The sequence below is a fragment of the Microcoleus sp. PH2017_09_SFU_O_A genome (assembly GCF_020738625.1).
Classification (GTDB): domain Bacteria; phylum Cyanobacteriota; class Cyanobacteriia; order Cyanobacteriales; family Microcoleaceae; genus Microcoleus.
The window spans coordinates 57,672-104,167 of record NZ_JAEQCF010000008.1; the positions used below are offsets into that span (position 1 = coordinate 57,672).

Annotated in this window: 46 protein-coding genes; 24 read left to right on the forward strand and 22 right to left on the reverse strand. The window is 45.3% G+C overall.

Features of this window, described 5'->3' with window-relative positions:
• Window positions 1-39: 39 nt before the first annotated feature.
• From JGK16_RS05770 to JGK16_RS05795, 6 genes are all read left to right on the forward strand, one after another.
• Window positions 40-1,194 carry a DUF262 domain-containing protein gene (locus JGK16_RS05770; protein ID WP_293189840.1) on the forward strand — a complete coding sequence of 385 codons (1,155 nt, stop codon included), beginning with the start codon at window positions 40-42 and terminating at the stop codon, window positions 1,192-1,194.
• Entirely contained in the window at window positions 1,191-2,342 is a 1,152-nt protein-coding gene (locus JGK16_RS05775) for a DUF3696 domain-containing protein (protein WP_293189839.1), read from the forward strand. Before JGK16_RS05770 ends, JGK16_RS05775 begins: the two co-directional genes overlap by 4 nt.
• Window positions 2,343-2,345: 3 nt before the next feature.
• Window positions 2,346-3,287 (forward strand): hypothetical protein, encoded by a 942-nt coding sequence (locus JGK16_RS05780; RefSeq protein WP_293189838.1) that lies wholly within the window; start codon window positions 2,346-2,348, stop codon window positions 3,285-3,287.
• Between the two features lie 141 nt (window positions 3,288-3,428).
• Window positions 3,429-4,325, forward strand: a complete 897-nt coding sequence (locus JGK16_RS05785) for a polysaccharide deacetylase family protein (protein WP_293189837.1) — start codon at window positions 3,429-3,431, stop codon at window positions 4,323-4,325.
• A gap of 134 nt (window positions 4,326-4,459) precedes the next feature.
• A complete protein-coding gene (locus tag JGK16_RS05790; protein WP_293184168.1) occupies window positions 4,460-5,083 on the forward strand; it encodes a restriction endonuclease subunit R in 624 nt (207 codons plus the stop codon).
• A gap of 74 nt (window positions 5,084-5,157) precedes the next feature.
• Complete coding sequence (locus JGK16_RS05795) at window positions 5,158-6,435, forward strand: bifunctional sterol desaturase/short chain dehydrogenase (protein WP_293189835.1); 1,278 nt, start codon at window positions 5,158-5,160, stop codon at window positions 6,433-6,435.
• Window positions 6,436-6,625: 190 nt separating this feature from the next.
• On the opposite strand, the gene JGK16_RS05800 is transcribed toward JGK16_RS05795, so the two are convergent.
• Entirely contained in the window at window positions 6,626-7,225 is a 600-nt protein-coding gene (locus tag JGK16_RS05800) for a glyoxalase-like domain protein (protein ID WP_293144617.1), read from the reverse strand.
• 120 nt (window positions 7,226-7,345) lie between these two features.
• Here JGK16_RS05800 and JGK16_RS05805 point away from each other — a divergent pair, with 120 nt between their 5' ends.
• Together JGK16_RS05805 and JGK16_RS05810 are read left to right on the forward strand one after the other, a co-directional pair.
• The gene (locus tag JGK16_RS05805) at window positions 7,346-7,753 is read left to right on the forward strand and encodes a gamma-glutamylcyclotransferase family protein (RefSeq protein ID WP_293189834.1); all 408 of its coding nucleotides are present in this window, start codon (window positions 7,346-7,348) and stop codon (window positions 7,751-7,753) included.
• A gap of 293 nt (window positions 7,754-8,046) precedes the next feature.
• The gene (locus JGK16_RS05810) at window positions 8,047-8,322 is read left to right on the forward strand and encodes an SUMF1/EgtB/PvdO family nonheme iron enzyme (protein ID WP_293187195.1); all 276 of its coding nucleotides are present in this window, start codon (window positions 8,047-8,049) and stop codon (window positions 8,320-8,322) included.
• 482 nt (window positions 8,323-8,804) lie between these two features.
• Here JGK16_RS05810 and JGK16_RS05815 read toward each other — a convergent pair whose 3' ends face one another.
• Window positions 8,805-9,368, reverse strand: coding sequence for an ATP-binding protein (locus JGK16_RS05815; RefSeq protein ID WP_293189833.1), 564 nt, complete (start codon window positions 9,366-9,368; stop codon window positions 8,805-8,807).
• 398 nt (window positions 9,369-9,766) lie between these two features.
• Here JGK16_RS05815 and JGK16_RS05820 point away from each other — a divergent pair, with 398 nt between their 5' ends.
• A complete protein-coding gene (locus tag JGK16_RS05820) occupies window positions 9,767-9,997 on the forward strand; it encodes a hypothetical protein (protein ID WP_293189832.1) in 231 nt (76 codons plus the stop codon).
• A 109-nt stretch (window positions 9,998-10,106) separates the two neighbouring features.
• Window positions 10,107-10,217, forward strand: a complete 111-nt coding sequence (locus JGK16_RS05825; RefSeq protein WP_293181962.1) for a type II toxin-antitoxin system ParD family antitoxin — start codon at window positions 10,107-10,109, stop codon at window positions 10,215-10,217.
• A 294-nt stretch (window positions 10,218-10,511) separates the two neighbouring features.
• On the opposite strand, the gene JGK16_RS05830 is transcribed toward JGK16_RS05825, so the two are convergent.
• From JGK16_RS05830 to JGK16_RS05845, 4 genes are all read right to left on the reverse strand, one after another.
• On the reverse strand, window positions 10,512-11,114 hold the full coding sequence (locus tag JGK16_RS05830; protein ID WP_293189831.1) for a zf-HC2 domain-containing protein: 603 nt from the start codon (window positions 11,112-11,114) through the stop codon (window positions 10,512-10,514).
• Between the two features lie 142 nt (window positions 11,115-11,256).
• Entirely contained in the window at window positions 11,257-11,916 is a 660-nt protein-coding gene (locus JGK16_RS05835; RefSeq protein WP_293181966.1) for a sigma-70 family RNA polymerase sigma factor, read from the reverse strand.
• Window positions 11,917-12,007: 91 nt separating this feature from the next.
• The gene (locus JGK16_RS05840) at window positions 12,008-12,499 is read right to left on the reverse strand and encodes a molybdenum cofactor biosynthesis protein MoaE (protein WP_293181968.1); all 492 of its coding nucleotides are present in this window, start codon (window positions 12,497-12,499) and stop codon (window positions 12,008-12,010) included.
• 45 nt (window positions 12,500-12,544) lie between these two features.
• Window positions 12,545-12,835: a hypothetical protein gene (locus JGK16_RS05845; RefSeq protein WP_293202863.1), complete on the reverse strand. Its 291-nt coding sequence runs from the start codon at window positions 12,833-12,835 to the stop codon at window positions 12,545-12,547.
• 646 nt (window positions 12,836-13,481) lie between these two features.
• On the opposite strand from JGK16_RS05845, the gene JGK16_RS05850 reads away from it, so the two are divergent.
• Window positions 13,482-13,859: an SH3 domain-containing protein gene (locus JGK16_RS05850; RefSeq protein WP_293189828.1), complete on the forward strand. Its 378-nt coding sequence runs from the start codon at window positions 13,482-13,484 to the stop codon at window positions 13,857-13,859.
• Between the two features lie 252 nt (window positions 13,860-14,111).
• On the opposite strand, the gene JGK16_RS05855 is transcribed toward JGK16_RS05850, so the two are convergent.
• Both JGK16_RS05855 and JGK16_RS05860 read right to left on the reverse strand, forming a co-directional pair.
• Window positions 14,112-15,338: an RNA-guided endonuclease TnpB family protein gene (locus tag JGK16_RS05855; RefSeq protein WP_293181974.1), complete on the reverse strand. Its 1,227-nt coding sequence runs from the start codon at window positions 15,336-15,338 to the stop codon at window positions 14,112-14,114.
• Window positions 15,339-15,551: 213 nt separating this feature from the next.
• Window positions 15,552-16,532 carry an aspartate carbamoyltransferase catalytic subunit gene (locus JGK16_RS05860; RefSeq protein ID WP_293181976.1) on the reverse strand — a complete coding sequence of 327 codons (981 nt, stop codon included), beginning with the start codon at window positions 16,530-16,532 and terminating at the stop codon, window positions 15,552-15,554.
• Window positions 16,533-16,786: 254 nt separating this feature from the next.
• Here JGK16_RS05860 and JGK16_RS05865 point away from each other — a divergent pair, with 254 nt between their 5' ends.
• A complete protein-coding gene (locus tag JGK16_RS05865; protein ID WP_293189827.1) occupies window positions 16,787-17,110 on the forward strand; it encodes a hypothetical protein in 324 nt (107 codons plus the stop codon).
• Between the two features lie 201 nt (window positions 17,111-17,311).
• Window positions 17,312-17,530, forward strand: coding sequence for a DUF4327 family protein (locus tag JGK16_RS05870; protein WP_293181980.1), 219 nt, complete (start codon window positions 17,312-17,314; stop codon window positions 17,528-17,530).
• 108 nt (window positions 17,531-17,638) lie between these two features.
• Here JGK16_RS05870 and JGK16_RS05875 read toward each other — a convergent pair whose 3' ends face one another.
• The gene (locus JGK16_RS05875) at window positions 17,639-17,902 is read right to left on the reverse strand and encodes a hypothetical protein (RefSeq protein ID WP_293202866.1); all 264 of its coding nucleotides are present in this window, start codon (window positions 17,900-17,902) and stop codon (window positions 17,639-17,641) included.
• 282 nt (window positions 17,903-18,184) lie between these two features.
• Window positions 18,185-19,426, reverse strand: coding sequence for a protein kinase (locus JGK16_RS05880; protein WP_293181982.1), 1,242 nt, complete (start codon window positions 19,424-19,426; stop codon window positions 18,185-18,187).
• A 248-nt stretch (window positions 19,427-19,674) separates the two neighbouring features.
• On the opposite strand from JGK16_RS05880, the gene JGK16_RS05885 reads away from it, so the two are divergent.
• Window positions 19,675-19,797: a hypothetical protein gene (locus tag JGK16_RS05885; protein WP_293202869.1), complete on the forward strand. Its 123-nt coding sequence runs from the start codon at window positions 19,675-19,677 to the stop codon at window positions 19,795-19,797.
• 21 nt (window positions 19,798-19,818) lie between these two features.
• Here JGK16_RS05885 and JGK16_RS05890 read toward each other — a convergent pair whose 3' ends face one another.
• The 12 genes from JGK16_RS05890 to JGK16_RS05945 form a co-directional block, all read right to left on the reverse strand.
• Window positions 19,819-22,080 carry a serine/threonine phosphatase gene (locus tag JGK16_RS05890; protein ID WP_293189825.1) on the reverse strand — a complete coding sequence of 754 codons (2,262 nt, stop codon included), beginning with the start codon at window positions 22,078-22,080 and terminating at the stop codon, window positions 19,819-19,821.
• Between the two features lie 506 nt (window positions 22,081-22,586).
• Entirely contained in the window at window positions 22,587-25,163 is a 2,577-nt protein-coding gene (locus JGK16_RS05895) for a DHH family phosphoesterase (RefSeq protein WP_293189824.1), read from the reverse strand.
• A 123-nt stretch (window positions 25,164-25,286) separates the two neighbouring features.
• On the reverse strand, window positions 25,287-26,102 hold the full coding sequence (locus tag JGK16_RS05900; protein WP_293181989.1) for a PD-(D/E)XK nuclease family protein: 816 nt from the start codon (window positions 26,100-26,102) through the stop codon (window positions 25,287-25,289).
• Between the two features lie 172 nt (window positions 26,103-26,274).
• Complete coding sequence (locus JGK16_RS05905) at window positions 26,275-26,580, reverse strand: type II toxin-antitoxin system RelE/ParE family toxin (protein ID WP_293181991.1); 306 nt, start codon at window positions 26,578-26,580, stop codon at window positions 26,275-26,277.
• A 178-nt stretch (window positions 26,581-26,758) separates the two neighbouring features.
• Window positions 26,759-26,938, reverse strand: coding sequence for a hypothetical protein (locus JGK16_RS05910; RefSeq protein ID WP_293202871.1), 180 nt, complete (start codon window positions 26,936-26,938; stop codon window positions 26,759-26,761).
• Window positions 26,939-27,017: 79 nt separating this feature from the next.
• Window positions 27,018-27,287, reverse strand: a complete 270-nt coding sequence (locus tag JGK16_RS05915; RefSeq protein ID WP_293181993.1) for a type II toxin-antitoxin system ParD family antitoxin — start codon at window positions 27,285-27,287, stop codon at window positions 27,018-27,020.
• Between the two features lie 291 nt (window positions 27,288-27,578).
• A complete protein-coding gene (locus JGK16_RS05920) occupies window positions 27,579-28,247 on the reverse strand; it encodes a Uma2 family endonuclease (protein WP_293181995.1) in 669 nt (222 codons plus the stop codon).
• A gap of 192 nt (window positions 28,248-28,439) precedes the next feature.
• Window positions 28,440-28,664 carry a hypothetical protein gene (locus JGK16_RS05925; protein ID WP_293189823.1) on the reverse strand — a complete coding sequence of 75 codons (225 nt, stop codon included), beginning with the start codon at window positions 28,662-28,664 and terminating at the stop codon, window positions 28,440-28,442.
• A 301-nt stretch (window positions 28,665-28,965) separates the two neighbouring features.
• On the reverse strand, window positions 28,966-29,331 hold the full coding sequence (locus JGK16_RS05930; RefSeq protein ID WP_293181999.1) for a DUF5615 family PIN-like protein: 366 nt from the start codon (window positions 29,329-29,331) through the stop codon (window positions 28,966-28,968).
• Complete coding sequence (locus tag JGK16_RS05935) at window positions 29,328-29,633, reverse strand: DUF433 domain-containing protein (RefSeq protein WP_293182002.1); 306 nt, start codon at window positions 29,631-29,633, stop codon at window positions 29,328-29,330. Before JGK16_RS05935 ends, JGK16_RS05930 begins: the two co-directional genes overlap by 4 nt.
• A gap of 148 nt (window positions 29,634-29,781) precedes the next feature.
• A complete protein-coding gene (locus JGK16_RS05940; RefSeq protein ID WP_293189822.1) occupies window positions 29,782-30,366 on the reverse strand; it encodes a PAP/fibrillin family protein in 585 nt (194 codons plus the stop codon).
• Between the two features lie 347 nt (window positions 30,367-30,713).
• A complete protein-coding gene (locus JGK16_RS05945; RefSeq protein ID WP_293189821.1) occupies window positions 30,714-32,393 on the reverse strand; it encodes a glycosyltransferase family 4 protein in 1,680 nt (559 codons plus the stop codon).
• Window positions 32,394-32,788: 395 nt separating this feature from the next.
• On the opposite strand from JGK16_RS05945, the gene JGK16_RS05950 reads away from it, so the two are divergent.
• From JGK16_RS05950 to JGK16_RS05995, 10 genes are all read left to right on the forward strand, one after another.
• Window positions 32,789-33,028 (forward strand): DUF3134 domain-containing protein, encoded by a 240-nt coding sequence (locus tag JGK16_RS05950; protein WP_293157481.1) that lies wholly within the window; start codon window positions 32,789-32,791, stop codon window positions 33,026-33,028.
• 257 nt (window positions 33,029-33,285) lie between these two features.
• The gene (gene mraY, locus JGK16_RS05955; protein ID WP_293182007.1) at window positions 33,286-34,401 is read left to right on the forward strand and encodes a phospho-N-acetylmuramoyl-pentapeptide-transferase; all 1,116 of its coding nucleotides are present in this window, start codon (window positions 33,286-33,288) and stop codon (window positions 34,399-34,401) included.
• 417 nt (window positions 34,402-34,818) lie between these two features.
• On the forward strand, window positions 34,819-35,526 hold the full coding sequence (locus JGK16_RS05960; protein ID WP_293182009.1) for a L,D-transpeptidase: 708 nt from the start codon (window positions 34,819-34,821) through the stop codon (window positions 35,524-35,526).
• 164 nt (window positions 35,527-35,690) lie between these two features.
• Window positions 35,691-36,674 carry a glycosyltransferase gene (locus JGK16_RS05965; RefSeq protein ID WP_293189820.1) on the forward strand — a complete coding sequence of 328 codons (984 nt, stop codon included), beginning with the start codon at window positions 35,691-35,693 and terminating at the stop codon, window positions 36,672-36,674.
• 387 nt (window positions 36,675-37,061) lie between these two features.
• Window positions 37,062-38,921 (forward strand): NAD(P)H-quinone oxidoreductase subunit F, encoded by a 1,860-nt coding sequence (locus JGK16_RS05970; protein ID WP_293182013.1) that lies wholly within the window; start codon window positions 37,062-37,064, stop codon window positions 38,919-38,921.
• A 104-nt stretch (window positions 38,922-39,025) separates the two neighbouring features.
• Window positions 39,026-39,745 carry a carbonic anhydrase gene (locus JGK16_RS05975; RefSeq protein WP_293182015.1) on the forward strand — a complete coding sequence of 240 codons (720 nt, stop codon included), beginning with the start codon at window positions 39,026-39,028 and terminating at the stop codon, window positions 39,743-39,745.
• A 257-nt stretch (window positions 39,746-40,002) separates the two neighbouring features.
• A complete protein-coding gene (locus JGK16_RS05980; RefSeq protein WP_293189819.1) occupies window positions 40,003-41,508 on the forward strand; it encodes an NADH-quinone oxidoreductase subunit M in 1,506 nt (501 codons plus the stop codon).
• A 481-nt stretch (window positions 41,509-41,989) separates the two neighbouring features.
• Window positions 41,990-43,312 (forward strand): CO2 hydration protein, encoded by a 1,323-nt coding sequence (locus JGK16_RS05985; protein ID WP_293182019.1) that lies wholly within the window; start codon window positions 41,990-41,992, stop codon window positions 43,310-43,312.
• Window positions 43,313-43,513: 201 nt separating this feature from the next.
• Window positions 43,514-43,720 (forward strand): hypothetical protein, encoded by a 207-nt coding sequence (locus JGK16_RS05990; RefSeq protein WP_293182027.1) that lies wholly within the window; start codon window positions 43,514-43,516, stop codon window positions 43,718-43,720.
• 481 nt (window positions 43,721-44,201) lie between these two features.
• Window positions 44,202-46,496 (forward strand): Ig-like domain-containing protein (locus JGK16_RS05995; RefSeq protein WP_293189818.1); only part of this gene is annotated, 2,295 nt, incomplete at its 3' end.

The following is a 46,496-nucleotide window of genomic DNA, read 5'->3' on the forward strand; positions in this document are numbered from 1 at the left end:
CGGAATTATAATAAAAGTTAACACAAAGGAGTATTTCCTATGGTAGGTCAGCCAGAACTAGAACAGCAAGTATCCAACCAAGATTCAATGATTAATGACTTAAATTTGAGTCAAGAAGAAGATAACGGTGATGAACTTTATGAAACCGACAAATTGATATACGATCCTGATGAAATTAATATTTTCACCAGAGAACCAACCATCGAGCAACTCCTAAGAAGAATCAATGAGGAAGCTCTTGACTTAGCACCCGACTTTCAGCGTCATGCAAACATCTGGAAAGATGACGCAAAAAGCAGACTGATTGAATCTATCCTGATTCGGATTCCATTACCAGCTTTTTATATAGATGCAACTGATGAAGATAAATGGTTAGTTGTGGATGGATTGCAGCGGCTATCTGCTCTGAAGCAATTTATGAGCGATAAAACACTCAAGTTATGCGGACTAGAATACCTGCTCAATTTAGAGGACAAAACTTACGATGAAATAGAACGCAGATACCAGCGAAGAATTGAAGAGACTCAGGTGACAGTTTATTTGATTGAAAAAGGTACTCCTCCTGAAGTTAAATATAATATTTTCAAACGAATTAATACAGGTGGATTGCCCATGTCTCCTCAAGAACTGCGCCATGCTCTCAACCCCGGTAAGGCAACAAAATTCTTAGCTAAACTTGCTATATCTACTGAATTCCAGCAAGTTACTAAGCTGAGTAAGTTGCGTAAAATGCGAATGGACGATCGCGAATTCATACTAGGTTTTTTAGCGTTTACGCTTACATCTTATAAAGATTATCAATCTGAAAAGAGAAATTTGTTTTTAAGTAAAGCATTATCTAAAATTAACAATATGTCGGAACCCGAATTAAAAGTAATTGAAAATAATTTCATAAAAGCTATGGTAGCAGCCTGGAAAATCTTTGGGAAAAATGCGTTTCGTAAAATCTCCCAACACCAAACAAAAATGTTTCCGATTAATAAAGCATTGTTTGAAGTTTGGTCTGTTAATCTCAGTTTGCTTAGCGACGAACAACTTGATATATTGAAGCAGCAAAAGGAGCAGTTGATTGAAAAATTTAGAAACTATGTAGATAGCGATCGAGATTTTCTGACTTCTATTTCTCAAGCAGCGGAAAAAATCGAGTACAGATTTATGATAATTGAACAAATAATTCAGGAGGTGTTGACATGATTACTTCGCTCCACTTGCTCAACTTTAAACCTTTTGCGAATCAGTTATTGCAATTCAAAAAATTAACGTTATTTTCCGGTTTGAACAGCACGGGTAAATCTTCTGTTATGCAATCGCTCCTACTGCTAAGACAATCTTACCAACAGGGTTTACTGCCAGAAAAAGGGTTGGCACTTAATGGCTATTTTGTGAATATCGGTACTGCTAGAGACGCACTTTTTGAGGGAGCAAAAGAAGACTTCATTGGTTTTGGCATTGTTTGGGAAAATAATAACAAAGCGACATGGCGTTTCAAATATGACAGAGAAGTAGATGTGTTAAACATTGACTCGGAACCAGTTAGCTCTGAAGTCTATAAATCGAATCTTTTTGGCAATGATTTTCACTATCTTCAGGCAGAAAGGCTTGGGCCGCGCCCATTTAATGAAATGTCTGATTACCAAGTACGACAGCTCGGTCAACTGGGAATTAAAGGCGAATATGCTGCACATTTTCTTGCTATTAATGCGCGTGCGACTATCCCTAATAGTAATCTCAGCCATCCCGATGTAAAGTTGAAAAGGCAAAATTTGGCACAGAATGCGAATAAATCAATGGATTTAATCGACCAAGTTGAGGCGTGGATGGGAGAAATTAGTCCAGGGACGCGCCTTAAAATTGATGCCAAATCGGATGTCGATTTGATGAGTTTTCAATATTCCTATGGAGATAGCAATCCTTACCGTGCAACTAATGTGGGATTTGGAATTAGCTACACTTTACCGATTATTGTAGCGGCACTTGCATCAACACCGGGTACAATACTTTTAATTGAAAATCCTGAAGCACATCTTCATCCCAAAGGACAAGTTAAAATGGGTGAATTGTTAGCTTTGGCAGCTAGCGGTGGCGTTCAAGTGGTGATAGAAACTCACAGCGATCATGTTTTAAATGGGATTCGCCTAGCGGTTCACGGGGGGAAACTTGATCCGAAAGATGTTCAGTTGCATTACTTCCAGCGTCAAAATCAAGAACAACAAGCTATGACTGAAGTAATATCTCCAAAGATCGATCGCAACGGACGAATCGATCGCTGGCCCGATGGTTTTTTTGATGAGTGGGACAATAGCTTGGAGATTTTGTTGGAACCTGCGGTGCAAGGAGAGTAAGTAATGGATTTGGAGATGGTGTTTAATGAACTGTCCGCGCGAAATCTTGCTCCTGATATTTCTATAGCACGACAATGGATGTCGGAATTGATTAGTACGATGCTTGAAGCTAAACGCTGTGGGCTGAAGGCAATTCGCATTCCAGCAGATTTTCATGCTATGGTTCTCGCAGAAAACTATCCTCTTGCTAGTTGGCGTAACGATAATCAAGTTAATCGAGATGAGCGGACTTTTCTGAGAACTCTGGCAACTAAGACTCCTTTATCCGTTGATATTTCCGATCTAAAGATTAAAATAAAAGTTGAAGATCCAAATTGTGAGTTAAGTTTACAGGGTAGCCAAGCCGAAGGGTTTAAAGTTGCTCACTATCTTGAAACACTGGCAATTAGTCTGAATTCTGAATTGCTGTGGAATAGCAGTCGCATCAAGTTAGAACTAACACAAATTGATGAGAGTGGGGAGCTGATAGAAGAAATTGTAGAGGTTATTCATGCTAGTCAGAAAAACCACGTTATCGAACACGATGATTGGATTCAAAAGCGCCAGCTAACAGGAGTTATTGACGGTTTAGAGCTTTGGAACCGTCGAGCTGAGTTATTCTCCAGCCTGGAATTTTGCGATCGCCTTAGCGAACAGATACAAAGCGTTGTCGATCCAACAATGTTACGACAAATTGTCAGAAAGTTATTTGAGCTTGAGGCATTATCCAAAAATTGGACAGACGGAGCGCTGGATTTAGAGAAGCTTCCTAGCAAGGTATCTCCAGAGAGCGAGTCAAGGCTTAAGCAGTTTAGAGAGCAACTAAATATTAAATGTCTTGACGGAACAAAGCGTATGTTCAGTTTGCACGTCCGCATGACACCGGGAGCTTGGCGACTTCATTTCTGCACAGAATTAGGGCCGGGAAAGATAATCATTGGGTATATTGGCCCCAAAATACAATAATTTTAAGATTCGCCAAACTTTTAGCTGAAGGTTTTGGCGTGGCGTAAATCGCTGTTTTTAAACAAAAATTAATTTAGCCAACTCTCAAGCTGGCAAAGCTGTAAGCGATAATTAGATCGTTAACAGCAAATAGTACAGTGCATGACTCGCAAATTTACTAAAAAATCTGCAATTCAAACCTTTATACTTGTCGTAGCGCTCGCCCTAATTTTGCTATTTCCCGATCGCCTAAAAACTGCGAATTCAAATTCGTTAGCCCAAATCCCCCCTTTTGGCAATCCCCCGCCCAACCTCCTCAAACCACCCAAACCCCAAATACTTCCTTCTCCCGCCGCAACTCCGTCTCCCAAACCTGTCGTAGAACCTTTAGTATTCGCACCACCGGCGCAATTTCGCGGACAAATTGTTTACCAAGCAAGTATCAGCGACTCAAAAGTTATTGCCCTGACTTTTGATGATGGCCCAACTGCGGAAACTTTGAAAATATTAAAAATATTGCAGAAACATAATGCGGTTGCTACATTTTTCTGCTTGGGTGCAAATTTGCGAGAGTATCCCGAAATTGCCAAACAAGTAGTAAAGGCCGGAAATGCGATCGGCAATCATACTTGGCATCACTTTTATCACAATGTCACGGAAAAAATAGCATCGGATGAAATAGATAATACTGGCGTTCATATTTATCGATCGACTGGCGCGAAGAGTTTGTTGTTTCGTCCTCCCGGTGGGCGCTTAAATAACGGTTTTGCGGATTACGCCAAAAAGAAAAATTATGTGGTGGTGATGTGGTCGATCGATCCTAAGGACTTTTCGCAACCTCCGGCGGCTGCTATAGCCCGTACTGTGCTGTCTCAAGCGACATCAGGGGCGATCGTATTGTTGCATGACGGTGGTGGCGATCGCCAGCAAACAGTCGAGGCCGTATCTGCAATTATTCCCAAACTCAAACAGCAGGGATACCGTTTTGTCACCGTACCGCAATTACTGGAAATGCAAGCAGCCCAAAAACAGGAAAAGGGCGATCGCAAATCCCAATAAACACACCTTGTATCTCATCTGCGTACCCTTCGGGAAGGCTTCGCCTACATCCGCGTTAATCTGCCTTTATCTGCGGTTCAAAATCCCGATCGTGCTAAACTTATGAATAACCATAAAAACTTTTATCAATCATCATGCAAAAACTACAAGCAAGAGATATCAACCTCCGCTATTTAATCGACAACTTCGGTTTACAGCGAGTGCGGAATCAAGAGTTTTTCCGAGAATGGCAAGAAAACTTGCCCGAAGTAACAGACTCGGAGAAACAATTGCTCGATCGCGTTCAAGACATATACTTTAACTTAGTAGACACCCCGCCTGTGTTGGAGAATGCAGTCAAGCTAACAATCATCAGCCCGATTTTGTTTATTGCCGGTCTCTTTGAGTCTCCTTTTCAAGTCAAAGCCGAAAAGTCGATCGCCATTCAAGAAGAAGACGAAGGCAGAATCATCGAAGGTAGAATAGATATCTTAATTATGAAAGCAAACCTATGGGTGACAGTAATTGAATCCAAACAACTTGCTTTCTCAACAGACGAAGCACTTTCCCAACTCCTGACATATATGCTGGCAGATCCGAATCCAGAAACTCCTACTTTTGGGATGATTTCCACAGGTGCTAACTTCTCTTTTGTCAAGTTAGTCAGAGGCGAAACTTTGCAGTATGCCCGATCGCCTGAATTTGTTGTTTCCAATCCCGGCAATGAATTGTACCGCGTTTTGCAGATTTTAAAACGCCTGAGTCAATTGCCAGACTAGCGAGAAAAGCCATTTTGAGCTATCTTTCAAAGCAGACAATCATCTAATATCTCAAATTTCAAACTGGTGCGAGCATGGTAAATTACTGGATAGTCGGCGCTGTAGCAATAGCTTCTGTCTTTTGGGCAGAAATCATCCGAGACTTTTATCACGTCGCGTCTCATTATGTGCCGCCACTGCAAAAGCTGCACAATTGGCATCACCGGGTTTTTCGCCCGAATTTGACGCCCGTCAGCGAGACAATTTACAAGCAAGCGCACTGGCGTCACGATGTGCCCGAAGCTGCGGCGATGATGGTTTTGGGCTTGTTGCTGTGGGTTTTAGCTTATTTTGCGTTGCCGCAATATCACTGGGGCGCAGCAGCGGGTTGTATTTATACTTTAAGCTTTTTGTTGAGTGCGATCGCCCGCGCGATCGGAATCAAAGGCGCAGACGAGTTAACCGACATCACCCACCAACCGGGAAACTTCCAAACTATCCCCGGTAAATGGTTTGTGAATAAACCTTACCACTGGAAGCATCATTTCGACAATCAAAATGCTTACTATTGCGGTACTTTCACCTTAATAGATAAACTTATGGGTACAGCACTTTCTCTCAAAGGCAAAACTGTCGCCGTCACCGGCGCATCAGGAACATTGGGGCGTTTGCTTCTGAAACACCTGCACAAAGCTGGTGCAAAAGTTATCGCCCTCTCCTCTGGAAATGAGGAAATTACTGTGAATGTAGACGGCGAGATTTTGCCTGTAAAAACCGTAACTTGGCAGGCTGGCGAAGAGGCTGATTTAGCTAAATTGTTAGAAAAAATTGATATTCTCGTCATCAATCACGGGATTAATTTACAGAAAGAAAGAACCGGAGAGGCGATCGCAAATTCCTACGAAATTAACACTTTTTCGGCATGGCGGCTGATGGAACTGTTTTTCTTAACAGTTCGCACTAATGAAAATATAGCTTGCAAAGAAGTTTGGATCAACACTTCCGAAGCCGAAGTGATTCCCGCTGTCAGTCCCCTGTACGAACTCAGCAAGCGTGCCCTGGGAGATTTAGTCACTCTGCGACGGCTGGATGCGCCCTGTATCGTCCGCAAACTGATTTTAGGGCCGTTCAAAAGCAACTTAAACCCGATCGGCATTATGTCTCCTGACTGGGTAGCGCAGCAAATTGTCAAACAAGCTAAAGCCGATGTCCGTAACATCATCGTGACGATTAATCCTTTGACTTTGATCGTTTTCCCAGTTAAAGAATTCTTTGTTTCTTCGTATTTCCAACTCTTCAGCCGCAAGACAGTTGCAGAGATTAAAGCAGCGGCGACAGCGGAAAAATCCAATGTTGAAGCTAAGATTAATTGACAAAGCATAAACGCAGAAAACCGGGCGGTTGGAAACCGCGGCTACACAGACACTCACGCGCCTCCGCGGGTTGAAGACAGGCCGTTTAATTTACGTTATTATCTTCAGTCCGCGGAGGCGGACATCGTTTGTATAGACGCGGTTTCAACCGCCGAGTTTCAACCGCCGAGTTTCAACCGCCTACTCCGATCTAATTACTAACCTCAGCCATTTCAATCACGCGCCCATCATAATCCTTAACCAAAAAATTAAGCGGCTTTTCCCGGCGAATTTTATAACTAATCCCGCGAGTTTGTACTCTCATTAATAGCTGATCCAAACAATCGCGATCGAAACAAACATGACGTTCGCGATTTTTTTCGCCTGCGCCAGCCCCGCTAATAATGTGCAGTTGCGTATTTTTCATCAACTGATACCACAAACCCTCGGGACTCCCCATCGTTTGAGAGCTCGTTCCCCTCCCGACATTGGGCGACAAATACAGGGGGTCGATACCCGTTGTCCCCAAGGTTTGTTCGTAATTGTAGTAGTAATGCAGCGGCACTTCTGCTACAGGAAGGCTTAGCATACCTTCATAGAACTCCCTCGCCTGTGCGAGATCCGATACCATCACCGTGTGTACCTTGGGAGCACTGGTGAGAAACATCCACATCGCCCCCGCATAGGCGGCTAGCAGCATCACCATGATCCCTTGAGTGGAAAACAAGCCGTCTAGGGGTAAGTCGGGCAAAAAAGAGCTCAGGTACAAGGGCCGAAGTCCAAAAGCAATAAAACTAACTGCTAGAGTCATGAATTATAAGAAAGGGTAAACAACGAAATTTATCAAGATTGCGGTCGCGATCGCCCGCGAGACTTAAACTATTAGCTTAGGCATCTAATATAGCAAAAACTAGCGATTAGGCCCTACCCGATGAAAGTCTTTGTCTACGGCACTCTCAAACCGGGGGAGTGCAACTATCTGCGCTACTGCGAGGGAAAGGTTGTGGATGCTTTGCCCGCGATCGCACGTCAATGCCAACTTTTTGCACTGCCGATCGGCTATCCTGCAATGGTGGTCGGAGAGGGCACTGTCTATGGTTTTCTGCTTTGTTTCGCAAATTCCGCTATTTTGGACGATTTAGACAGACTGGAAGACTATCACCCGCAGCGGGAACCGACGGAAAACGAATATCAGCGGCAGGAAATCGAAATTTGCGATCGACACCTCAAACCCTTAGGCACAGCTTGGACATACTTCATGTTGCGCGATCGCGTTCGTGCCCTAGGAGGCATCTGGCTGCCCGATGGGACGTGGGAAAATCGGTTTTTGACAAAATAAGATCGGACGGCGGTTTTCTTCAACTTCAACCCGCTTGCAGTGGGTTTTGTTTGTATCGACGCGGTTGAAACCGCCGGGTTTTCTTCAACTTCAACCCGCTTGGAATGGGTTTTGTTTGTATCGACGCGGTTTCAACCGCCCAGTTTTCCGATCGCGAATTGCGATCGAACCTGTAACCATAATCCCGAACACATCGCTCGATCGCTTCTAACGACCAGCTTGAGTGCTATGTTGAGGTAGTACAGGCTGGAAATATTTAACGATCGACAGATAATTGCGGCGCTCAGAATTGTATGTATATAGCCTTTCTCAGAAAGATGAGGTATGCCAAGATATGCTGGAACTCCTACAGTGTAAAGCTTTTCATTTCAAGACACGATCGTCCTTATCAAAACAGTATTGATTTATTGGTCAATACCAATGAGGATTACCAAGCTCGAATGCTGCGCGGGGGTTCGTGGTTTCTCAGTCCGTGGCTCTGCCGCTCTGCTTTTCGCTACTACGATGCGCCGGACATCGACTTTAACGTCCTCGGTTTTCGGGTTGTGTATATAGCTGCGTGGACTTAAATAAAAATGTACCGCTAATTCGTAGTAGGATGTTGATGTAAATCATGGCAAAGAGAGGGCGAGTTTATGAGATTGTTTGTGGGTTTGATGGATGTCTGCGAACCCATCTCTGCAATTTAGTAATTGCGAATTTAATCAAATTTGTACCGACATATATTTATAAGACAATGTTTATTCACAGATACACTAATACGCTTGATTTAAGACTATTTTGGACATAAAAAGCTGTGAAAAATAAATACTGCGACTGCTTCGTCCCTCGGACTAAAAATGTCAACTCAACTGTATCGAGCTAGAATTATTCAAACAATGCTGAAGCAGTCTCCCCATTTGCATTAGCAGTCATGACAAAAAACTTTTTTCATGGTAAATTTAGGACTTAGGAATAGACCAAAGAAACCGCGTTTTTTCCTTAATATGCAGGTTAAAAGGCATCTTTTCGTAAAAAACCCGGTTTGTGGTCACCCGTGCGTACAGTCATGTTAGCGAAGGGTAAATCCCAGCTCGTTCCAGGTAAACGGACTTGTTTCTGCCAATTCTCCTTGCAGTTTTGCTTCCAAGTCAAAGGGCTTCCCACAATCCCAAATTTTGATTTCTAGGCGTTCTGGAAATACTGTTATTTCCAACTCGATTGGAGTTGCTAATGGCAGGTCTTTATGAGCATGGCGAACAGCATTTGTAAATCCTTCGATTGTTGCAAGTTTCCATTGGTGAAAAACTGCTTCTGGAATCTGTAGATGCTCTAATTGATCGACCCAAGATAAAACTTTAGCAACCGCCTTGATATCAGAATTACTTGTAAGGCTGATTTTTTGAAGTGGCTGGTTTGAACTGACCTCGGATTCGGTATCTCGTTGTTTTTGAAACCATTTATTTAAAACATCGATCGGTCGCTTAACACCACTAGCTTGAGTGCTGTCTTGGGGCTGATAATGTTTCATCAGGAACAAACAGTTTCGACTGTCATAAGTACGGGTATAGCTTAGCTGATCGGCTATTTTGCCAAGGACTTTTATGCCTATCCCACCCGACGGAATGTCATCCATGTTATCTCTCATTTGGTTGCTATCCTTTGTCATTATTTAATGGGTAATTTTTTAGTTAAAAAAGGAGTGGCTTTCTTTGACTGGAGTGCGAACATCTCGATCCCTGGAAATATAGAGCCAATTTGGCATATACAGGCTTAGCTGTGGGGGACGATCGCACTCAAGCACAAAAAACGAACGGTTTTTACGAAATAGGGATGCTCCCGTTGTAGTCCTTATCATTGTCTCTTGGTTGCTCGCGTCTTGACAAACTCAGTTGGCGATCGCTAAACCGATCGAAAACTGACATTGACAAATAAATAAGTAAATTATACAGTGACGACCCTCAAAGCCTCGACGACCCTCAAAGCCTCTGAGGAGGGACGAGAAAGGATTAAGCAAGCTAGAAGTGAGAGGGGATGCACTATAGAAGAGCCCTGATGGCTGGTAGAAGCGAGTCAAGAGTTAGAGCGCGATCGCCCTTGGACAGAGGTCGGGCCCTATGCCGATGGCCTCTGGCTCCCTACTTAGGGGCGTTGGCGATCGAGTTTAATTGCGATCGATCGCCCTCCCGTTCACCTTTACACTTGAGACCCAGTAGAAATGATATAATAGCCAAAAGTTTTTATAACAGTTCGCGATCGAATTAAGACCTAAGAAACCGGGTTTTTTACCTAATCTATAGCCTATAAGGCGTCTTTTCGTAAAAAAACCCGGTTTATGGCCACCGGTGCGTCCAGGACTGTAGAAGTAAAGATCGTGCACATTACTCTAAAACCGGATCGTAATCAATTCATTGAAGCGCAAGTCAAAAGCGGTAAATATTCTTCGGTGGATGAGGTAATTGCGGCGGCGCTGGAACTACTGTAGAAGCGAACACCCACAGAGCGATTGTTATCAAGAATGGGTTGAGGAAACTCGTCCAAAAGATAAGACGGCGGTTGAAACCTGTTGACCTCAAATTCGTATGTGGCGAAGCGCCCCTGGAATACGAATTCGAGGTAAAACTACACAAACGAATTCCACGCCAAGCGGAATGAAGAAAAAAACGCGGTTGAAACCGCCGGGTATTCAACCCGCGGAGGCGGGTTTTATTTGTATAGAAGCGGTTTCAACCGCCCGGTCTTCTTAAAAAATATTCCGTTATCGATCAAAACAGAAATTTTACTGCGCCTTGGGCGATGACTTGTGAGGGCTTACTACAGCTTTCGGAATATCCATCACGGGTGCATTCACCCCAAGCATCAAATCGTTGGGATTAACAATCTCTACTACAGGCTCGTTTAAAGCGACAATCAAACCGTCAGATTCAGGAAGAACGGGGGATGTAGCAAACTGGGGAGCAAACAATTGACGAGTGCCAGCGACACCAGCCACTGCTGCAATCAACAAAGCTGCGATCGCACCTCCACCCAAAACCCAAGTCCGTTTCGTCTGGCGTTTCTCGCGCTGCACAATCTTTGCCGCCAAATCCTGTGCAGATTGTTCCGCAGCAGGTACGGGCATTGACCCAAAAGCCTGTTGCATCATCATTAGTCGGGAGTACAAACGCTTCGTCGTGGGGTCGTTTGTCAGCAATGCCTCAACTTCCCGGCGTTCTGCCGCCGTCACTTCGCCATCGATGTAGGCACTCAACAATTCAAAGCGATCCCGCATCATAGTAGTTACATTCCCTTGGGGATAACTGTTGTTACCTTGACTTTGGGCGAGCGAATCCCCAATACCTTGATGATTCTGATTTTTATCCGATTCAAATTTAGAATTCATATTTCACACCACTTGTAAAATTAGCGGAAGCATCTGTTCGCTATTAGAATGATTTACTGCTTATTTATATTGTAAAATAGAAGCTTTGATGTCACAGCAAACTTCACCAAATCTTCTTAACCCGCCTCGGAAATCACCCTTGCTAATGACCGTCGAGATATTTTTGCAATTGTAACTGCAACCTTTGGCGAGCTCTAGCAATTCTTGACTTGACCGTTCCGAGAGAAACTCCGGTCATTTCCGCTATTTCTTCATAGGCTAAACCTTCAATTTCTCTCAACACAATTGTCGTGCGGAATACTTCCGGCAAATCTGCGATCGCCACTCGCAACTGATCGTAAAATTCTCTGGTTGTCAAATCTTCATCCGGCCCCGGACTGTCGGCCGGAAGTTCCCAATCAATCTCCCCATCTTCCAGAGCACGGGGTACGTCTAACGACAGCGGAGTTCGCACCCGCTTGCGCTTACGCAACTCATCGTAAAACAAATTAGTGGCGATGCGACTCAGCCAGCCCCGAAATTTAACTGGCTCTTGCAAGCGGTTAATATTGCGATAAACTCGAATCCAGACTTCCTGAGCCAAGTCTGCTCGGTCTTGCCAGTCAGGGGCTAGGTGATACAGAACCCTGTCTACGTGGGACTGATACCGCTTCAAAAGTTCTGAAAAGGCAGTGCTCTCAGGTCGATTTCCTTCCTGACACCGCAACACTAAGTCATAATTAGAGAGTTTTTCGGATGGCAATTGCACTCTTTCAACGGTCGCCACAACCGCAGACCAGGACACGGAAATAAATTCGCTCATGTGTGGAATTGGCTCATCGAACATTCCACTGTGTTTGACGCTGCCCGATCGCGATTGGTTCCTGGACTCGGAAACTGCGATCGACTTCTGACTAATGACCGGTAACTTCGCACGCTCCAATACTAACCCAACTGCTAGAACCATCGGCCCAATGTTCCTTTTTCCAAATCGGTACATTGTGTTTGAGCGTATCTATGGCGTACTGGCAAGCTGCAAAAGCCTCCCCTCGGTGGGGACAGCCCACAGCCACCAGCACACTGATTTCCCCCACCTGCAAGTGTCCGACGCGGTGGTGAATGACGACCCGATTGACATCGACCCACTGGCGGCGCATTTCAGTAGCGATTTGCTGGAATACTCGCACGGCCATCGGTTCGTAGGCTTGATATTCTAACGAAACTACAGCTTGACCGTCAGTTTGGTTGCGGACTGTACCGCTCATCATTACCACGGCTCCGTTCGCTGGGTCATCTGCCAAAGTGTAGATTTCCTCTACAGACAAAGGAGCTAAGGTAATGGCAAAACTGTCTTTACTATTCCGTTGAGGAATTGTGCCGATCGAAAGTGCAGCGCTATAGTTCATTGCGAAAGAAATGGTGCGGGAGAACTCGATCGATCTTGACACAAATCAAGTCGCGAGCGATCGATCTTGCATCTTTGTCATGGATACATAAAAGTCAATCTTTAGCAAGATGTCTATGGCCCCGAACGGCTGTAACAGTGCGATCGGGTCAATATAACTCGCCCGAACCAAATTCACACGGTGCTGGAATATGAATAGGAGACTTGTGCGATCGAACAGTCGATCGGGCTGTAGCAACTCAATCAGTAACCACACCAAAATAAGCAGTATCATGCCCAACTCGCTGCAAGCCATCTCCAACTCTAAGCGATGACTGCATTCCCTTTTGAATGACACAGTTAAGTTAAATTTAACCCCGATTGCGATCGGCGCAGTCCAAATTTTCAGCAGAAAATGTAAACTTTATTTATTTTTTGCTCCACCAAGCTACTTAAATGACATGATATACCTGTGCAGAGTTGAGCCAAAGCAAGCCTATACTCGGCAAAAGCAAGACGGTAACAACCTCTTGCGCCTGTTTTGACCAAAGAACAAGACGCAAACTCCGGAATACCGACACCGGGAAAATTCCGTTGCGGTTTCAACCGCCTTGAATATTTCTTTACACACTAATCGAAATAGTTGTGTTAAAGTCACCAAAGCAAGTAGGAGAAACCATCTACGTGTTGAAACATCCTAGTACGGAGAAATCCCGGCAACTGACATATCCGACGCCAGAAGATTCGGAATAGTTAAAGGGCAAATAATGGCAGGTTGTAGAGCGTAGTATATCTGTTGGCTAGCGATTGGCTAGCGATGGTCTGAAAGCGTCAAAAAACTATACGCAATGTTTGGAGAAATCTCAACTGAGCGGGTAGGGGCGACTTGATAGCCACGAGTAAAAATCCAGATTCGGATTTGTCAAGAATCCCTTCGCCTTTAGGCATGGGGAGTATAAAATGAGTCTGCACGAAAAAACGTTAATCACAATCACGAGGAAACTATGGAAGCACTAGCATTGAGCCACTCTTTTGTTGCTTATGAATCTCCAGAGTCCGAGCTCCAACTGGAATTGAAAATTCCTAAATCTGCCGTGGTAGGCGTTGCAGGTCTGGCAGTAGCCCTGTCTATTCTGAGTGTGAGTGGCGAAGCACAGGCAGGTTGCCACTACAAGCGCTGCGGCGGCGGTCGCAGCCATCACAGCTACGCCGAAGTTGCCACCAATGGTGGCAGACTGAATATCCGCCACCGGGCCAGTCGCTGTTCTCATGTCATCGGCAAGTTACACAATGGAGACAATGTGAAATTGACCGGTCATTACAAGCACGGCTGGGCTAAACTTGCAGGTGGGGGCTGGGTTTCTACTGCGTGGCTTGACTAATTCTTAACTAGAGTAATTTACATTTCTAGAAAGAGTTTGAATCGTTACCAAGCTGGTTTTGGTAACGATTATTTTTCATGAGGCGCTGGACGGTAACAAATAATCGAAGATCCGAAGTTATAGCCTTTCTCAAAAAGATGAGGTATGACTGACAGCTTATATAAGCCTTAAACGTATAGGGTTCTCTTGGCAACAACGTCCGCGAATCTTTCGCTAGATCCGCTATATATCGTTAACAACTGACAACGTGAACTACCACACACTCACCCTCGATCGGGTAGAGTGTGGGCTTCTCCCTTCAACAACCACAGCCGCCACAGTAGTAGACTTACGCCCATACTGTTTTGGTCTTACATAGCCTTCAGGAGCAATAACGCTGGTTCCCAACGTCAGTACGCGCAAGCCTTCATTTTTGATATTTATCGCCGCGTTGATATCTCTGTCATGTCGCTGTTTACAGTGCGGGCAATCAAATGCACGCACAGACAGATCCATTTTTGGCAATGGCTTCAAGGTATTCGAGCAAAGATGAGTTGAGGCAAAAAATCGACCTATTTCTAGATAAATCTTGCCCACCATTTCGGCTTTGTACTTAAGCATAGTGCAGAACATTCCCCAGCCAGCATCGGATATTGCCTTGGCTAGGCAATGATTTTTTACCATGTTTCTCACTGCCAGATTTTCTACTACTATGACTTGGTTTTCGTCTACTATCCTGCGCGATAGTTTGTGTAGAAAATCCTCGCGGACTCTTTTGATTTTAGAATGAACCTTAGCTACCGCCAGCTTTGCTTTGCGACTTTTGTTAGTCGTCTTATCCTTTTTACGAGCTAGTTTTTTCTGCTTACGAGCTAGGTTCTTTTCATGTTTTTGGGTTGCTTTAGGATGTTGATATTTAGAGCCGTTAGATGTCACCGCAAAATCAGTTAGACCTAGATCTATCCCAATTATATTCCCATCACTACTGGATTCTGGCGATTCAGTCCCATCATCTAATAGCATCGAAGCAAAATATCTGCCGTCAGGATTTTTGGATAAAGTCACAGTTTTAACTTTGCCTTCAATATCCCGATGAACTATGGCTTTAACCACACCCAATTTACCAGGGAACTTAATCTCACGATCGCTCAAGATTTTAACGTTTTGAGGGTATTGAATAGATTGTTTTCCTTGGCGTTTCTTGAATGTTGGGTACAGGGATCGACCATCAAAAAAGTTGCCAAAAGCCACGCCCAGATTCAAAACTGACTGTTGAAGGCATTGTGAGTAACACTCAGACAACCACTCAAATTCAGCTTTCCACACAGGTATGGACTTCTTCATTGTCATAGCTGTAACGCCCTTACCAGTCTCTTGATAGGTCGCTGTCATCGTAGCCAAAGACTGATTCCAGACCCAACGAACACAACCAAAAGCTTGAGCCAGGTGTACTTGCTGGGCAACGGTAGGATAGATTCGGACTTTGACAGCTTTTAACACGAAACTTAGATTACTTCTTTGATTGCTCTAAGAATATTGTAGCTGAAAACATTGGCAAGTGCAAGGGATTTGTTCGCATCATCATACACCCGCGCATCTCCCGCAGGCTACGACAAGAGCGTCTTGTGAGCAGGTGCAATCGTCCGCTTACACAGCTTTCATCCCACGCCAACCCTCGATCGGGTATGGACGCGGGGATTCCCGCCTGTCTAGCTAAACTTTACCGCCACCGATCAAATACAGTAAGGCCATCCGCACCGCTACGCCGCTGGTAACTTGCTGAGAAATCAGGCTAAATTGCGGATCGTCCATCAAATCCGAGCTAATTTCCACGCCGCGGTTGACCGGGCCTGGGTGCAACACCTTCACATCCGGCTTGCAGAGTTTCAGCCGATCGCGCGTAACTCCATACAAAGCATGATACTCTCGTAAACTCGGCAGCAAATGCTGGCTCATCCGTTCCTTTTGCAGCCGCAAAGTCATCACAAAATCAGCATCGACCAAAGCAGGTTCAAGCTGCCAGTGCAAAAATAACTTACCTTCCCTACCATTGCCACACTCAGCAAACAACAGCGGCAACAAAGTCGGCGGCCCGGCTAAATGAACCTCAGCCCCCGAAGCCGTTAAACTCCAAATATTAGACCTCGCTACCCGGGAATGCAAGATATCCCCCACCACAGCAATTTTTTTGCCCGCTAAAAGTTCCAGTCGCGGACGTTCGGCATCTAACAAAGAACAAATAGTAAATAAGTCTAGCAAACCTTGCGACGGGTGTTCGTGCTGGCCGTCTCCAGCATTGAGAACGCTGACTCTCGAACCCAAGCGATCCATTTCTGAAGCAATTGTACTGGGAACTCCAGCCTGTTCGTGCCGGATCACCATCAAATCCGTTCCCATCGCCAGATAAGTCTTAGCCGTATCCAGAATGGTTTCCCCCTTCGTCAGAGAAGAACTGCCTGGGGTAAAATTCAGCGTATCCGCCGACAGCCGCTTCGCCGCCAACTCAAAACTGTTGCGAGTTCGGGTTGAAGGTTCAAAAAACAAATTCGCGACCACTTGACCCTGTAGGGCGGGCACTTTCTTGGTGCGGCGGCCGAGCACCTCCCGAAAACTGGCGGCAGTTTGCAGCACCGTGTCGTATTCGTCGGAGGTAAAATCAGCCAGAGTGAGAATGTGTCGCCTTTTCCAAGTCATACAATTTTAGATTTGAGATTTGAGATTTGAGATTTGAGATTTAGGATGATGGGTTGGGAACTTACCAGAAAGAATTGGTTGAAAGCCCGCCCGCCTGCTCGGGAGAAATTAAAATCAGACTATTCATTACTCCAATCCTCGGACTTAAGGGTAGAGGTCGCTCTCCTTCGGTCAACTGTCAACTGTCAACTGTCAACTGTTGAATTGCACGCCTGTGTCGGGCGGTCTACAATGGTCGATCGACAGTCGCGGGGATGCCGATCAACAGTATCCAACAATTTTTGACCACCTTTGCCGTCAATAGAGTTATAATTAGTAGATGCCGGATCGGACTCCCCTCTCACAGCAAAGCCAGCGTTGAAGCTGAAACAAGTGCGGTGGAGTTTAGTTTACTCGCCCGAAAGCGGAAATTAAGCTGTAGTAGCGCTCAAGCAGTAATTGCAGTTTCTCGGAACCTCAGCCTTGTCAAAAACCATCCTCAGCAGCCATTGCATCTGCTATTATGTGGAAATAATCAAGGAGGCAGACCTCCTACTGCCGATCGACAGCATATAGCGGGACATCCCAAAGATTATTAATTCTTTGCAGTCGGTCTTGACTCTTCAGTCCTGCTTATAGCCCCTTGTCAAAATGAACTGTGTTAAGATACAAGTTGAATATGTAGCTTCCCGACAAAAATCTACACGTATCTTGGCGAGACTGTTCTTGGCGAAACTGCGGTAAAAAGTGTGCGCTGGGAAGTGTTAATTAAACAAGATTTAAACAATTCAAGAGGTATTATGAGCCAGAAGGTTATACAGCCGATGGTTAAGTTCCAGCGTCAGGTGCATTCTCTTGTCACGTCTGACATTATCAAGCCGACAGACAGCATTTGGAAAATAGCTCTACTTTATGGAGATGAATGGCCTTACTGGAAACAGCAACTCCTAGAGTTTGATTTTTCTATGCAAGACCCCGTGAGCGAGTTGATAGCTGTAGAAGGTTGGGACGAGGAATAACAGAGGAAACCTAGGACTTGGGTGCATATCACTTTTGAGGAGGGCGAAGCATGACCGAATATAAGTTATTAGTTAGAATCTCCTATTTTCTGCGGTCATGCTTCGCCCCTACGTATATATTCGCCAAAATGAGATGCACCCGAAATTAAAAGGCGATCGGCTAAATTTCATCAATAAATTTTCCGTTGCTAACTTCTTCCCTCTGCCTTGTTCCCTCTTCTCTCTTCCTTCTTCCTTCTTCAGAGTGACTTCTGACGAATGACAGCAGACTTTTTCCTTCTCACTAATGAGTGATGACAGTTGACGGTTGACAGTTGACAGTTGACAGTTGACAGTTGACAGTTGACAGCTTGCCCGAAGAGCGCAAAACAAGGGTTGACAGTTGACTGTTTACCAACTAATGACTAATGACTAATGACTAATGACTAATGACTAATGACTAATGACTAATGATATCAATTCTGGCTGCACCGGAATAATATAGAGTCCAAGGCAGTGCCGTTTCCCTACCCTAATTAATTGTAGGGAAACGGCACTGCCGTCTCCTGATTTCGGTAATATTAATAATTCCGATGCTACTGGATTTGATATGACTAATGACTAATGACTAATGACTAATGACTAATGACTAATGACTAATGACTGTTCCTTCTATTAAAGACAAGTGGCTAGAGCTCTAGCTAATTGTTGAGCAGTTTGAAAGCGATCCCCAGGTTTAGCTGCTGTGGTTCGTAGAATGACCTCCCGCAACTTCGGGCCGATCGTCGGAATATTATCGAGCTTAAATCCGTAACCTCTAGTAATTTTTCCGTAAAACTTTTGAGGGCTTTGGGCTGTCAGCAAAAAAATCAAAGTCGGCCCAATAGCATATAAATCTGACTGAGGGAGAGGCTGTCCCCGGTCTTGTTCTGGTGCGGTGTAGCCTTCCACGCCGATGCGAGTACCCGGAGGAGTGCCGATTTCTTTAACGGCGCCAAAATCCAGCACTGTAATGCGATTGTCCCGGTGGCGCACTAGCAAATTAGCAGGTTTAATATCCCGGTGGACGATCGGGGGTTTTTGAGAGTGAATGTAGTCCAAAATTTCACAGGTTTGGATCATCCATTCGATCGCCTGTTGGGGAGCAACTGGCCCGCGATTGTAAATGCGTTTTTCTAAATCCTCGCCGTGGAGCATTTCCATCACCAAATATTTTTTGCCACCTTCGACAAAAAAGTCAAAAAACTGAGGAATACCAGGATGGTGCAGCGCTTTGAGAGTTTTAGCTTCACGTTCAAACAGTTCTTGAGCTTTGACTATTTGAGCCATGTCAGCATTCATTTCCTTGAGAACTACCAGAGAAGCTGCGGGAGAACTTCCCGGTTGTTGAGCTTTGGCTTTCTGTCGATCCCAGGCTAAAGTTGTTGTTCCCATACCGCCTTGGCCCAAAGTTCGCAGCACTTGGTAGTGGCGGATTGTGCGATCGACTTTAATCGGTTCCCCACAGTGGATGCAGAATAAATTACCGGGCGGATTTCCCGCGTGGGTACACCGCGGCGTCCCAGGATTGAGAGTAGGGATCGCCTCAATTTTGCCGCCGACTTGAATAGTCAGAACTTGGAAATGCAGAATTGGGCCGTCCCGCGCCAATTGGATCAGGGCACCGTCGGATATCCAACCCTGAGACATGAGAGTACCGTTAACAAAAGTGCCATTTGTCCCGGAATTGACTAAATACCACTGGCGGTTAGCACCGCTTTTAACTCTTTGCAATTCCACGTGATCCCGCGACACCAAAGCATTGGGAATCACAACATGATTTTCAGGCGATCGGCCGATGCGGACAATGGACTCGTTCTCGAAACTCCACTGTTGCAGAGGGGTATTTTTTTCTGGATCTAAAAGAGTCAGCAGCATTTTAGATTGATTTGATTAATCTGCCAGATCAAATTGAGAGAAGGTTGACAATACTGATATGTATGACACATAAGAAACTTATTTCGTGCTGCTTTCTAGGTAGCCGGCTATTTCTAGTCTAAAGGGTCAATTCAGAACAACGCATCTTGACTCGCCGATCGTGGGAATGAGAGATTAAAGAATCGCTGCGTTTAACTCCCGATCGATCGACAGACTGCAACATTAAAAATCAAAAACTGGTTGTTGTAATGACATTACTTGAATATCGCGGCAAGCCGAACAAGTTTTTGATGACGGATGCCAAAGTTAATCTTCCTTTGCCATGCAACAATTGCAGGTTTCAATCTAAGACTGCCCGCCACCGCCTTTAAAAAAGTTGGCAGCACCCAATTCTAAAATCGAAATGGGCCTACCTGTGCCCGAATGATAATTGCCGTGATATTGTCATGACCGTTGCGTTTGTTGCCCAGTTCAATCAAGTCGGCAACTCCCTCGTCGAGATCGGCTTGGGGATTGAACAGAGGTGCGAGAGTTTCACGCCAGTGAGTTTCTAACAAATCATTATCTGTCAAACCGTCGGAAGCCAAAATCAATAAAGTATCTTCGGACAAGTCTAAAAACTGCACGTCTGGCTTGAGAAAATTGCCGTCTCGCGGGCCAATGGCTTGAGTTAGTTGATAGGCGTCGGGACGGGAATAAGCAGTTTCGGCGTCAACCCCGCGCTTAATTTCGCGCTGGCCTACTTCGTGATCTGAGGTGATTTTTTCTAGTGTCTGTCCCTTTCGGAGTCGGTAGAGACGACTGTCGCCGACGTGAGCAACGGCGAATTTGGTGTCTTGAACTAAGACTGCGACTAGGGTTGTACCCATGCGGCCGATGCCAGAGCGACCGTCCTTTTGATTGATTTCAAAGATGGCTTTGTTGGCTAGCAGCACTCCCTGCCGAATGGTATCAGGCTCGGGTAGTTGATTTTCCCAACTGGTTTGGAAGAATTCCCTGAGGGTTTCAGCGGCTAATTGACTGGCTACTTCTCCGCTGTCGTGTCCGCCCATCCCGTCGCAGAGAATGTAAAGCCCTTTGGTTTGAAAGATGCGACCGAAGGAGGTTTCGAGTTTGTTAAGCTGAGTCCAGATGCTGAAGAAGTCTTCGTTGTGCTCGCGGGTGCGGCCGACATCGGTGAGACCTGCGTCTTCTAAACTGTAAATCTGGACGGGCATGGGCTGGGTTAAGACTTCACCAACAACTTCGGGGGGCGAGTTGTCGGGGATGTCTGTTTGGAAACGGGTGGGGGTTAAGGTTGGTGAAGGTGCGGATTGGAGTTCGAGGGGAACGGTTTCCAGGCGCGATCGCAATTCTTCTATTGTGGTAATCTCGCCTCTGTACATTTGTTGCAGCAGTTCGAGCAAGGCGCCAAACTGAGTGCGCTCGGACTGGTTAAATATCGCCTGCCACAATTGCCCCAAATCTACCAGTTGCAGGTTTGAACCGGCGGGTTCGGGATAGAGGTATTGCAACCGCAAAGAGGCAAAGGAAAAGGAAGAGTCGGGATTGACCCGCAAATTTGTTAGTTCCAACAAGCTTTGGCGGCAGCGCCAGGGTTCGAGGGCCGCCCAAAGTTCGGTCATTTCGTGCAGCCAGTACACAATTTGCTGGGTGGAAGTTTCGGGTTGACTCCAGCGTTCTACCAGCAGCGGCCATTGCGAACAGTCTTCTAGCAGCAGCACGGCCTGTTGGTTGTCTGACCAGCTATCGTGAATGACTGGTAGGTTGTGAGAGAAGTGCCACCGCAGTGCCAGATAAGGTTCGGCTATGCCTTGGCAAAGTTCTGCTAAGGCGGAATTGGTCGCATTTTCTCCGGCTTTGATTGCTGCGGTGTAGGGGGATGTGCGTTTGGCGACGCTGGCAGAGTTGGCTGCTAGCATTGCTTTGAGGGGTGACATTTGCAGCGGCTGACAGTCCAATACTGTTGCTGATACTGTGTCTGAGGGTTTTCTTGCTGGCAAGGTTTCTAGGAGTTGGTAGCGCTGTTGGCTGTCTAAATAAGCTCCTGTTGGCTGGGAAGGGATTAAATATTCGGAATAGGGGGCGGAGATTTTTGGGGATGGGGGAGATGCGCCCTCGGGGTTCTCTGTTGCTTCCTGGGTTTGTTCTGGCGGTGGTGCGGCCGTGAAATTGTTGTCAGATGGGGTTATTTCGCGCTCTGGTGTTGTAGTAGAGCTTTTTTGTTCTGTTTGAAAGGATTCGGTGGCGATCGCCCCCACGACAATTTCAGCGCCACTAATTTCTGGGCTGCTGGATTCGGCCGCATCAAGTTGTGGAGAATCGGCGGTAATTTCTGTTTTAATGGTGTCTGCGATCGATTGGGGAGAGTTTTGGGCCGATCGGGTTTCTGGAAAATTGTCGGTTTTTTGTGTAAGCTCGGCTGATGGTATAGTTGACTGCTCTAGCTGGACTGCTGGAAGGTTCGATCGACCGCAGATAATCGCCCGCCACACTTGACCTGTTGTGACGCCACAATTCTGACATAATTCGGCGCTAACAGCGACTTGGGTTCCGCATTGGTGGCAAGCTTTGTAAGTTAGGGAATTTCCGCATTGTTGACAAAACTTGTTTAGATTGGGATTTTCAAATTGGCAGCGGGGACAGAGGAGCATAGGGGTTTTATATTGGAGATGTGCGATCGAGTGAAAGCGGTGGGGGAGTTTTGGGTTTGGGGTGGTAAGTTATGGGTTTTGAGTTTTGGACGTGACTCGCAACGGATAACTGCCATTGCCCTATGCCTTATTTTACCGGCATCGATTCAGAACTAAGATATTTCTTAAAACTGAGATGTGGCCTCCACGTCAGGAATCAGCCCTGGGAGGGAGAGGGGGAGAATGGGGAGAATGGGGAGAGGGGGAGAGGGGGAGACGGGGAGAATGGGGAGAGGGGGAGAATGGGAGACGGGGAGAGGGGGAGAATGGGGAGAGGGGGAGAATGGGGAGAATGGGGAGAATGGGAGAGGGGGAGAGGGGGGAGACGATTGAGATATACAATTTAAATTGAGTAAAGCTTGGAAACATTTCCTATCTAAGATTTTGCGTGCTGGCCCCACACTAAAAGTTATCAGGTGAGTGGAACAGGCATCTTGCCTGTTACGGAAAAAAGTGCAAGGTCTCAATTAGAAGAGAGTGTCTGTATAATCTTCTTCTTGGAAAATGGTCTCTCGGGCGATCGACACAATGGTAGAAAGAGGTACTTCACAGAAATATTTTCGCCGGAATTGTTCTTCCCAGACTGCTGCTAGGAATTGCGCTGCATAACGGGCGGCGATGGGGGAATTTGGCACTAAGAATTGAGTTGAGGGGCTAGAGAATAAGGGTTTGGAGGTATGATCTCCGATTTCTCTGGCTTCGGGTTGTCTGGTGATGTGAAAAGCCCGATCGCGATAATTGACTTTGAAACCCAGATGTTTTAACGTTGTGAATCCAAGTTGCAGCGAGGTGTCGCTGATGCCGAGTTTTTGGCTTAGTTGCTGTCTGGTGACGGGTTTGTTGGTGCGGCTGAGGTATTTGGCGATGCCGATTAGCTGTTGGCAGATTTGCTGCGGCGGTAGCAATGGGGGTAAAGTATAGGCGATCGCGAGTTTTTTCTGAGTGTGCTGTGCTTGCCGAAACCAGACGCGCAATTCGTCCCAGCTTGCGGGGCATTCTTTGAGGATAATCGAGTTTTCGCGATCGAGCATTGCTGAATTGTCCGCTAGATTTTCTGGCAGCCTTTCCGATTCCAAGTGTGTGCTAATAACTGCTAGCAACTCTTCATTATTATTATTTATCTTGCGCCAGTCCAATATCCAATCAATTTTAGTCTGCGAACTAACTTGTTTGTCATCCGTGCGTTCCCGCACTGCTATCAACCGCACTTCATAGTTCGACGTATAAGTATTGAAATCGAGTTCGACAGTCGCATCGCACCGCCCTTCGGGAACTTCATCTCGGTAATGTCCCCACCAAATGCCGGGAAATCCTGCATGAGTAGATTCATCCCAAATTTCAAAAGAAGTTTTGATATACTTTACTTCTTTTCCCTGTGAATCTTTAATATTTCTATTGTAGATATTCTTAAACCAGCAATTTTCAATCAGCAATTTTGGTGCGGGATTGCCCATGCCGCAGGGTTCAAGCAATTTCAGTTCTTGAAATAACTGTTTGCCTAATTCCGCGACAGTAATTTTTAAGTCCGCTACAACTGGTGCCGATGTCAAACTATCCGTGCTGTATTGCTGTCGCAGTTGCTGATTTATAGCATCCGTAAATAGCGGGATATTTTCAACTGGGAGACTCAAGCCAGCCGCAAAGGGATGACCGCCGAATCTATCCAATAAATGCGCTTGGTCTTTGACTAATTGGTAAAGGTCGATTTGATTGGCGGAACGGGCAGAACCGCGGGCAATTTTAGATTTTGGATTTTGGATTTTAGATTGATAAAGTGTTTCGGAATCCGAGTCAAAAGAATCTATAAATTTAGTTTCTGGAATAGTTTCTTTGATTTCTTCGCTTCCTTCCGTGCAGAATAAAATTACCGGGCGGCCGTATTCTTGGGCGATTTGTCCCGCCACTAATCCTAATACTCCTACGGGCCATTGTGGGTCACTGAGGACGATGACGCTGGTGGTTGAGAGGTCAAGTTTGGTTAGTTTTTCGGCGGCATCTTTAGCAACATCTTTTTGCAAAGATTTGCGTCTGGTGTTGGCAATTTCGGTTAGATTTGCTAGTTCTTCGCAGCGTTTTTTGTCCCGGCTGGTGAGGAGTTCTACGCAGAAGCTGGCGGATCCTTGAATGCGACTGACGGCGTTGATTCGGGGGCCGAGGCCGAAGGAAATGTCGGTTGGGCGATCGCCCGCTCGTTTGCACAGTTCGAGCAATTTTGCAACTCCCGGACGGGTGGGATTTGTGATTTGTTTTTGCAGTTGTGCGATGCCGAGTTGTGCTAGGTAGCGACAATCTCCTGTAAGTTGGACTAAATCGGCAATTAAGCCGATCGCCACTAACTCCAATAAATCGGTCAGCGGTCGTTGCGGAATATCCGGCAATGTGTGGTATAGTGCTTCGATTAATTTGTAAGCTACCGCAACGCCGGACAGGTTAAACAGTTGGTGGTTGGGCGAAAAGTACCGGGGATTGATGATTGCCGTCGCTGGAGGGCGATCGTCCGGTAATGTATGGTGATCGGTGATAATTGTATCAATATTTAAGCTGGTAGCATATTCGATTTCCGCGATATTTGTGCTGCCAGTATCGCAGGTAATAATTAAGCTAATTCCAGATTTATGTAAATTGTTTATTCCGGGAATATTAAGACCGTGAGATTCTGTTAATCGGTTGGGAATGTAATAAGTTAGTTGGTCATTTTGAACAAAAAACTCTCCCAATCCGTCCCAAAGTACCGAAGTTGAGGTAATGCCGTCCGCGTCGAAATCTCCCCAAATTGCAACTTTTTCGGCGCTGTTTCTTGCTTTCTGAATTCTTTCTATCGCCCAGTTCATTTCTAGTCCGAATTCAAACGGACTTGCTGGTTGGTAAAGTTTGGGATTCAGGAAACCTGGTATTTCTTCCGGGTTTTGAATTCCTCTATAATAGAGAAGTGCAGCGGCATAGTTTCCGGGTAATTCTGGCGCGTGATTTCTGACAGCTTGTATCAGCCAATCAGGGGGTTGGGGTAAGGGTTGATTTTGCAATTCTTGAAGTAGTTGTGTCATAGGTTAATTCATTAATTAAAGTAGGGGCGGGTTCACCAAAAATCTTTAATTCAAATCGACAATATCTATAAACCCGCCCCCACCCAGCGATAGTCCAAAGAGTTTGGATAGTCAAAGGTTATATTATATAGATATCTCCTCGATTATAGCAAGATTTGGCAACCAATTTGTGGGAGTTTCTGCTGGAAGATTTGATGAGGAAGCTTTGGAATTTTGGGTGCGGTTGCAGCGAGTGGCGAATTGACAGGAATCGCAAAGATTGGAACTAATTTGTACTTGGGGGAAGAATTCGCCACCTTCGGTATAGCGCTGTCGCCAGTCGGTTAGCTGCTGCAATATTTGGATTAAATCTTGTTTTGTGCGATCGTGTTCTATTTGATTGTAGGAAAATGTGAGTTTTTGCGGCGGTTCTTCTCCTTGCAATTGTACGAACCAGTATGTCATTGAAACTTGTTCCGGGGAATAGTCACTGGTTTCTACTAGAACGTATAAATAGAGTCGGGTTTGCCAACTTTCGGCTATCCATTTTGATTTTTGAGGGCGGGGATAGGTTTTCCAGTCGAGAATTTTGGCAGCGTTTGGTTCGGCTATTAGCAAATCATAGATAACGGTGAATAGGTAGTCTTGAAAAATCAAGATGCGGGGGTGCTCGGCTTGGCGGAAAATTTGGTCGCTATTTTCTGAATTCGCAAAAAGTTCGGGGGCGGCGTTGATAAATGCTGCCACACATCGTCCTAATTCTGGGTCTTGTTGGGTGATGGATTCAATCGACAATCCTAGTTCTCGCTGCTGCATCAAAAGGTGAAAGTGGCTACCCCATGTGAGTTTTTCTTTGTGTTCAGGGGAGGCGGTGCTTGCGAGTAGTTCTAGGTAGCTATGCTGGAATTTGCGGGGGCATTCTTCAAGGATTTTGAGTTGGGTTTGGGAGAGTCGCAGCATTTTTTTATGATTTTATATTTTAGATTGTTTGTGATTGTAAGGGGTATCGATATTTTTTTGACCGCAGATGTCGGCAGATGGACGGAGATAAACGCAGATAAATTAGGGCGATCGCGTTTTTGGAGGAGAGTGCGATGAGTGCGATCGCCCTTTACGAGCGATCCAATGCTAATTAATCTTCCCCTAATTCTGAAAACAATAATTCCAAGTCTCGATCGCCCCGCAGCACGCGAGCAATATTAATCCCGTCCGCTCTGGGGTAGTAAAAAATCAAATAATCCCTAACAATAAATCCGCGCAAGTTGGGGGCTAAACTGTGATAGCGTTTGCCCATATTGGGAAATTCAGCGACAAGTTTACATTTTTGACGAATCACATCAAAAAGCTCGCTGGCTGTCCTAGGATTATTTCGACTAATATAATCGCAAATCTCATTCAAATCTCGGACAGATTCATCGGAAAATGTATAACTGTTCATTAGCTTTCCTTGTGACTAGACAGTTGTTTAACGTCCAAAATCCGTTGAAGTAGGTATTTGTATACTTTGGAATAGACATAACCCCGATAGAGGTTTTTTATCTAGCGACCTCTGTTCAGTTATTAGTATGCGGGAAAGGGAAAGAGAATACAATGGTTTGTAGCGATATCGCTACTACTTATTTTACACAAAGAGCTGAAACAACGAGGTTACGTCGATCGCCCACTTCAGATCGCCCGTACAAATAAAAAACCCCTGATGCAATCTCTGCTTTAGGAGTTTTGTTTTGAGGCATCAATGTTAATACTTCATCAGGTATAGATACCGGACAACTAGCGTCGCATTCAAGGAGTGTCATGACTTAAATAATGCTAGTCAGTTAAGACGATAGCCGATCGGCACAGATTGCTTGATTGCTCTTACAAGCGAGCGTCCCTTTAGGGCAGGGTTACTGACACTCCTGACTGTTGCATTTTATCGATATTTTCTTGAAGTCTGGCAAATACAAGTTCTCCGTCTGTCACTTTTCCCTCAGCAATTTGTGCAGTTCCAACTTCTATTTTCTGGCGCAGCTCTTCGATGCGTTGTTCTCGTTGTTTTAAAAGTAAGATCGCTTCTCCAATTAATTCTTCAACGCTGCCATATTTTCCGGTTTGAATTTGCGATCGAATAAACTCTTCGTATTCCGGCTTTAAGACAATATTCATTGACTTGCTCCTTTAATTAATAGAAAGGTTACTGCACGATCGTGACATATTTTTTAGATTAACTATGTAGGCGCTGTAAAACGCAATTATGTAAACGATTGTCAAGTATCCAAATGCCCTAAGCGTGGCTAAATTAGCCCTGTTTACATATTTTTACATAGCTCTGTTGAATCCCGCCTACTTACTTACCTTAGCACAAATATCAAAATATTCATAAATTGTGCCCGCCCTAAAGTCGAGCTTGAAAAAAGTATGGTGAGCTGCGGGCGATGGCATTTTTCGTCAACCTCTCTACAAATTCCCAATTTGTTGAGCAAACCACATCGCCGCCGTCCCATTTCCTTCAGTCAAAAGCTTTAAAGTCTCCGAAAGCAAAGCAATTGGCAATCCCTCAAGCGCTACCGAAAACTCGCATTCCTGATACTTCCCATTCTCCTGCAAGCGAAATGCTAATACTCTCACGCCATTAATATCTACTACCCAATATTCAGGAATTCCTAAAGCAGCATACAAGCGCTTTTTTTCATCTAAATCGCTCGTCAAAGTAGTATCGGAAATCTCTGCAACTAAATCGGGAACTCGCCATTGATTGAGATTAATGCGTCGAGGTTCCCCTTTTTGCCACTGCGGGAAATCTCCGCCAATGTATAAAACTTTATCTGGCGCACCTGAACCCACTTTAGATTTTTCAATTACACAACCGCTGAGAGAATCAAAAGTTTGTCCTACTTTGGTGGTAAACCACACAAAAAATATGATAGTAAACAGATCGTTAAATCTGGCGTGCTGAGGCCCTTCATTACCCATATTGATCCAAAGATATCCTTCATGAAAAAAAATTTTGGCTTCCGCTAAAGACGGATTTTCGCAAGCCGCAACATAATCTTCCCATGTTGCGGCTTGCCATTGTGGAATTTTGCCCGCTTCAGGAAGGATGAATTTTGCAGTTATGACAGTCATAATTCACCAACAAATTAAGGATAGTTTTATACTAGCTTATGTGATTTTAGCTAAACAATGAAAACCTGTGCAGCCTAGCTTAAAGTTTTTAGTTTAATCTCAAACTCACATAACTTTCCAATTTTAGAGGGCGATCGCGCGAAAAAAGCCCCTATTTTTAGAGGGAGGACGATCGCGCGATCGCCCCAAATGTTAGTCTGGTTGCAAGTCAAAGACTACCAGCAGCGAAGCTTGAGGCATGAGTTGACGCAGACACAGCAAGTGCCCGTCAGCATCCGATCGCCTGCGAAACCTGCCCACAACAGTCCGCTGCATATTTGGCATGAGTTTGGCGATCGCCCAAGGGTAAAGGCGTTTTTGGTACGCGATCGCACTAGGATTCGCCGATAATCCCTGTTGATAACCGTTTTGTGGCATAATCTTGTTGTATTCGTAAGGAGTACAGAAAGGGCGTTAGTAAGTTTCTTGGCGGGAATGTACTAACGCCTTTCCCATTAAAATTCAAGCAGATATCACAATAATTGTCAATTGTCAATTCTTAACGCTAAGTTTTAACGGTTATCATATCTAAAGCTGCGATCGGCTGTGGATTTGAGGATTTTAGTAAGTGTTGAATTGTTTGCAAAAGTCATACATTTTTGATTTTCAACCGCAGATGAACGCGGATAAACGCGGATGAAAGAAAGATAAATTGAGGAGAATGAGTTAAGGGGATCGCTTATTCTTCACCCCAAGCACTTAAAAACTCAACTTGATTGTACATTTCCTCTGCGGATTTACTAGCTATAATTTTTACCAAGCGACGCAATTGTTCCCCAACTGAATAATTCTGCTGTCCCAAGATTATCCCCATATGTTCTTCCCCTTGGGTGTTCAAATCAGTATGCAATCGATAAAAATCCCTAGTATTAAAGCTATAGGTTACTCGATGATTTTTATTAGCCCAATACAAAATTTCTTCATCCCTGCGAGACAGCATTCCTATTTCTGCAACAGAAATAACATCAACACTCCGCAGGCGTAGAGCATCAAGCAGAGCCGAATTCATAGCATCTTCGTCTAGCAGCAGTAGAATAATGCTCATGGATTTGTCTTCAGGTTTTTGTAGTGTAACTCTGCTAACTGTTCGTAAGCTGCTTGTTCCTCTGCTAAATCTGTATCAATCTCTGCTCGATTAGCATGATAATACGTTAAAGCTGCATAAACTTGTGCGATCGATAAGTGAGTCATCAGCCTAGCAATTTCTTCCGCACTATTACCCTGCTTGTACAAAACGGCGATGCGGCGGACAGAAGTACCAGTTTCAGCAATAATGGGACGGCCGCCTCGAAGGTTGCGATCGCGGATAATTAAAGTCCCGATGTCTACTACAGTTGTTGTTGTCATACATTTTTTCAATTCAATTAACTTGATTATATAGATTTATTCTGAAAATGTCTAAGTGTTCATGCCCCTGACGCTTCTATTCTAGCGAGAATTGCTTAAAAATTTGAGAAGTCTTAAGAGCGATCGAACTCAATCAAACATCACAAAATCACTCTTTTGTCAACACAAAGACACTCCCTTCATTACCGCGCCCGATGCGTAAATCGCCATCCAAATAAGTAACATCCAGCCATCCCTGCTGTTCGCGAGTATCTAACCCAAAATCTACAGCAGCGAATTTTTTCCCCGACTCAATTTCATTGATATATTTAGCAGGAGATTCATAGCCGATTAACCTGCTTAAACCCAAAATCGATCGCTCAAACTTCACCTGCACTCGCCGTTCCGAAGTCGCCTCAAATCTGGCGGCTACGCTGACTATTCCTTCTAAGTAAGGCAAGCCGTAAAGTTCGGCAATGTTGTAAATTTTGGATTCTTTGACGCGGATGGATTGATAAATTTGACCCAATTTCAACAACGGAAAACCGTCAAGATTCAGCAGGGCGCGACTGCTGGTGTACAACAACCGCCAATCGCCATCTAAAAGCTCTGGGGCTTCTACAGGGCGTGGTGTGGGGTTATAATCTTCCAATTGGGCGATCGCACTTAAAATCGCCTGTTTGTCGTTTGGAGTCGCCAGCAAACCGCGATTCTTACCAGCAATTATCTCTAATAGTGCAGATTTTTTAAGCATAAGTTGACAGTTGACAGTTGACAGTTGACAGTTGACAGTTGTCGGTTCGTAGGGGCGGTGGATGGTGCGGGCCCGCCCTCTTAGTTGTCAATAGTGATTAGTGATTAGTTATTAGTTATTAGTATACCAATAACTCATAAAAAACACCCAGCGACTGCATCTGGTTTTGGCAAATAATATATCTGTAGGGGCGAAGCATGACCGCAGTCCATATGGGATGATAACTAATAACTTATATGCGGTCATGCTTCGCCCTCTTCACTAATCAAATGCACCCCAACCAGCAATCAATGCCCGATGCCCCATGCCCTATGCCCTATGCCCAATTCCCAATTCCCAATTCCCAATTACCCATTCCCAATGACTAAAACACCAAATTTCACAAGATAGAGTAGCGTCCGATAGAGGTATGCTGATTCTTGCTCGTTTGTTGCATAACGCCTGAGAACTTCCCCGACGCCGATCGCACCCTTTTGCTCGATCGCATTCAACATCTCTATCTGAACTTTAACAGAGATTCTCCGGTCTTGACCGAAGCTCGTAAACCAAATTGTGTGCAACTCTCTCAACAGTTCCGGTGTGGCGATCGCACCCAGACTCAAAATCATATCATCAGTTAAAGTTCTAGTCGCATAATGACCCAACACCCGAAACGGATCGTCCCCCAGCGGATAAGGTGGCTTCCCGGCTTTTGCAGGTGCAGACTCTGGTGCTGAAACCCGAATTTCTGCTAATTCCCGCCACAACTGTTCGTAAGCAGCAATTACTACTTTCCAATCATAAATATCTCTCGCCCTTTGTCTCGCACTTTCACCCATCCGCCTTCTCAATTCCGGGTTTTCAATTAATTTGCACAAAGCGCGGGTGCAGGCGTCAATATCAACTGCTGTGGCTAGGGAAGTGTGACCCATGTAAGTCGGCCAATTCAAACTCCCGTCGAGATAATTTAGCGCTAAATCTAAACAAGCTTCTGGGGGCGGGATGAGTGTGGGAATGCGGAAGCCGTCGATTTCGTGCCGTACTGATTCTTTGTATCCGTTCCAGTCGGAAACAATTGCCGGCAGTCCGTTGGCCATTGCTTCAATGGGTGTTAGTCCGAAGGTTTCTTGAATGTTGTCGGACAGCGAAATAAAAATATCGGAGGCAGACCAAATATTAACTCTAATTTCCGGCTTTCTGCCATCTACAAAAATAGCATTCACCGACGGACAAAAGATTTTCGCGCTATTTTTAAAGTCGGGTTCTTCTCTCGGATCTTCGATCCAACCGGCTTGAATTAAGTGGATTTTCGCCTTTGTTTGTTGGGCGGCGCGCTCCAAGGCGATGTACATTGGTACCGGATGAGCTTTGGCAGAGAAAGTCAATCGCCCGACAAATAGCACGACTATATCGCCCGGAGAAATGCCGAGTTCTTGTCGTTGTCGATCGCCCACCCGGACTGCTTCCACACCCTGCGGAAACGCGCTGCAATCCACTCCTAGGGGAATAACTGGCAATTTCACCAAAATTTCGGGTTGACCGCCGTTGCGCTGCGCTAAATATTCAGACCACTCCCTCAGAACTCCTTCTACTGTGTTTTTCACGGCATTAGAGGTGCAGATCAGGGCGTCCCAAGGTTGAACCGGTGCAGTTATCAAATTGCCGATCGACTCCATGACATACTTAGTTGCGATCGTATGGGTAACGCCACAAACGCTGTAAGCCCGCTGATTGACAAATCTGCGCCCCCAAACCATATCGGCAAGGGCGGGATCGGGTCGATAGATTGTACCTGGTTGAGATAGCAAATCTAGTCGATCCGTCGAAATCCAGCGGACTTTCCGAGGTTGTTGCAGCCACGGTTGGATGCGCGAACAAAACTCCTTAAATGTTGCTTCGCTGTCTGTGCAGCAGTAGAGAGAGTCAGCAGTACCGTGTTGGACTAAGCTTTTGAGAAATCCTTCTCCGGCTGAATGACGCCCCAGAAGTCTTTTCCCTCCGGTGTCGTAACCGTCTTTGTGGTATAAAATCGCCGCTGTTATATCCATCCTGAGATTTATTGTTCGAGAATTGGTTGAAGAAGGTAAAAGGCTTTCACCATAAGGCTTTGACGCAAAACCAGGAAACTGTTTTAACCCAACCGCTGGCTGGCCCAGTGTCCCGCGATACTTTCAAAAACGATCGCCTCAGATTACAATACTTATGGCTAAAGAGGGATTGGCAATATCGGATTTTAATGTTATCCTGGCGCCCATGATTGGGGGCGATCGCCCGAACCAGTCAGCCATCCTATCCGATCCGGAACCAAAGAGTGTCTGTGGTATAATGCCTTAGCTCTGCTAAATGCCCGATTTGCAAGTGTTCGATGGAAGGAGCAGTCAGTCGGCACAACATTAGTTCTACTCGATCTCGATCGCGTCTTTGTCTTTAGAAACCGATAATCATGTACAACCCATCTCTGCGTCAAATACCTCGCCACTTACCTGCCGATGTAATTCCATTAAAGCAGCAATCTTCTCTTTTAGACTGGTTGGAATCTAACAATCGCCTCTTAGCAAGGGATGTCCAAGAACCCGACTATCTGCACGAAGAAGAAATTTCCGAGTTGATGGCAGTTGACGACAGTCCTTACGATGATTTAGAAGAAGAAGCAGAAGATGATGCGGGTGTAGGCGACGAATAACTGTAGAATGGTAAGTCGATTTTAGATTTTAGATTTTAGATTCACTTGCAGCTTCGTGAATAACCGGAAGCCGAACTTGAGTCTAAAATTTGGGGAGAATCGATTACTGAAGTTTAGGGCTTGTAACGTTTTTGGCTGGTCAACGAATCAACCAGAAACAGGGAAAAAAAACCAAGAGATTTCCCAATCTCCTGTATCCCACCCTATTCTCGAATTGTCAAATGCTTATTCTCAAATGGTGTGTGTTGAGGAGTGATATGGATAACTTTGTGGATGAGAAAATCCCTTTTACTATGCCTTTCAAACTTACAGGCAGGAATTTATTCCTGCTGCTGGGTTTGGGACTCGGCATTGTAGCGATCGGTTTAGATGTAGCAGCGGGTAGATTTTTGGATGCGCCTGCATCGCTATTTATGCCACTAGCTGTTTGTGCTCTCATTGCATCGGGTTTAGGTTATCTGGTTGTGCCCGTACTCCAGCAACTGAAAGCCGGACAAATAATTCGCGAAGACGGCCCCCAAGCCCACTTAAAAAAAGCGGGAACGCCGACAATGGGAGGCATATTTTTTGTGCCAGCAGGAGTCGTAGTAGCATTACTTTGGTCGAGATTTAACTCAGATGTTGTTGCCGTATCGGCTTTAACTTTAGCTTACGGTTTCATCGGCTGGCTCGACGATTGGCAAATTCTCCGTCGCAAGTCGAATAAAGGTATTTCACCTCGGATGAAATTGGCTTTGCAAGTAGGTTTTGCAGCTCTTTTTTGTCTGTGGTTGATGTTCCACAATCCAACTATTTCTACGAACATTGCTTTGCCTTTCGGTTGGGTATTGCCTTTAGGTTTCTTGTTTTGGCCGCTAGCTGGTTTTGTGTTAGTTGCCGAAAGCAATGCTACTAATCTTACCGACGGCGTTGATGGTTTGATGGGAGGTTTAGGTGCGATCGCACTTTTGGGATTAGGTGCATCTGTAGCATCAACTTCGCCAGAATTAATGATATTTTGTGTCTGCATTAGCGGCAGTTGTTTCGGTTTCTTAGCTCACAACCGCAATCCAGCCCGGGTATTTATGGGCGATACAGGTGCGTTGGCTTTGGGCGGTGCTTTGGGTGCGGTAGCTTTATTAACAAATAGCCTTTGGATATTATTAATAATCAGTGGGATTTTCTTGATTGAAACAGTGTCAGTAATTGCTCAAGTGGCTTATTATAAAGCTACAAAAGGCCCTGATGGCATTGGCAAGCGTCTTTTAAGAATGGCTCCCCTGCACCACCATCTAGAACTCTGCGGCTGGTTGGAAACTCAGGTGGTTGGTATCTTTTATTTAACTAACGGGGTGTTAGTGTTAATGATTTTGATGTTGGCTGGCAACAGTTAACAGCGGATTAGTAACAGACTTTACAGCATATGTAGCTGATATTTACAGCCATGTTGAAAAACAAATAAGATGCCCGTTACACAAGAACTTCATGCAGTTGTGGAACGGGCATCTTGCCCGTTTTAGATAGAATAAAAAAACAGGTAAGATGCCTGTGCTACTAATATTAAATCTAGCTAAATCACAGGCTTTCCGGCCTGTGCCACTAATATTAAATCTGTTGTGGAACAGGCATCTTGCCTGTTCCAAGCTCATAAGCTAAAATGATGATATAGCCTTTATCAGAAAGATGAGGTATGACTATAAATGGAGTTTTTGATGCGACCTCGCTTACTATATAATAAATATAAGAGGGCTCCCATCCCAACAACGTACCTCACTTTTTTGAGAACCGCTATAATAGCCCCAGTTAATGCAATGGAACTTAAAAAAAGACAGGGCAATATTTGGATAATTGCTTCATCTGCCAGCATTCTATTGCTAACTGTGAGTTCCTTTTTTTACTGGAAACTTGTTAGACTGGGTTATGCTGTTCCCATTCCCTACATTTTAGATGTTTTTTGCTTAAGTAATTGTCCGGCTGATGAGTTAAATGTTTTACATACCCAATTACCACCAGATAATTTATTCAACTACGGCAAACCCCTATCACAAATTTTAGGCGAACCGGATAAGTTAGATAAAAATAGAATTTCCATCCTGGTGGAAAAATCAAAATACAGATTGACTGTCTATGAAAACAAAAAGCCTGTCAAATCTTATCCTGTTGTATTTGGCAGCAATCCCGCAGGCGATAAACTAAAAGAAGGCGATTCGCGGACGCCGGAAGGAATTTTTAGCATAAAAGATTTTTATCCTCACGCAGCTTGGTCGAAATTTATCTGGCTGGATTATCCCAGCAAACAATCTTGGCGAAAACATATCAAAGCCAAGCAAGCAGGTACAATCAAATGGTACGATAGTATTGGCAGCGAGGTTGGGATTCACGGCGTGCCTGCTAATTCAGAGAAAATTATCAAAGAGCGATCGAATTGGACTTTGGGTTGCGTTTCTCTGGAAAATAAGGATGTTGACGAGTTGTATCAGTTTGTACAAAAAGGTACAGAAGTAGAAATTATTAGATAACTGGTTCGTAGTAAGGACTTTAGTCCTGATTGACTCAACAAGCAGCAGAGAGGACTGAAGTCCTCATTACAAACTGGCAAGAGAGGACTGAAGTCCTCACTACAAACTGGTTCGTAGTAAGGAATGCAAGTCCTGATTGACTCAACAACCAGCAGAGAGGATTAATGAACAGTGAGCAGTTTTTACCGATTGTTTCGGTTGTGGTACCTGTTTATAACGGGGAGACGGATTTGCCGGATTTAATTGAGTGTCTGCGATCGCAAACTTATCCAACAAACAGAGTAGAATATCTCTTAGTAGACAACAAAAGTCGCGATTACACTTCAACTATCCTTCAAGCAGCAGCCAAATCCCCCAAGCAAGAGGGATTCAATCAAATCACCATTCGCAATCTCACCGAAAATACGATTCAAAGTTCCTACGCCGCCAGAAATAAAGGAATTCGCGCCTCAACAGGCGAAATCATCGCCTTTACCGACGCAGACTGTCGCCCCGAACCTCAATGGTTGCAAAATTTAGTCGAACCATTCGCTAACTTAGAAATAGGAATTACCTGCGGTGAAATCCTCGCCCTTCCCGGTAACACTCTCTTAGAAAAACACGCCGCCCGCGAAAATACTTTATCTCAAAAACATACTCTCGCTCACCCTTTTTGTCCCTACGGTCAAACGGCTAACTTAGCTGTCCGCCGCCAGATTTTAGCACAAGTGGGTATGTTTCGCCCGTACCTTACGAGCGGCGGCGATGCGGATTTGTGCTGGCGGATTTTGCGGGAAACATCCTATAAAATGTATTTTGCCGAAAATGCGATCGCCCGACACCGCCACCGCAATACAATAAAACAGTTACAAAGTCAATGGCATCGTTACGGCGAGTCGAATAAATATTTGCACGAACTCCACGGTGTCGATTTGATGCGAGAATTCACCACAGGGGAATATTTGTATCGGCTGGCTAGATGGCTGTTAAAGGAATTGCCGGTTGCTACTGCTAAATGTGCGTTAGCGAAGCCCTCGAAGAGGATCGCCCGTGCCGATCTGGTAGATTTGTTAAATACGCCGATCGGTCTCATAAATGTCAGGGCAAGGGCGATCGGACAGCGACAAGCCAAACTCCCAGAACTAGCTCGGGAAATTGAGCGACTTTAATCCTTAGAAGAAGACTGGGCGGTTGAAACCGCGTCTATACAGGCAAAACCCGCCTCCGCGGGTTGAAGACCTATCCTATGTTATTCTCTCTTGAGTCCGCGGAGGCGGACATCGTTTGTGTAGGCGCGGTTTCAACCGCCGTCTGATCTTTACATCCGATAAGCACAGTTTATCTGTATATAAGTATGCTGAATTAGGAAATATGAAAATTTCAGGCAATCCTTAATATAAAATTAATAAGTCTATTTTGAAGCGCGCAGTTTCAGAACGACGAGAAACTCGCATTTACCCCCAAAATTTCTTTACTTCTGGCGAATGGCCTCAGCCTTCTGGCGTCGAGATTATTCTCAGATTTTTCAAGTTTTGTAACAATTACAGGTAGTGCCAATGGCTCAAATCCTACTCCAGACCGTTTGGTTTATACCTTGCTATCCACTCATCGGCGCATTTCTGTCGATATTGTGGTTTCCAGCAGTAACTCGCCGCACGGGGCCTAGACCCTCCGGTTACGTAAACGCCATCTTAACTTTCTTCGCTTTCCTTCACGGCGTCATCGCCCTGACAGCTATCTGGAACCAACCGGCACAACACCAGTTCATTCCCTGGCTGAATGTGGCAGGTTTAGACTTAACCATTCCCGTAGACATTTCTGCTGTCACCGTCGGGGCGACAGTTTTGATTACGGGACTGAATTTTCTGGCGCAGATTTATGCAGTCGGCTACATGGAAATGGACTGGGGCTGGGCTAGGTTCTTTTCCCTGATGGGGCTGTTTGAAGCGGGGATGTGCGGCTTGGTTTTGTCCAACTCCCTGTTTTTCAGCTACATGATTCTGGAAGTCCTGACTCTGGGAACTTACCTGCTAATCGGGCTGTGGTTCAATCAGTCTTTGGTGGTGACGGGCGCCCGCGATGCTTTCTTGACTAAGCGGGTAGGAGACTTATTCCTGTTGATGGGAGTAGTTGCAATTCTGCCGCTGGCTGGAACTTGGAATTTTGACGAATTGGCAGTTTGGGCTAAGACTGCAAACATTGACCCCACAGTGGCGACGCTGTTGAGTTTAACTTTGATTGCCGGCCCGATGGGCAAATGCGCTCAGTTTCCCCTGCACCTGTGGCTGGATGAGGCGATGGAAGGCCCTTTGCCGGCAACGATTTTGCGGAACACAGTGGTTGTGGAAACCGGTGCTTGGATTTTGATTAAATTGCAGCCCGTGATTGCATTGTCGCCCGTCGGGCTGAAGACAACTATTATTGTGGGTGCTGCAACGGCGGTGGGTGCGTCTTTAATTGCGATCGCCCAAATCGACATCAAGCGCACGCTTTCCTATATAGTTAGCTCTTACATGGGCTTGGTATTTATCGCCGTCGGCACCGGACAAACCCACACAGCTTTGACATTAATCTTTGCCTACACCTTAGCAATGGGTTTGTTGGTGATGAGCATCGGTTCAGTAGTTTGGAACAGCATCACTCAGGATGTCCGATATCTCGGCGGTTTGTGGGCGAAGCGGCCGATATCGGGAATATCGTTTCTTGTTGGCGCCGCTGGAGTGATGGGCCTGCCACCCTTCGGCTGCTTCTGGGCTTTATCAGAATTAGCAGGCGGGCTTGCTAAAACTCATCCTTCACTGTTAGTAGTAGTGCTGTTTGTGAACGGCGTGACTGCTTTTGGCTTAGTGCGCGTTTTCGGTTTAGTTTTCGGTGGCAAACCGAAGCAAATGACTGAACGTTCGCCCGAAGTTGCCTGGCCTTTTGTCTTGCCGATGACAGTGTTAATGGGATTTACCTTGCACGTCCCACACTTGCTCGCCGCCTGGGAATTACTGCCTTTGGCAACTTTGAATTATACTGCGGCCGGACTGTTAGCTTTGTCAAGTGCGATCGGCATTGGTGCCGGAGCATTTATTTACCTGAACGAAAAGTGGGAAAAACCAGTGCGAATTGGTTCTCAAGCCGTGCAAGACTTCTTTGCCTACGACTTTTACACCGCCCAACTTTACCGCGTGACCATCATCTTTGCCGTCGGTCTGGTTTCCCAAATCATATCCTGGTTCGATCGCAATATTGTTGACGGATTCGTTAACTTAATCGGTTTTGCCACAGTTTTCGGCGGGCAAAGCCTCAAATACAACGTTACGGGTCAAACTCAGTTTTATGCCCTGACAATTCTCTTCGGAGTGGCACTTTTAGGATTGCTCGTAAGCTGGCCTCTGTTGGCTCGCCTCTCGCTGATTGTGGGCGGGTAAAGAGATATAAAGTTGAAGATTTTAGGTGACACTTTTAACCTAAAATCTTAAATAAATGAAGTCTTGAATAAAGATTTCAAACTCAATCCAACAAGGCAGAATACATGAAAGACGATCGCAGACAAGTAAATCTTTCCCGGCGCAACTCCCTCAAATTTGTCGCAGGAGCAATAGGTACAGGAATACTCGCAGCACGAGTAGGTGCTGATGTGGCTTCACCCGAACCAGCAATTGCTCAAAATGACTTCACTCCCGATGTCGCTTTGGCAAAATTGATGGAGGGGAACAAGCGATTTGTTGACAGAAAACGCCAAAGTCCCAACCAAGACTTACCCCGCCTCGTTGAAGTTGCCAAAGCTCAAAAACCATTTGCTGCTATTCTCGGCTGTGCAGATTCCCGCTTTCCTTCTGAGATTATTTTCGATCAGGGATTGGGAGATTTATTTGTATGTCGCGTAGCCGGAAATGTGGCTACTCCAGAAGAAATTGGCAGCCTGGAATTTGGCACACTGGTGTTGGGAGCAAAAGTGCTGGTAGTAATCGGTCACAAACGTTGCGGTGCGGTAGATGCAACCATCAAAGGCGCTCAAGTTCCCGGTCAAATTGGCAGTTTGCTCGACGCAATTAGGCCTGCTGTAGAAAGCTCGAAAGGCCAAGCAGGCGATCGTCTAGAAAATGCCTGCAAAGCCAATGTGGTGCTGCAAGCTAAAAGATTGAAAGCATCTCCAGTTATCTCTAAGTTAATTGAGGAGAATAAACTGAAAGTTGTCGGTGGATATTACGATTTAGACACGGGTGCAGTCAATATTCTGATTGAGTCGTAAACAGTTGAGAGTTGATAGTTGATAGTTGATAGTTGTCAATTGTTAAATACCAACTGTTGAAAAACCTCTTGGGAAAGCAGTAAAATTTAAACTGTCTAAAAACTTAGATATTAACTATCAACTGTCAACTATCAACTATCAACTGTCAACTGTCAACTGTCAACTATCAACTGTCAACTGTCAACTGTCAACTGTCAACTGTCAACTGTCAACTGTCAACTGTCAACTGTCAACTGAATCTTCACTCTTCACACATTATGCTTAGTGCGTTGCTCTGGTTGCCCGCGTTGGGCGCTGCGGTAGTCGGGTTCTTGCCCGGAAAAATGAATGCGATGCGGGTGCGCTCCGTCGCTTCCGTCTTCGCTGCTGCCGTTTTCCTGTTGAATCTCTGGCTGCTAACTCAATTTGACACGACAAATTCAGGGCTACAATTTCAAGAATATTTGCCTTGGATTCCGCAATTGGGTTTGAGCTACAACTTGGGAATTGATGGCTTATCTTTGCCACTCCTAGTTTTAACCGGATTGCTGACGCTATTAGTGATTTACGGTACTGGTGAAGGTATGGCTCGCCCCCAGCTTTACTACGCTTTGATTTTGCTGATCAATGCGGGGGTGGCGGGAGCTTTGATGTCTCAAAATTTGCTGCTGTTCGTCCTATTTTACGAGCTAGAATTAATTCCTTTTTACCTGTTGATTGCGATTTGGGGCGGCAAACAGCGCGAATACGCTGCGATGAAGTTTCTGATTTACACGGCAGTTTCGGGACTTTTAGTTTTAGGCGGATTTTTGGGCGTAGCTTGGCTGAGCGGCTCTTTAAACTTCGATTACAGTGCAATTACTACTCAAGATTTGCCCTTAAACACGCAATTAATCTTGCTAACAATTGTCTTGTTTGGGTTGGCAATTAAAATTCCTTTAGTGCCCCTCCACACTTGGCTGCCGGATGCCTACGTGGAAGCTTCGCCAGCAACAGCAATTCTGTTGGGAGGTGTTTTGGCGAAGTTGGGAACTTACGGCTTAGTGCGGTTTGGTTTGCAGATGTTTCCCGAAACTTGGTCGATAGTCGCTCCTGGTTTAGCGATAATCGGTACGGTGAGCGTGATGTACGGTGCTTTGAGCGCGATCGCCCAAAAAGATATCAAGCGCATGGTAGCCTATAGTTCGATCGGGCATATGGGCTACATCCTCGTCGCCTGCGCCGCCGGCACCAAACTCGCCTTAATCGGCGCTGTCGGGCAAATGGTAAGCCACGGCTTGATTTTAGCCTTGCTGTTTTATCTCGTAGGCATCATCGAAACCAAAGCCGGCACACGGGATTTGGACGTGCTCAACGGCTTAATGAATCCGATGCGCGGTTTACCCACAGCGAGTTCGCTGTTAGTTTTGGGCGGCATGGCCAGCGCCGGAATTCCCGGTTTAGTCGGTTTTATCGCCGAATTTTTAGTATTTCAAGGCAGTTTCTCAGCATTTCCAATTCCGACTTTACTGTGCATTTTAGCCTCCGGGTTAACAGCAGTTTACTTTGTAATTCTGCTCAACCGCACCTGTTTTGGCAAGTTGGACAATGCCACGGCTTACTATCCTCCAGTGAAGTTTGCCGAAAATATGCCAGCCCTAGTTTTAGCGGCAATCATTTTCTTCTTGGGAGTTCAACCAGTGTGGCTGCTGAAGTGGAGCGAATCTACTACAAATGCGATGGCAGTAACTCTATCAACGGGCAGATATACTCAAGTAGCTGTCAGCTATCAATCTGAGAAATAGAATGGGAGAGGGGGAGAGCGGGAACTCAGAAAAATCTTTTTTCTTCCTTCTTACTTCTTCCTTCTTTTCTCTTCCATCTTCCTTCTTCCCTCAACATTCATCCATTGAATCGGTTAAACCCGCTATACAATTCGTTACCGAACTTCCCTCTGATATCATCTCCGGTGGACTGACCACAATAAGATTAGTTTGTAGTGCGGACTTCAGTCCGCAGCCGGAGCGGACTTAAGTCCGCACTACGAACTATTTTTGTTATGGTGATCGACCGGACATGATATGAATTCGGATTCTAATTATGGTAAAATAAAAACAACCAGTCAACTACCACCATAACTGTGTAAAAGTTTGGAACACCGCAAAAAATTCTAAATTCAGGTGCAGTTACAGCAATTTCCCTACTAGCAACTTCCAAGCATTGCGCTGCCGCAGACTTTGCGAATATTTCTAAATATTGAGATTCATTCAAACCAAGGAAGAAACAATGGTACAAACTCCTACTAAACCAGCAACTAAACTGCCTCCTTCCAAACACGAATTTGCCGAAGTCATTCACAGACTGGAAGCTGGCGGCGCGATGATTCCAGATACGCCGGAAAATCTGATGCAAATCATCGCGATTTGGAAGGCCTACGCGGTACCGATGGATTTCTATTGGCGGGATTTACTTTACATCGCGGAACGGGTATTTTTAAACCCACTTCCCTTCTTTAAATACTTCTTACCCCAGGAGTATTTAGACTTGCAAAATCACTATTCAGGTGACGGTGCAGATTTACGGATTTGGCGGGGGACTGGAAGCGCACACCCGGAACTTTTGGAGTTCATGGAAAATGGAGAAACTGGCAAAAAGCCACGTTTGTTTCACCATTTGTGGCACGATCGCATTAACATGGAATTTGCCGAAGAGTGCATGAGGTCAATGCTGTGGCACCGGGGGATGTACGTTCCTGTCAACCAGTTTGACCCCTATCTCGACAGCGACGAATACAAAGCAAATGCCGATCGCGCAATTAAAGCTTACTTCAAAAAAGACCCGTTCATGCTAGCCTTGCACAAAGCATTTCCCGAAATGTTTTTGGAACAGTGCCGCCAGATGTCTTATTACAGCAATCTCGGTTTATTCTGGGAAGTAATGGCACCCGTGTTTTTTGAAGTTTCGGACTTGTACGACGAAGGGAAAATTACCACAGTACCCCAGGCGATGGATTTCCTGGTAAATGGTATATTTGCGATCGCCGGTCGTCCGATTTACCACCACGTTCTCATCGACGGCGAAACCTACGAAATCATCCCAAAATCCAAAGGTTTCACTTGGCTGTACGAGGCAGCGCTACCCTACGTAGAATCGGTATTTTACCGCACTTCGCCGTTCCGGGGAACCAAATCTTACAACGCCCAAGCCAAGGAAGTTCCCGACGACCAAAAAGACTTCCACTACGGTATTTTGTATGCAGACAAATTCCCTGTAGGAACTGCCGGCATCCCGCCGACGCTGCTAGCCCAAGATATGCTGCACTTCCTGCCGCCTTATTTGATGGATTTCTACAGGCAGCGATGCCGCGGCGAAGATGATATCCTGAATCAGATTGGGGTGACGTTCCAGCGATCGATGTACTGCGTTACTTCGGCGGTTATTCAAGCTTTGCGGACGGCGCTGCTGTATCCTTTGGATGACCCGAATCCGAAACATTTGAAGGCAAATCGGGCGTTTTTCGAGTCTCAGATCGATCGCTTCTGCCGCCCGGAATACGGCATGAAATATGCGGCGAAGTTGAAAAACATTCAGACTTCGGATTACAAATAGTCATTGGGAATGGGCATCGGGCATTGGGAATGGGGCATCGGGCATTGGGAATGGGGCATCGGGCATTTGTTATTTGAAAAACTCTTAACAAGTAACGACGAACTATTACTGATTACCGATTACCTTTTTCCCGATTACCGATTACCATGCTTCATGTCCAATGCCCTATGCCCCATTCCCCATTCCCCATTCCCAATAACTATGAACAGCAAAGACCTAGCCAAATATATCGAAGCAACCGACGGCATTTCTAAACCATGGCTGTTGGTGCAACTCCGGATGAAAAAATTGCAAGAAAGGCGATCGCAAATTTCTACTGAAGAATATCTCAAAGAACTTACCGATCTTCACCAAGATTTAATGAATCTGGGCGAATGGTGGGTGGGAATTGAAGACGAAGTGTTTTAATTAATTACCGATGCGAATACACTATAGATTTTCATAACCTTTAAATTTGACTAAGGTTTTGCCAATCAAAGCAAAGATCGATGGGAGGTGACATGATTTGCTGGTTGTTTTTGATTTAAATTTGCGAGTGATTGCCCGATCAACATATTTTTATATACAATATTTATTGAGATTATTTAATGCTTGACATTATAAGGTTAATTAGGTCAAATTAATAATTATTTTATGTTGATTGATTCATATAAATCATCAGTAGGACTCCGTTAAGGTCTTAATCATCTAATCCGGCAGTCGGGTAGGATGCGTTAGCTTTTCACATTTTTTGTGATGTGTCAAGCGAATGGTCTGACGCACCTTACGACTGAACTAAAAGGCAGGTTATCGGTAGAGAACAAAATACTCTCCTGCTTGAATTTTGCACGGAGTTGAATGTGCTTGCCACATTCGATTGGATTCTTATATTAAATATAGGCACATCGAAATGGGACAGATAATTATTAATGAATTCCGCCGTGACGGTAGTTTTCAGGGCGATGAGTATGTCGAACTACTTTTGACAGAAGACTTAACTGCTGCTCAATTGCAAACTTTTTTTGTTGGCGATTCAACGGATCTAACAACAGTTAAATATTCTGCCTATCAGTTCATAAATATGGCAAGTATTGCTCCTGTATTCAAGGCAGGAACAATAATTGTGCTGGGCGGTGAGAGCGTAATTCCAGCGAATGAAATTACCTACAATCCAGTTCCCCGAGGAACTGATGCTGATTGGAACATTCAATTATTGATAACTAGCAATAAAGGTGGTGTATACCTTAATAATGTTTTAGCTCCACCTAACAACTTTGCAGGAAATTTTGCAGCAGATTCAGATCTTGTTTGGGTAGATACTAGCAGTACGGGAACTACTTCAGTTGATTCGATCGCCTGGCCAACAACTGGTTTGGGAGCATTTGGCAATGCAGCTAAGGTAAAAATTGCCGCTCCGACGAATAACGGTGATAATGTCGAATTCATGAGCGCGATCGGCGGTGTGAACAAAACCGCTAATTATGCTGTCAATAGTGTAGGTTCGATCGGCGTACCCAATTTCGGCATTAACACTATTTATATTAACAGCCTCCGCAACCCGCAGCTCAACAGCGCTCCAACTTTAACAAATTCTAACGCTAATAGTTTAACTGCAATTAATGAGGACATAGAAAATGTAGCTAACACGGGTTTTAGTATTTTCAATATCACTAGCCAGTTAGGCGCTGATGTTAATAGCGATCCGTTGGGTGTCGCAGTCACAGCAGCAGACAATACTAACGGCAATTGGCAATTTTCAACTAATGGCAATACTTGGACAAATTTTGGGCCATTGTCCCAAAGCTCAGCAACAATTCTCGGCCCGACGCCTCTTTATAATGGCTTGCTTGGCAGCACTCCCAGTTCTCAGAATTGGCTGTCTTTGACCAACTCCAATATTATTGCTCCTACCACTATTGCTTCAGAAATATTAAGCGGTAATGGAGTTAATTTAAACAGCACGGCTGCTAATAATATCTATGCTGGCTATACCAATAATCCTTTAAGTCCGTTATTTCCGCCGCTCGATCGCACGCAGGGATTTAGCTTATCTTTTAATCTGCAAATTATCTCCGAAGCCCGTATCAATGCCAATCGGGCGGGTTTTAGCATTGTTACCGTTACGAGCGATCGCAAAGCAATTGAAATCGGTTTCCAGCAGCTATCTGCAACTACGGGCAATATCTTTGCTCAAGCAGACGGAATTACTCCCAATCCGGGCGGACAAACGAATAGCTTATTTGTGGCTGCTGAAAATGCTGCTTACAATACAAATCTTGCTACTAACTATACTCTGAAAGTTTTAGGCGACAATTACTTTCTTTCGGACGGTAGTAATAATGTTATACTAACGGGGCCTCTGCGAAATTATGCTGCATTTACTGGCGCGATCGACCCCTATGAAACTCCTAATTTTCTATTTCTCGGCGACGACACAACCTCAGCTCAATCTAACATCAACTTGACGCGGGTTTCTCTGCAAACGCCTGCGAAAGTCCGCTTTGTACCCAACCCAAATTATTACAGTATCGCTGGCAGCGAACCAACAATTACGGTGCGGGCGTGGGATGGAACGAATGGAGTTGGTAACGGTACTGTGGGTGTGAACGCTTCAGTTACTGGAGGAACAACGCCGTTTAGCACTAATTCGATCGCACCGACGATCGCAGTTAATCCAGTCAATGATGTACCTTCGTTTGTCAAAGGGGGCGATCGCACTCTCAAGAGTAACTCCAGCGCGCAAACCATCCCCGGCTGGGCGACGGCGATTTCTCGGGGCCCCGCCAACGAGTCGGGACAAACTCTCGCGTTTCAAGTTACGGGGAATGACAATGCTGCTTTGTTTAGCGTACCACCTGCGATCGACTCGGCGGGCACGCTAACATTTACACCGGCCGTAGGGGCGATCGGCAGTGCTAAGATCGCTGTCAATCTCAAAGATAATGGGGGCGTAGCTAACGGCGGTGTCGATACATCCGCCAGTCAAACTTTCGTCATCAATCTCACCAACTTGCCACCTGCTGGACAAACAGACAATTACACGATTCCCCACACCAAGGTATTCAACCAGCAAGCCCCCGGAGTATTAGGCAACGACAGCGACCCTGACGGCGATATTTTGACAGCCAAGGTATTGTCAAATCCAATCAACGGCAAGGTCGATTTTAAGGCTGACGGTTCATTCAGCTATATTCCCAATCCGGGT

Coding starts and splice junctions, on each gene's coding strand:
- JGK16_RS05770 (WP_293189840.1), top strand. CDS start 40: ATGGTAGGTCAGCCAGAACTAGAACAGCAAGTATCCAACCAAGATTCA.
- JGK16_RS05775 (WP_293189839.1), top strand. CDS start 1,191: ATGATTACTTCGCTCCACTTGCTCAACTTTAAACCTTTTGCGAATCAG.
- JGK16_RS05780 (WP_293189838.1), top strand. CDS start 2,346: ATGGATTTGGAGATGGTGTTTAATGAACTGTCCGCGCGAAATCTTGCT.
- JGK16_RS05785 (WP_293189837.1), top strand. CDS start 3,429: ATGACTCGCAAATTTACTAAAAAATCTGCAATTCAAACCTTTATACTT.
- JGK16_RS05790 (WP_293184168.1), top strand. CDS start 4,460: ATGCAAAAACTACAAGCAAGAGATATCAACCTCCGCTATTTAATCGAC.
- JGK16_RS05795 (WP_293189835.1), top strand. CDS start 5,158: ATGGTAAATTACTGGATAGTCGGCGCTGTAGCAATAGCTTCTGTCTTT.
- JGK16_RS05800 (WP_293144617.1), bottom strand. CDS start 7,225: ATGACTCTAGCAGTTAGTTTTATTGCTTTTGGACTTCGGCCCTTGTAC.
- JGK16_RS05805 (WP_293189834.1), top strand. CDS start 7,346: ATGAAAGTCTTTGTCTACGGCACTCTCAAACCGGGGGAGTGCAACTAT.
- JGK16_RS05810 (WP_293187195.1), top strand. CDS start 8,047: ATGTATATAGCCTTTCTCAGAAAGATGAGGTATGCCAAGATATGCTGG.
- JGK16_RS05815 (WP_293189833.1), bottom strand. CDS start 9,368: ATGGATGACATTCCGTCGGGTGGGATAGGCATAAAAGTCCTTGGCAAA.
- JGK16_RS05820 (WP_293189832.1), top strand. CDS start 9,767: ATGCACTATAGAAGAGCCCTGATGGCTGGTAGAAGCGAGTCAAGAGTT.
- JGK16_RS05830 (WP_293189831.1), bottom strand. CDS start 11,114: ATGAATTCTAAATTTGAATCGGATAAAAATCAGAATCATCAAGGTATT.
- JGK16_RS05835 (WP_293181966.1), bottom strand. CDS start 11,916: ATGAGCGAATTTATTTCCGTGTCCTGGTCTGCGGTTGTGGCGACCGTT.
- JGK16_RS05840 (WP_293181968.1), bottom strand. CDS start 12,499: ATGAACTATAGCGCTGCACTTTCGATCGGCACAATTCCTCAACGGAAT.
- JGK16_RS05850 (WP_293189828.1), top strand. CDS start 13,482: ATGGAAGCACTAGCATTGAGCCACTCTTTTGTTGCTTATGAATCTCCA.
- JGK16_RS05860 (WP_293181976.1), bottom strand. CDS start 16,532: ATGACTTGGAAAAGGCGACACATTCTCACTCTGGCTGATTTTACCTCC.
- JGK16_RS05865 (WP_293189827.1), top strand. CDS start 16,787: ATGCCGATCAACAGTATCCAACAATTTTTGACCACCTTTGCCGTCAAT.
- JGK16_RS05870 (WP_293181980.1), top strand. CDS start 17,312: ATGAGCCAGAAGGTTATACAGCCGATGGTTAAGTTCCAGCGTCAGGTG.
- JGK16_RS05880 (WP_293181982.1), bottom strand. CDS start 19,426: ATGCTGCTGACTCTTTTAGATCCAGAAAAAAATACCCCTCTGCAACAG.
- JGK16_RS05885 (WP_293202869.1), top strand. CDS start 19,675: ATGACATTACTTGAATATCGCGGCAAGCCGAACAAGTTTTTGATGACG.
- JGK16_RS05890 (WP_293189825.1), bottom strand. CDS start 22,080: ATGCTCCTCTGTCCCCGCTGCCAATTTGAAAATCCCAATCTAAACAAG.
- JGK16_RS05895 (WP_293189824.1), bottom strand. CDS start 25,163: ATGACACAACTACTTCAAGAATTGCAAAATCAACCCTTACCCCAACCC.
- JGK16_RS05900 (WP_293181989.1), bottom strand. CDS start 26,102: ATGCTGCGACTCTCCCAAACCCAACTCAAAATCCTTGAAGAATGCCCC.
- JGK16_RS05905 (WP_293181991.1), bottom strand. CDS start 26,580: ATGAACAGTTATACATTTTCCGATGAATCTGTCCGAGATTTGAATGAG.
- JGK16_RS05910 (WP_293202871.1), bottom strand. CDS start 26,938: ATGACACTCCTTGAATGCGACGCTAGTTGTCCGGTATCTATACCTGAT.
- JGK16_RS05915 (WP_293181993.1), bottom strand. CDS start 27,287: ATGAATATTGTCTTAAAGCCGGAATACGAAGAGTTTATTCGATCGCAA.
- JGK16_RS05920 (WP_293181995.1), bottom strand. CDS start 28,247: ATGACTGTCATAACTGCAAAATTCATCCTTCCTGAAGCGGGCAAAATT.
- JGK16_RS05925 (WP_293189823.1), bottom strand. CDS start 28,664: ATGCCACAAAACGGTTATCAACAGGGATTATCGGCGAATCCTAGTGCG.
- JGK16_RS05930 (WP_293181999.1), bottom strand. CDS start 29,331: ATGAGCATTATTCTACTGCTGCTAGACGAAGATGCTATGAATTCGGCT.
- JGK16_RS05935 (WP_293182002.1), bottom strand. CDS start 29,633: ATGACAACAACAACTGTAGTAGACATCGGGACTTTAATTATCCGCGAT.
- JGK16_RS05940 (WP_293189822.1), bottom strand. CDS start 30,366: ATGCTTAAAAAATCTGCACTATTAGAGATAATTGCTGGTAAGAATCGC.
- JGK16_RS05945 (WP_293189821.1), bottom strand. CDS start 32,393: ATGGATATAACAGCGGCGATTTTATACCACAAAGACGGTTACGACACC.
- JGK16_RS05950 (WP_293157481.1), top strand. CDS start 32,789: ATGTACAACCCATCTCTGCGTCAAATACCTCGCCACTTACCTGCCGAT.
- mraY (WP_293182007.1), top strand. CDS start 33,286: ATGGATAACTTTGTGGATGAGAAAATCCCTTTTACTATGCCTTTCAAA.
- JGK16_RS05960 (WP_293182009.1), top strand. CDS start 34,819: ATGGAACTTAAAAAAAGACAGGGCAATATTTGGATAATTGCTTCATCT.
- JGK16_RS05965 (WP_293189820.1), top strand. CDS start 35,691: ATGAACAGTGAGCAGTTTTTACCGATTGTTTCGGTTGTGGTACCTGTT.
- JGK16_RS05970 (WP_293182013.1), top strand. CDS start 37,062: ATGGCTCAAATCCTACTCCAGACCGTTTGGTTTATACCTTGCTATCCA.
- JGK16_RS05975 (WP_293182015.1), top strand. CDS start 39,026: ATGAAAGACGATCGCAGACAAGTAAATCTTTCCCGGCGCAACTCCCTC.
- JGK16_RS05980 (WP_293189819.1), top strand. CDS start 40,003: ATGCTTAGTGCGTTGCTCTGGTTGCCCGCGTTGGGCGCTGCGGTAGTC.
- JGK16_RS05985 (WP_293182019.1), top strand. CDS start 41,990: ATGGTACAAACTCCTACTAAACCAGCAACTAAACTGCCTCCTTCCAAA.
- JGK16_RS05990 (WP_293182027.1), top strand. CDS start 43,514: ATGAACAGCAAAGACCTAGCCAAATATATCGAAGCAACCGACGGCATT.